The sequence below is a fragment of the Achromobacter sp. 1011791174 genome, assembly GCF_059760925.1.
Genome location: NZ_JCBANH010000009.1, coordinates 1 through 54,530, shown reverse-complemented (window position 1 = coordinate 54,530; position 54,530 = coordinate 1). Strand labels below are relative to the sequence as shown.

Sequence of the window (54,530 nt, the reverse complement as noted above, 5' to 3'; positions counted from 1 at the left end):
ATGTCCGAGGCCAGGAACAGGACCGGGCCGACGATCTCGTCGGCGCGGCCGGCGCGCGCCATGGGGGCGCGGCGCATGTACCAGTCGGTGCCGTGGTCCTGGGCGCGCTGGCCGGCCGTCATGTCGGTTTCCATCAGGCCGGGCGCGACGGCGTTGACCCGCACGCCATGCGGCGCCAGGTCGCGCGCCAGCACTTCGGTGAAGGAGCGCACGCCGCCCTTGGACACCACGTAGCCGGCGGTCGAGATGCCGCAGCCATAGGCGACGATGGAGCACAGGTTGACGATGGCGCCGCGCGCGGCCTTGAGCTGTTCGACGAAGGCGTGCGTGACGTTGAACGCGCCCTGCAGATTCACGCCCATGAGACGGTCCCAGATCTCGGGCGTTTGCGGATCGTCGAAGGCCGCGCGGGCGGAGATGCCGGCGTTGTTGACCAGCACGTCGATATTGCCGTGGCGCGCCGCGCAATCGGCGGCGAAACCGCGCACCGCATCGGCGTCGGTGACGTCCAGCGTGGCTTCGACGGCGCGGCCGCCGGCATCGCGGATGGCCTGTGCGCTGGCGGTGGCCAGCGCCGCGTCCAGGTCCGCGACGATCAGCCGCGCGCCCTCTCGCGCGAAGCCCGCCGCGATCGCCGCGCCCAGCCCGCGCCCGGCGCCCGTCACCAATACCAGCTTGTCTTGCATCGACGTCATCTCGTTCCTCCCGATCCACGCACCCACTTCAATACCGTTACCCAAGGCGCCGCGCGCCGCATGCCGCAGTCCTCTCCAAGCGCGGCCGCACGGATCCGGCTCCGCCGGTCCGTCGCGGCGCCCCCTTGGGGGGAGGCGCCGCAGGCGCTTCGGGGGACTAGCCGAGATACGCCTTCTGCACGGCCTCGTCCTCGGCCAGCGCGGCGGATTCGCCTTCGAGCGCCAGTTCGCCGTTCTCCAGGATGTAGGCGTAGCTGGATACCGACAGCGCCAGTTTCACGTTCTGTTCCACCAGCAGGATCGTGATGCCCTGCTCGCGGTTCAGGCGCAGGATGATCTCGAAGATCTGCTCCACCACCAGCGGCGACAGCCCCATGGACGGCTCGTCCAGCAGGATCATGCGGGGCCGCGCCATCATGGCGCGGCCGGTCGCCAGCATCTGCTGCTCGCCGCCGGACAGCGTCGCGGCCTTCTGCTCCAGGCGCTCGCGCAGCCGGGGGAAGGTGTCGCAGACGATGTCCAGGTCGCCCTTGATGGCGCCGCGGTCGCGCCGCAGGTAGGCGCCCATTTCCAGGTTCTCGCGCACGCTCATGTCGCGGAAGATCTCGCGGCCTTCGGGCACCTGCACGATGCCGCGTCCGACGATGGCGTCGGCCGGCAGGCGATGAATGGCCTCGCCGGCGAAGCGCACGCCGCCGGCGGTGGGCGCGACCAGGCGCGAGATCACGTTCAGCGTGGTGGACTTGCCCGCGCCGTTGGCGCCCAGCAGCGCCACGATGGCGCCTTGCGGCACCTTCAGCGACACGTCCTGCAGGGCGCGGATATTGCCGTAGGCGGCCGATACCGCCTCGACTTCAAGCAGATAGTCAGTCACCGGCGGCTCCCTTGCCCAGATAGGCTTCGATGACGCGGGGGTTGCTGCGCACCTCCGCGGGCGTGCCCTCGGCGATCTTCTCGCCGAAGGACATCACCGTGATGCGATCCGAGATCGACATGACCAGCTGCATCACGTGCTCGACCAGCAGCACGGTGATGCCGTCGCGTTCGCACAGCTCGGTCAGCAGGCGGTCTAGCGTCTCGATCTCGCGGTTGCGCAGGCCGGCGGCGGGTTCGTCCAGCAGCAGCAGCTTGGGCGAGATCGCCAGCGCGCGGGCCAGTTCCAGCATCTTCTGGCGGCCGAAGTCCAGGCTGCACGCCGGCGTGTCCAGGAAGTCGGCCAGGCCGACGCGTTCGAGCAGGTGCTCGACGCGCTCGCGCGCCTCGGCGCCGGCGGGACGCAGCAGCGCGCCGGCCGTGGCCGCGCCGTGCGCGTAGGTGCCCAGCAGCGCGTTCTCGCGCACCGACAGCGCGCCGAACAGCTCCAGGTTCTGGAAGGTTCGCGCCACGCCCAGCGCCGCCATTTCATGCGGCTTCTTGCGCGTGATGTCGGCGCCGTCGAAGCTGATGCGGCCGCTGGTGGGACGGTAGTAGCGCGAGATGCAGTTGAAGGTGGTGGACTTGCCGGCGCCGTTCGGGCCGATCAGCGCGTGGATGCGGCCGCGCTCGACCTGCATGGACAGGCCGTTGATCGCGGTCAGGCCGCCGAACTTGACGGTCAGGCCCTGCACCTCGAGGTGGGGGTGCTGGCTCATGCGGCGCTCCCTTGCTTGGTCTTGGCGGCAACCACGGCGGACGCCGCCGCGCGGCGCGCGCCTTGGCGGCCGGCGAACAGCCCCTTGGGAGCGAACATCATGAAGCCCATGAGAATCACGCCATAGATGATTTCCTGGAACGACAGCGCCTGGCGCAGCAGTTCCGAGATCAGGCCGAAGATCAGCGCGCCGGCGATGGCGCCGCGCACCGAGCCGATGCCGCCCACCACCACCATGGTCAGGATCAGGATGGTGGTCTGGAAGCCCAGGCTTTCGGGATGGATGAAGGAGGCGAACAGCGTGTACATGCCGCCGGCGATGCCGGCATAGGCCGCCGACAGCGTGAAGGCCGCGCGCTTGACGGCGTTGACGTTCACGCCCATGGCCTGCGCCGCCACGTCGCTCTCGCGCACGGCGCGGAACGCCGAGCCCAGCTGCGAGCGCGACAGCAGCACGGTGGTCCACAGCAGCAGCGCGGCGATCAGCACGACGAAGGGATAGGCCTTGATGTCCGACACCAGCTCGTAGCCGAACAGCGTGGCCGGCGAGATGCGGAAGCCGTTCGAGCCGTTGGTGACGGCATCCCAGTTCAGGAACACCCACTGCATGGCCTCGCCGAAGGCGAAGGTGGACAGCGCCAGGTAGATGTCGCGCATGCGCAGCGCCAGCGCGCCGATCACATAGCCCATCAGGGCGGCCAGCAGGCCGCCGGCCACGATGGAGACGAAGAAGGGCGGATGCCAGAGGTTGTTGATCAGCCCGGCCGTGTAGATGCCCACGCCGTAGAAGGCGGCGTGCGACAGCGCGAACTGGCCGGTCTCGCCGATGACCAGGTGCAGGCCCAGGGCCAGCACCACGAACACCAGCAGCAGGTTGACGACGTAGATGACATAGCCGCTGGCGAAGAAGGGCAGCGCGGCCAGCGCGATGGCCATCAGCGCCAGCAGGGCGTGGTCGATGCGGTTGGTTTTCATACTTTCTTCACCTGCAGTTTGCCGCCCAGCAGGCCTTGCGGACGCAGCAGCAGCACGACCATGATGGCGACGAAGGGCGCGACCACGATGGCGTTGGTGGAAATGAACAGGCCCACCAGGTTCTCGGCCACGCCGATCACGAAACCGCCGACCACGGCGCCGGGCAGGCTGGTGATGCCGCCCACGATGGCCGCGGCATAGGCCAGGATGGCGATGTGGCCGATGTCCGGGGTGATCAGGATCTTGGGCGTGATGAGCAGGGCCGCCACGGACGAGATCAGGCCAGCCAGCGCCCACACCAGCATGCGGATGCGGGCCAGGTTCACGCCGGTCAGGCGCGCCGCCTTGGGATTCATGCCGACGGCGCGCATGGCGCGGCCGACGCGGGTGTAGCGGAACATGCAGAACAGCAGCAGCATCACGGCCACCGCCACGGCGAAGATCACCAGGTCCAGCTGGGTCAGCACGGCGTCGCCGATGATGATGGCGTCGGTGGGCGCCAGCGGCGGCAGCGAGCGCGGCGTGTCGCCCAGGCCGCTCTGGCGCACCAGGCCCTTGAGCGCGTAGGCCAGGCCCAGCGTGGCGATCACCAGCTGCACGCCCACGCCCTTGGACGCGATCACGCGCTCCATCACCACGCGCTGGAACAGCGCGGCCACCACGGCCACCGCCAGCAGCGTGACGGGAATCACGACCAGGTAGGGCCAGCCCAGCACCAGGGTCAGGAACAATGCGATGTAGCCCCCGACCATGAAGATCTCGCCCTGGGCGAAATTCGGCACGTCGGTGGTCTTGAATACGATGACGACGGCGACGGCCAGCAGCGCGTACACGCTGCCCGTCACCAGTCCCGACAGCACCCCCTGCTGCAGGAACAACCAGATATCGGCAAAACTCATGATGGTCTCCGGCGGCCCGCGCGATGCTGCGCCATCGCGCGGGCGCTGCCCGTGTGATTAAGGCTGGTACTGCCAGACGCTCTTGAAGGCGCCCGGGACCAGCGACATGCTGGTGCCGTCGAACTTGATGTAGATGGCCGATTCCTGAGCGGCGCGGTCATTCGGGCCGAACTCGATCGGACCCGCCATCACGCCGGAATCGAACTTCATGGTTTCCAGCGCGGCCAGCACCTTCTCGCGGGTGGGCTGCGGGCCGGCGGCCTTGAGCGCGTTGACCACCGCCATCGCCGGCGGGATGCCGTAGGGCATGTAGGTCTGCGGATGGCCGGGCTTGGCGGCGAGGTCGGGATAGGCCTGTTTGTACATGTCGTAGACCCAGGTCAGCTTGGGCCCGCCGGGCAGGTCGGACAGCACGTCCTGGATGTAGACGTTCTTGAAGGCGTCCTTGTTGCCGACGTTCTCCACCAGCTGCTTCAGGTCGGCGGTGCCGTTGACGGCCAGCACGATGGGCTTGTTCCAGCCCAGTTCCTGCGCCTTCTTGATGATCAGCGCGGCCGGACGGGCGTAGGTGGTCAGCAGCAGCACGTCGGGATTGGCCGCGCGGATCTTGAGCATGGGCGCGGTCACGTCGGTGATGTTCGGGTTCACCGACTGCACCTGCAGGTCCACGCCGCCCAGCTGCTTGGCCTGGGCGCGCGCGGCTTCCAGGTTCCAGCCGCCGTAGGCGTCATCGTGGTTGATGTAGCCGACCTTCCTGGCCTTCAGGTGTTCCGAGGCGAACTGCACCATCGAGCCGCCCACGGCGTGCTGCGAGATCGAGAACGCGCCGTAGATGTACTTGGACGGCGGATACAGCGCGCCGTCGCCCGAGGCGTTCAGCATCAGCAGCGGAATCTTCTCGCGCTCGACGTATTCGCGCGCGGCCACCACGGCGGCCGAGCAGGAGCCGCCGTTCAGCATGAAGACCTTGTCCTGTTCGGTCAGCTTCTTCACGGCCGCGACCAGGTCGTTGGCGTTGCAGCGATCGTCCTCGATCACCAGCTCCAGCTGGCGGCCATGGATGCCGCCTTCCTTGTTGATCTTGGCGTAATACATCTTGGCCGCGTTCATCACGTCGAAGCCGTAGGCCATGCCGGCGCCGGACAGCGGCGCGAACACGCCGATCTTGATGGTCTTGTCGGTGATGCCCGGTTCCTGCTGGGCCTGGGCGCCGGTGGCGACCGCCCACGCGCAAAGCGCGGCGGCGGCGAAGCGACTGCTGGTCTTCATGGTTGTCTCCCGTTGCTGATCATTTTTTTGCCGTCAGGACCGTCCACGCCGGATGCTGCCCTGTGCGGCGGGCATGGCGCGAAGCGGACCGGGACTGGCGCTGGTCTGGGTACTGGCCTGGGTACTGGGCGGACATGCCGCCAAATTCGAACGACTGCGTGGAACGGCCGGGTGTTGCTACTGCATGCGGTAGCCGCCGTTGACATCGATGATGCTGCCCGTGATGTAGGCGGCGTCTTCCGAGGCCAGGAAGCGGACGGCGGCGGCCACGTCCTGCACGGTGCCGATGCGGCCCAGCGGGATGGCCTGCGCGGCGGCGGCGAGCGCGCCGCTGCTGGTGACGGTGCTGCGCAGCATGTCGGTGTCGATCAGGCCCGGGGCGATGCCGTTGACGGTGATGCCCAGGTGCGCGGATTCGCGCGCCATGGCCTTGGTCAGGCCCAGCACGGCGGACTTGGCGGCGATGTACGAAGCGCTGGAGCGGTAGCCGCCCAGCTGCGCGGCCACCGAGCTGAAGGTGACGACGCGGCCGTGCGGCACCGGCGCGGCTTCGCGGCGGCGCAGGAATTCGCGTCCGCACAGGAACACGCCGCGCGCGTTCACGGCGAAGCTGCGTTCCCAGATATCCAGCGTGGTGTCCTTGATCAGCGGGCGTTCGCCGTTGTCCTGGAACAGCAGCAGGCCGGCGGCGCTGACCAGCACCGAGATCGGGCCGTGGCGCGTCTCGATGTCGTCGAAGGCCGCCATGACCGAGGCTTCGTCGCTGACGTCGAAGGCGCGCGCGTCATGCGGCGCGCCCAGTTCGTCGGCCACGCGGCGCGCGCGGCCGGCATCCACGTCCGACACCACGACCCGGTAGCCGGCCTGCGCCAGCTCCTGGCAGATGGTGGCGCCGATGCCGCCGCCGCCGCCCGTGACCAGGGCAAGACGGGAAGCGGCGCCCGCGGCGGGCGTGGATACATTGGACATGCTGTCTCCTGGCGATCGTGCCGTCCGCCTGGGAAACGGCAACGGCGGCTTTAAATTTTTTGCGATTATGTATACATGCTGGTCGCGCATATATAAGGGCTTTCCCTGATCTTGCTTTGAGGGAAATCAGTCTTCATTGGGGAATTCACTGGGGAAAGCCCTGATGCGAACCCGGTGGCGGGAACGTATGTATTCTTCATGTATACAATGCGGCATGGATACGCTATCTCAACACGTGACCGACACGCTGCGGGACTGGGTGCTGCACGGCAAGTTCAGCCCGGGCGCGCGCCTGGAGGAAATCCCGCTGGCCGAGAAGCTGGGCGTGTCGCGCACGCCGGTGCGCGCCGCCCTGGCGACGCTGGGCAACGAGGGCCTGCTCGAACACCTGCCCAAGCGCGGCTACACGGTGCGGGCCTATGACATCGGCGAGATCGTGGCGGCCTACGAGGTGCGGGCCGCGCTGGAAGGGCTGGCCTGTCGCCAGGCGGCCATGCGCGGCCTGTCGAACGACGCGGTCGCGACCCTGCGCAATTGCCTGGACGAAGGCGACCGCATCCTGGGCAAGGGCGTGCTGCTGCCCGACGACCACATGCCGTACCAGCAGGTGAACATCACGCTGCACAACAGCATCCTGGAAGCCGCCGGCAATCCCTGGGTCAGGCGCTTCGCCACGCAGGCCCAGGCCATTCCCTACGCGTCGGACCGCATCGTCCTGTGGGAAGACCACGGCATCATCCTGCGCTCGCACGATGACCACCACCGCATCGTCAACGCCATCATCGGGCGCGACGGCGCGCGCGCCGAGGATCTGATGCGCGAGCATGTCTACTACGCCGGCATCATCCTGAAGAACAACTACGAGAAGCTGGGGCCGGCCGGAGCCAAGCCGGGCATGGCGCAGCTGGGCGGACGGGTCTGAGCGCCGGGGCTGATGCGCGGCGTCCCGCTACGCCGCATCCCGATACGTCACGCCCCGTGACGGCAAGCCCCGGGTCGGGGATCTAGCCTTCCTGCGCCACCTGGCGCAGCGCCTGTTCGAACACGCCCGTCGGCTGGCCGCCGGACACCAGGTACTTGCCGTTGAGGATCACCGACGGCACCGACGTGATGCCGCGATCGCGCCATTGCGCCTCCTCGGTCCTGACCGCATCGGCATAGCGGCCGGACGCCAGCACCTCGCGCGCCTGCGCCTCGTCCAGGCCGGCGTCGGCCGCCGCGCGCGCCAGCACCTCGGCGTCGCTCGTGTCCAGGTTGTCGTCGTGATAGACCGCCAGCAGGCGCTTCTTAAGCGCGACCTGCAGGGCGGGATCCTGCAGCCCGGCCCAATGCAGCAGCCGATGCGCGTCGAAGGTGTTGTAGGAGCGGTTGTCGTCGGCCATGCGCATCGGCATGCCGACGGCGGCCGCGCGCTCGCTGATCACCTTGCGGTTGGCCTGGATGCGCTCGCGGTCGTAGCCGTACTTGGCCATCAGGCGCTCGATGGTGTTCTGTCCGCCCTTGGGCATGTCGGGGTTCAGTTCGAAGGGCCGGAAATGCAGTTCGACCTCGGCCTCGCCGCGCAGCCGCTCGATCGCGGCCAGCAGGCCGCCCAGGCCCACCGCGCACCACGGGCAGGCCACGTCCGAGACGAAATCGATGCTTATCTTTGCCATGGAACGCTCCGGAGAATGTGGGCTGGGCGCGGCCGGGCATGAAAACCGCCGCGCGGCAATGCGGAAAATGGAAAATTGTTGCCCATGGGGCAGAGGAGTACAGTACACCTTCCTGTCAGGTGCATCCGATAAAGTAAACCGCAGTGTTTTACTGGAAAGGACAGATCACCGTGGAATCGCCCTCCTCAGGCACCCCGGCCCCGGATCCTTCCGAGACCGACGCGCAGGTCGCGCTGCCGCGCCGCCGCGCGCTCATGCTGGGCCTGGCCGGCGTCGCGCTTGAAGCCGGACTGCTGGCCTATCCCTCCCTGCTCTGTGCTCAACCCGCCGCGCAACCGTCTGCCGCGCCCGTGGCCGACGATGGTTTCCTCGCGCTGTCGCGCGCGCTGACCGACCACGCCCACCTGAACCCCGTCACCGCGCGCCGCATGCGCGACGCGCTGGAGCGTTCCGGCGTGCGTCAGGCCGGCGACTGGCCCAGGCTGGCCGCGCTGGCCGCCAGCCATCCCACCGCCGACGCGCTGATGGCCGCGGCCAGGCAGGCCGGGCTGCAGGACCTGGCCAGCGACATCGTCGCCGCCTGGTACACGGGCACCGTGGGACGCGGGCCGACCGCCGTCGTCGTTGCCTATGAAGAGGCGCTGATGTACCAGCCCGTGCGCGACGCGCTCACCGTGCCCACCTATTGCAGCTATGGCCCGCTCTGGTGGACGGCGGCCCCGCCGGATCCGGCGTCCATGCCGCCCGAGCCTCCCCTGATCGCTTCACCTGGCGCAACCCTATGAGACAAGCAGAATTCTCCGCCGACGGCGACGCGCGCGCGGACATCGTCGTCGTCGGCTCGGGCGTCGTGGGCGCGATGATCGCGGACCAGCTGAGCGCCCGCGGCCACTCCGTGCTGATCCTGGAGGCCGGCCTGCGCATCGAGCGCGCCCAGGCCGTGGAAAACTGGCGCAACATGCCCTTCGCCAATCGCCTGGGATCCGATTTCCAGGGCCTGTATCCACAGTCCCCGCTGGCGCCGGCGCCGCTGTATTTCCCGGAAAACAACTACGTTCACCTGACAGGTCCCAGCGGCAGCGGCTTCAAGCAGGGCTATCTGCGCACCGTGGGCGGCACCACCTGGCATTGGGCGGCGTCCTGTTGGCGCCACCTGCCGGTGGACCTGCGCATGCAATCGGCCTACGGCGTGGGCCGCGACTGGCCGATCTCATACGAGGAGCTGGAGCCTTACTACCTGCAGGCCGAGAACGAGATGGGCGTGGCCGGTCCCAACGATCCCGCGCAGCAATCGCCGGTCGAGCGCAGCGGTCCCTATCCGATGGACATGGTGCCGTGGGCCTATGGCGACCAGCGTTTCGCCGACGTGGTGAACCCGCATGGCTACCGCTCGGTGCCCATTCCGCAGGGCCGCAGCACGCGGCCCTGGCGCGGCCGTCCCACCTGTTGCGGCAACAACAATTGTCAGCCTATCTGTCCGGTCGGCGCCATGTACAACGGCATCCATCATGTCCAGGCGGCCGAGGAGAAGGGCGCCATCGTGCTGCCGCAGGCCGTGGTCTACAAGATCGACACGGACGAGAACAATCGCGTCACCGCCGTGCACTGGTACGACCAGGCGCGCAAGTCGCACAAGGCCACCGGCCGGCATTTCGTGCTGGCCTGCAACGCGCTGGAAACCCCGCGCCTGCTGCTCATGGCCGCCAATGAACGCAACCCCGCCGGCATCGCCAATTCGTCTGACCAGGTGGGCCGCAACATCATGGACCACTCGGGCTTCCATTGCTTCTTCCTGGCCAGCGAACCGCTCTGGCCGGGACGCGGCCCGGCGCAGAGCAGCTGCCTGGTGGGGCCGCGCGACGGCGCCTTCCGTTCGGCCTATTCGGCCAACAAGATGATCCTGAACAACATCACCCAGGTCGCGTCGGCCACGCAGGCCGCCATGGACATGGGCCTGGCTGGCAAGGCGCTGGACGCCGAGATCCGCCGCCGCGCCGCGCATGGCGTGGACCTGTCGATCAGCCTGGAGCCGCTGCCGGACCCCAACAACCGCCTGACCCTGAGCAAGACGCGGATGGATCCGCTGGGGCTGCCCTGTCCGGACGTCAACTACGACGTGGGCGACTACGTGCGCAAGGGCGCCGAGGCCGCCCATGCGCAGCTGCGGCATATCGGCACGCTGTTCCAGGCCACCGAATTCCGCATCACGACACAGCTCAACGCCAACAACCACATGATGGGCAGCGTCATCATGGGCGCCAATCCCAAGGACTCGGTGGTGAATGGCGACTGCCGCGCGCACGACCACGACAATCTCTGGCTGCCGGGCGGCGGCGCGATGCCCTCGGCCAGCGTGGTGAACAGCACCTTGAGCATGGCCGCCCTGGGCCTGAAGGCCGCGGCGGCCATCGCCAAGCAGATGGATGCCGCCGCATGATGCCCGCCGCCCGCTCCGCGCATGTCGTTTCCGATCCGGGTTCCCCGCGCCCGCGCGCCTGGCTGCGCCTGGGCCTGGGCGCGGCGCTGTGGCTGGGGCTGGCCGCCGGCGCCGCCGCGCAGGCGCCGGCCGAGGCCGACGCGCGCCTGCTCGAACGCGGCCGCTCGCTGGCCATCGCCGCCGACTGCCTGGCCTGTCACACGCAGGCCGGCGGCGGCAAGCCATATGCCGGCGGCTATCCCATCAACAGTCCGCTGGGCGTCATCTACGCCAGCAACATCACGCCGTCCAGGACGGCGGGCATCGGCGACTACAGCGAGGCGGATTTTGCCCGCGCGCTGCGCGAGGGCGTGCGCAAGGATGGCGCCCGGCTGTATCCGGCCATGCCCTACACGTCCTACACCTTGATCACCGACGAGGACATGAAGGCGCTGTACGCCTATTTCATGAAGGGCGTGGCCCCGGTGGATGAACCCGCTCCCGTCACGCGGCTGCCGTTCCCGTTCAGCGTGCGGGCCTCGATGCTGGGATGGAACCTGTTATTCCTGGACAACCGGCGCTACACCCCGGATCCGTCCAAGAGCGAGCAGATCAACCGTGGCGCCTATCTGGCCAATGCGCTGGCGCATTGCGGCAGCTGCCATACGCCGCGCAACGCGCTCATGGCCGAGGACGCCGGCCGCGCGCTGGGCGGTGGCCCCGTCGGGCCGTGGTACGCGCCGAACATCAGCTCGGATCCCGTCGCTGGCATCGGCGGCTGGTCGGAGGACGAACTGGTGCAGTACCTGCGCACCGGCCGCGTCGCCGGCAAGGCCCAGGCCGGCGGCATGATGGCCGAGGCGGTCGAGAACAGTTTCCAGCACATGCCCGAGACGGACCTTCGGGCGATCGCGGCCTACCTGAAGAGCACCGCGCCGGTCGGCCCCGAGCCCGCGGCGGACAGCAAGCGCCCGGCCGGGACCGCCTATGACCAGGGCCGCGCGGCCAGCGACGAGGCGCGGCGGCGCGGCCTGGACAGCCAGACCGCCACCGCCAGCCTGAAGTCCGGCGCCGCGCTGTTCAGCGGCTATTGCGCCAGCTGTCACCAGTCCAGCGGCGCGGGCAGCGCCAACCAGGCCTATCCCTCGCTGTTCCACAACACGGCCACCGGCGCGGGCACGGCGGCCAACCTGGTCGCGACCATCCTGTACGGCATCGACCGCAATGTCGGCGATCAGCACGTGCTGATGCCGCGCTTCGATCAGAAGTCCTATGTCAATCCGCTGACCAACCAGCAGGTGGCGGACATTTCCAATTACGTGCTGGCGAGCTACGGCAATCCGGATCTGCGGGTCACGCCCGCGGACGTGCAGCAGTCCCGCGATGGCGGCCCCGTGCCGCTGCTGGCGAAGGCCCAGCCTTATCTGGTGCCGGGCGGCGTCGCCGTCCTGGTGGTGCTGCTGCTTCTGCTGCTGGCGTGGCGGCGGGTGTGCAGGCGTCGGTCGCGCTAGGAGGGCCGGCTGTCCTTCTACGAAGCCAGCATCGCTGCGGCGGCGATCGGAGCAGGTTGCCGTACGCTTTACAGTGAAGACATGAGCCACGGGCAGATCCTCGAGGATGGCCTGACGATAACGAATCCGTTCCGGGCGCCGCGACCGTGAGAGTGATATCGAACGCAAAAATTCGATATTTCTATTTTTGGATTCTTGTTTGCTCGAGCATTAACGAGGTATTGAGATACTTCCCCGACAGCAGCGTTGCTTGTCACCGTCGTTCGAGCTATATACTCGGCCACCTCCATGAAAATGAATAAGAATCGTGAACGACGTAGCGCCGTATTCCGCTCGCATACGCCGCATGGTTTTTGTCCTGGGCCTTGGCGTGCCGGTGGCTATGGCGATCATCGCGCTATGGCAATGGCAGCGCGTTGGCGCCTTGCCGACGGTGCCGGTGACATCCTTGCGTTATTACGGGCAGCGCAGCCCGTGGGTGCATGACGCGCTGGCGCTGCTGGCGCCCTTGACGCTGTTGCTGGGCGTCCTGGCGACCGCGTCCTTCTGCGCGGCGCTGGTGGCGATCCGCCGCGCCACGGCGCGGGCCATGCAGTCGCGCGACGCACTGATGCAGGCCTTCGAGAACGGCCGCCGCTGGCTGCCGAAGTTCATGCTGTCGCAGACCGTGCTGGTGTTCGGCGGACTGATCACCCTGCTGAGTTTCGAAGCCATCATCATCCTGAGCCGGCCGGGCGTGTCGGACGGCGGCGTCAAGCTGGGCGTGTTCCTCGCCATGGTCGCGCTGGCGCTGGCCTGGTACGGCTTCAAGATGCTGTATGGCGCGCTGCGCCAGTCCGAGCGCCAGGGCGAGCCCGAGCCCATTCTGCTCATGGGCCAGTCGCTGGCGCCGCATCAGGCGCCGCGCCTGTGGGAGTTCGTGCGCGAGATCGCCAAGCGGACAGACGCGCGCGCGCCCGACGCGGTCGTTGTCGGCCTGAACGAAGGCTTCTTCGTCACCGAGCATCCGGTGGCGCTGGTCAGCGGCCAGCCGGTGCCCGAGGGGCGCGTGCTGTACCTGCCCTTGCCCTATATGGCTTTCCTGGACCGCGCCCAGGTGTCCGCGGTGATCGCGCACGAGCTTGGCCATTTCACCGGCGAGGACACGGGCTACAGCCTGCGTTTCGCGCCCATTTACCGCAGCTTCCTGGACAGCATCTACGCCATCGCTAACGAGCACGACGAGAAGGACGACGGCTCGCGCGCCTGGGTCGCCGCGCCGGTCACGCTGTATGGCAAATGGTTCCTCGCCAGTTTCGAGGAAGCCATGCATCACTGGAGCCGCGAGCGCGAGCTGGCGGCCGACGCTTTCGGCAGCCGCATCGCCGGCACGGAATCGTCCGCGCTGGCGCTGCTGCGCATTTCCGGGCTGCACCGGATCGTGGACGCGGCGCTGGCGCACAACCAGCAGGCGCCGGCAGAGGAGCGCGGCGGCGTGCTGAAGATGGTGCGCCGGCTGGTCGCCGAGCACGGGCTGGATGACCCGCAAGAGCGCCTGCAGGACCAGCAGGCGCATCCGCTGGACAGCCACCCGTCGCTCAAGCAGCGCCTGGACGCGCTGGGCGTGGCCATCACGCCCGAGCTGCTGGCCCGCGCGCGCGATCCGCGCGACGCCGCGCTGCTGGTCGAGCTGGGGCTGGAATCGGCCGTGTCCGCTTGAGCGCCGGCAACCGCGCTGCGCAGGTTTCGCTGATCCCATCCGGAGACGTCATGAATGACATCGCATCCTCGCTGGAACAAGAATTCACCACGCATGCGCAAGCGGACCGCGACGCGTATATCGCAGAGCTGAAGCGGCTGGAGGCGGCCGGGCGCGGCAGCGTGGAGATTACGCCGCATTCGGTCGGACTGCCGGTGCTGTTCGGCGGCGCGGGCGCCGCGGTGCTGTATGGCGCGCTGTCTTCCCGTCATCTGACGACGATGGAAGTCCTGCTGTTCTCGTTGCTGGGTCTGGCGCTGCTGTCCAGCCTGTGGATGATGTTGGGCCCGCGCGAGCCTTGCTACACCCTGTGCGAGGAAGGCATACGGGTGCGCGGCGGCGACCTGACGCCCTGGGACAGCATTTCGGACTGGCGCGTCAATGAGACCCGCTACTCCTTCCTGCCCATTTCCGTTGCCTTGGTGCTGAACTACGAGGCGGGTTTCACGCCGCCGCCGCTCAAGCGTCCGTTCTCGGTCGGCGTGACGCGCCACAATCGCAAGACGGGCGAGTACGTGACCGACCTGACGCTGTACACCGGCCCCAAGGGCATGAGCGTGGCGCAGCTGACCGAGCGCATCAACGATTTCCACATGGCGGCGCAGGCGCGCGCCGAACTGGCGCGCCTGGGCTGATCGACAGGGAACACTGGCGGGCCCGGCAGGCGCGCCGCAAGGCGTCCGATCGCCGCGAGCGCGGCGGCTTGCCCCACGGCGCGTCGGGGCCGGTCCGGCTCCGACGCCCGCGACCACGCAGGCTTACTTCGTGACGCCGTTTTCCACGCAGGGGTGGAATTCGCCGCTGTCCTTGTCCAGCAGGAACAGCACGCCGGTGGCGACGCCGAAGTAGGTGCCGTGCAGTTCCAGCTCGCCGCTTTCGACGCGGCGGCGGATGAAGGGGAAGGTCAGCAGATTGTTCAGGCTCTGCTTGATCACGGCCAGTTCGAGGCGCTTGAGGTCGGCGTTGCGGTCGCCGGTGGATTCGCCCAGGCCTTCGGCCACGGGCTCGATCTGGGTCATCCACTTGCGGATGAAGTCGCCGCGGCTCAGCGGCTTGGCGTCGTCGTAGAACGCGCGCACGCCGCCGCAGGACGCGTGGCCCAGCACCACGATGTGCTTGACGTTCAGGCCGTTGACCGCGAATTCGATGGCGGCGCTGGTGCCGTGGTAGGACGATTCGGTATCCGGGTCACAGGGCGGCACCAGGTTGGCCACGTTGCGCACCACGAACATCTCGCCCGGTCCGGCGTCGAAAATCAGTTCCGGGGCGACGCGGGAGTCGCAGCAGCCGATGATCAGGATTTCCGGGTTTTGTCCGGTTTCCGCCAGCTTCTGGTAGCGCGAACGCTCGGCGGGGAAGCGGCCGTCGAGGAAGGATTGATAGCCGTCAGCGAGTCTTTTGGGGAACATGGTTTTCACATCCTAATAACTGGGCCAGGGAGACTGGCGAGCCGACAGACGCAAGAAGGGGCTTCGCGCGGAAGCCCCTGTCATCGAGTCGGCAATGCCAATTTTCCCATAAGTTGGGTCCCTCCCGAAGCGCCTTTGGCGCTCCCCCCCAGGGGGCGCCGCTGCGGACCGGCGGAGCCGGATCCGCGCGGCCTGGCTTGGGGGGGCGCGCTACGTGGCGGGCGCGGTTGCAGATGCCTGCAAGATAAAAGGGTCGCATTGACGCATGGGCTACCAGGCCTGCACGTCCAGCGCCGTCACCCGCGCCGCCGGCAGCGGCGTGACTGCCCGCACCAGCCGGATCTGTCCCGGCGCCAGCGGTCCCGTCACGCCGTCCTGCACCCGGCCGATCTCGCGGCCCTGTTCGTCGTACAGCACGAAGGTCAGCATGACGCTGTTGATGGGGCGGGCGGATTGATTGGCGAGCGAGCCGGTGATGGTGGAGCCGTTCTGGGCGTCGCGCACGGTCTGGATATTGCCCAGCGTGACGCCGTAGGCCAGGCTTTGCGCCGACGCGCCGCCGCCGGCCAGGCAGGCCAGCGCGGCAAGGAAGGCTAGGGCGGTTTTCATGGTCGTCTCCTTTCGGGGCTCGCCGCGGCGGGCAAGGCGCGCTGTGTCGCGGCGTTTCTATCTCACACCTTTACGCCCCGGCGCACAACGGGTGGCGAGGGGCAATGGGTAACAGGTTGCGAGGGTTGCACCCAGATTCGACAGGGGATGGCGCGGCTGCATCCGAATGTCTCCGGCTTGCGGGCATTCTAGCGTCGCCGGCGTGTCGCGGCGAGGGTGCGCGCCCGCCGCGTTTGTCTATGATCAGCCGGACGCGAGGCGGTCGTTTTTCAGCTGCCAGACAGCTGGCGGGCGCCCCTGGCGCCTTAGCGTTTTTTAACTTCTTACGCTCTTGCGAAGCCCTGGTGTTTGCCCGATGATGAGCACGCCGGCGCCTTGTCCGGCGGACCGTGCGGCCCGATCCCGCGCCCCTCGGGCGCCCCGGGCGCTCAAAGAGAGGAATCCATGTTTTCCCGCACCAGCCAGCTGGCTTCGGCCTTAGTCCTTTCCGCTTGCTTCGCCGGGGCCGCGTTCGCGCAGACCGCCGCGCCCGCCGCCGCCCAGCCCGCCAAGACCCCCACGCCGCAGCAGCAGCGCATGGCCGACTGCAACAAGTCGGCCGAGGGCAAGAAGGGCGACGATCGCAAGACCTACATGAGCGCCTGTCTGAAGGGCGAGCAGCCGGCGCCGGCCAAGCAGCTCACGCCACAGCAGCAGAAGATGAAGGACTGCAACGCCAAGGCCGGCGAGCAGAAGCTCACCGGCGACAAGCGCAAGACCTTCATGAGCACCTGCCTGAAGGGCTGAGCGCCTGCGCTTCAAACGCAACCGGGCCGCGCAAGCGGCCCGGCGTGTTTGTGGCGGTCCATTCCGATCCGGCGCGCAGCCGCGCGGGTGTCCGAGCCGGAAGGACGCGCCGCCTCAGACCGTGGCGATCGGCGTCACCGGCGAGCCGATGGCGTGCGGCAGGCGCAGCGGCGGCGCGGTCAGCATGAAGCGGTGGCGGCTATTGGCGCGCAGCCAGTCGGCCAGGTCCTTCAGGTACCACAGCTCGGCCAGCGGCAGGCCCAGCTTGAACAGGCAGTGGTGGTGCAGCGGCAGCATGGGCCGCGGGCCGCTGCGCTCGCGCGCGGGATAGGCTTCCACCGCGTAGTTGTCGGCGCAGATGGCGGCGATGCCGCTGTCGGTGATCCACTGCAGCAGCGCCTCGTCGGTGCCGTCCAGCGCGGCGCCGTAGCTGTGCAGCGTGTCGGCGTCGGGCTGGCCGTTCATGGCGACCACGGCCTCGGCGTAGCCGGTGCGCAGCACCAGCATGTCGCCCGGCTCGATCTCGATGCCGTCGGCCTCGATCACGCGCATCAGCTCGGCGTGGCCGATCAGCGTGCGGCCGGCGCCGTAGTGGCGTTCCAGGTCGACCAGCACGCCGCGTCCCTGCATGCCTTTCTGCGCCAGGTGCTCGATGCCCAGCTTCAGCGCCGCCGACGGGCCGCCGCTGTCGCAGCCGCAGCCCGCGTGGCTGCCGTCGGCCGGGCCGATCACGTCCACGCCGGCGGCATAGCCGTTGTAGTAGCGCAGCTCGGGCCGGCCGTCGCCGTCGGCGTCGAACAGCGCGCCGACGTGGGCCAGCGCGTCCCATTGCGTCGAGTACTGCATGGACAGCAGCACCTGGTCGTCGCTCAGCACGTCCAGCGCGTCGGGATTGACGTTGCGCAGCGGGAAGTTCAGGTAGGGCGTGTCGCGCAGCCGCGTCGGGCTCAGCTGCGGCGGATGGCGGCGCGGGTTGAGCACGTTGCCGCCGGGCAGGTCCAGCGGCAGCGACAGGCAGAAGGTCTTGCCGGCGCGGATCTCGCGGGCGCCCTTGAGCACCTGTTCTTCGGTGATGAGGTTGAGGCGGCCGAGTTGGTCGTCGGGGCCGAAGTCGCCCCAGTTCGAGCCCTCGGGCCGGTGTTTCCAGCGTTGCATGCGGTGTCCTCCGGGATTCACTGGGCCAGCAGGAAGCCGAGCACGGCGCGGTTGAATTCCTCGGGCCGTTCCCAGTTGGAGATGTGTGACGTGTCCAGCTCGACGTAGCGCGCGCCGGGGATGGCGGCGGCCAGCTCGCGGCCCTGGGCCGGCGTGGCGGCCAGGTCGTGGGTGCTGGAGATGACTAGCGTGCGCGCGCGGATGGCGGCGACGCGGTCGCGGTAGTCGGCGTCGCGCAGCGCGGCGCAGTTGCGCGAGTAGCCGGCGTCCGGCGTGCGGCGCAGCATGTCCACCAGCACCTGCGACAGGCCCGGCTCGGCGGCGCGGTAGCCGTCGGTCAGCCAGCGCTCGACCAGGGCCGGCGCCATTTTTTCCAGCGTCTGTTCGGCCACGGCGTTGATGCGCGTGGTCCAGCCTTCGGCCGAGCCGATGCGGGCGGCCGTGTTGCACAGGATCAGGCTGTCGACCCGTTCCGGGTGGGCCAGCGCCAGCGCGATGCCGGTGGGGCCGCCCATGGACAGGCCGCAGAAGTGGGCGCGCGCGATGCCCAGGCTGTCCAGCAGCTCGGCGATGTCGCCGGCCAGCTGTTCGAAGCGGTATTCGCCGTCGGGGATCGAGGACTTGCCGTGTCCGCGCGTGTCGTAGCGCAGCACGCGGAAATGCTTGCTCAGCTCAGGCACCTGGCGCGCCCACATGTCGGCGCAGGTGCCCAGCGAATTGGACAGCACCAGCACGGGCGCGTCGGCGGGGCCGTCGATGACGTAGTACAGCCGGGCCTGGCTGAGATCGGCATAAGACATGGATGTTCCTCGAGGGTGAAGCCGGACGGCGGCGATGCCGTCCGGCGCATGGGGTGGCCGCGCCGCGCGGGCGGGCGGCGGGCTTACAGGTGGCAGACGCCGTCGACGTAGGCCTTGCGCCAGCGCGTGATGGCCACGCGCTCGAACAGGCCGGCCTGGGCGAAGGGATCGGCGTCGATGAACTGCTGCGCGGCTTCGCGCGTGTCCAGGTCGACCAGGTACAGGCCGCCGCCGGCATCGGCGCCGTCGTCCTGCAGCTTGGCGCCGCAGGCCAGCAGCAGGCCCTTGTTGGCGTCCAGGTATTCCAGGTGCGCGGCGCGCTGCTGCTGGCGCACGGCCTGGTGGCCGGGCTTGTCGAAGGTCTCGATGATGTAGGGCATGGCGGCTTCGCCTCAGATGGCCGAGGGATGACGCGCCAGCGCCGTCACCTGGATGTCCATGTACGGGAACAGCGGCAGCGAGGCCAGCAGGGTGTGCAGCTCGTCGTTGCTTTCCACGTCGAAGATGCTGACGTTGGCATAGCGGCCGACCACGCGCCACAGGCTCTTCCACTTGCCGTCGCGCTGCAGCTGTTGCGCCAGGGCCTTTTCGTCGGCCTTGAGCTTGTCGGCGCGCTCGGCCGGCATGTCGACGGGCAGATTGACTTGCATTTGAACCATGAACAACATGATGGATTCTCCGGGTTGCGGCCCCGGCATCGCGGAGCCTGGTCGGGCCGCGCGGCGCGGCCCGGGGTGTCGATAAAGGGCGCGGGCGCGTTGGCCCGGCCCGGGTTCAGTTCGCGAACTTCAGCGGCAGGCCGGTCAGGCGCAGCAGCTCGTCGGGCGTGACGCCGCCGAACAGGTCGGTCACGGTGACGCCGTCGGCGCGGATGTCGAACACCGCCACGTCGGTGTACACGCGCGACACGCAGCGCACGCCGGTCAGCGGGTAGGTGCAGGCCTGCACCAGCTTGCTCTGGCCTTCGCGGGTCTGCAGTTCCATCATGACGAACACGTCCTTGGCGCCGATGGCCAGGTCCATCGCGCCGCCCACCGCGGGAATCGCGTCGGGGGCGCCGGTGTGCCAGTTGGCCAGGTCGCCGTGCTGCGACACCTGGAAGGCGCCCAGCACGCAGATGTCCAGATGGCCGCCGCGCATCATGGCGAAGGAATCGGCATGGTGGAAGAAGGCGCAGCCGGGCAGCTCGGTCACGGGCTGCTTGCCGGCGTTGATCAGGTCGTAGTCCTCTTCGCCCTTGGCCGGCGCCGGACCCATGCCCAGCATGCCGTTCTCGGTGTGCAGGATGACTTCGCGGTCGGCCGGCAGGTGGTTGGCGACCAGGGTCGGCAGGCCGATACCCAGGTTCACGTAGGCGCCTTCGGGAATGTCGCGGGCGACGCGCGCGGCGATCTCGTCGCGGCTCAGTTTGTTTTGGCTCATTGCTGTTCCTTGGCGGCCGGGGCGGCGTCGATCCGCACCACGCGTTGCACGAAGATGCCGGGGGTGACCACGTTCTCGGGATCGAGCTCGCCCAGTTCGACGATCTCGCGCACCTGCGCCACGGCCACGCGCGCCGCGCTGGCCATGATGGGGCCGAAGTTGCGCGCGGTCTTGCGGTACACCAGGTTGCCCCAGCGGTCGCCGCGCTCGGCCTTGATCAGCGCGTAGTCGGCGTGCAGCGGGTATTCCAGCACGTACTGGCGGCCGTTGATTTCGCGGGTTTCCTTGCCCTCGGCCAGCGGCGTGCCGTAGCCCGTGGGCGTGAAGAAGGCGCCGATGCCGGCGCCGGCGGCGCGGATGCGCTCGGCCAGGTTGCCCTGCGGCACCAGCTCCAGCTCGATCTTGCCGCTGCGGTACAGGCCGTCGAAGATCTGCGAGTCCACCTGCCTCGGGAACGAGCAGATGATCTTGCGCACGCGGTTCGCGCCCAGCAGCGCGGCCAGGCCGGCGGTGCCGTTGCCGGCGTTGTTGTTGATGATGACGAGGTCCTTGGCGCCCTGTTCGAGCAGCGCGTCGATCAGCTCCATCGGCTGGCCGGCCGTGCCGAAGCCGCCGATCATGACGGTCGCGCCGTCGGGTACGTCCGCCAGGGCGGTCGCCGCGTTGGCAACAAGCTTAGAGATCATGGTGTTCGCTCATAGGTGGCATGTCATAATTTGTTCTTCTATAGAACATTCGTTCTTCTGAAGAACATCGTTTCATGGGGCCGACGCGAGCGTCAAGGCGAGCCGGCACGGCGTCGTCCCCAGGATTTTCATAGGTGGCAGCAGACCGATGGCCGAGCAGGACGCCCAGCAACCCAGCGACAGCTACGTGCAATCCTTCGCGCGCGGCCTGTCCGTGATCCGGGCGTTCGGCCCCGACCGCGCGCAGATGACGCTGTCCGAAGTCGCGGCCGTGACCGGCCTGACGCGCGCTGGCGCGCGCCGCATCCTGCTGACGCTGGAGCACCTGGGCTACGTCACCGTCGAGGACCGCAGGTTCGCGCTCACGCCGCGCATCCTGGAGCTGGGCTACGCCTACCTGTCCGCCACGCCGCTGTGGAACCTGGCGCTGCCGTACATGGAGGAAGTGGCCGAGCAGACGCGCGAGTCGTGTTCCGTGTCGGTGCTGGAAGGCGCCGACGTGGTCTACATCCTGCGCCTGTCCACGCACAAGGTCATGACCATCAACCTGGCCGTGGGCAGCCGCCTGCCGGCCTGGGTCACGTCCATGGGCCGCGTGCTGCTGGCCGGCCTGCCCCCGGCCGAGCGCGACCGCGTGCTGGCCATGAGCCAGATCCAGGCCTACACGCCGCACACCGTCACCGACGTGGCGGAACTCAGGCGCCTGCTGGACGGGGTGCGCGCCGACGGCTACGCCTGCGTGGCGCAGGAGCTGGAGCCGGGGCTGCAATCGGTGGCCGTGCCCATCGTCGACCGCAGCGGCCGCGTGATCGCGGCGATGAACGTCAGCGGCCACGCCAACCGCTACACGCGCGAAGCGATGCTGGAAGCCTTCCTGCCGCCGCTGCGCCGCGCCGCCGACCAGATCAACCACGCGCTGCTGCGCCGCTAGGCGGCGCGGGCGGGACGGGGAGCGGAAGGCGGCGGGCATCATGACGGGATTCAGATCGGCGCAATGCCCAGCGTGGTGCCGCCGCACACGTACAGCATCTGTCCGGTGACGAAGCCGTTGTCGGGCGACAGGAAGAACATCGCCGCGCGCGCCACGTCCTCGGGCGTGCCCAGGCGCTTGACCACGATGCTGTTGATGATGCGCTCGGTCTGTGGCGCGCCCGCCGGATTGCTCTTCGTGAACAGATCCGTGGCGATGGGGCCGGGGCCGATGGCGTTGACCGTGATGCCGTCGCCGCCCAGTTCCATGGCCAGCGTGCGCGTCAGGCCCACCAGCCCGGCCTTGGTGGCCGAATAGACCACGCGGTCGGGCTTGCCCAGCGCCGCGCGCGACGACATGTTGACGATGCGGCCGAAGCCCGCCGCGCGCATGGCCGGCAGCGCCGCCTGCACCAGGATCAGCGCGGTGCGCAGATGCAGGTTGACCACATAGTCCAGGTCTTCCAGCGTCGCCGTGTCGGCCGTGCCCGGCCGCGTCGCGCCCGCGTTGTTCACCAGCCCCACGATGTCATACGCCGCCGTCACCTCGCGCGCCACTTCCTTCGTGCGCGCCTCGTCGGTCAGGTCGGCCTGGTAAGACACCAGCCCCGCCGGCGGCGCGTCCGGCAGCCGGTAGTCGATGTTCACCACCGCGTGGCCCGCATCCAGCAACATGCGGACAATCGCCGCCCCGATCCCGGCGCTGCCGCCGGTGACAAGGTAAGCCCGTGGTTTGCTCATATCCGCTCCCATATCTTCAATTCAAAAATCCCGCAAACGCATCACGCCAATCCGCTCGGGCCGTTTGGTACTTCGCAAGAACCAGCCCTTCCAATCTGAGCCACCCTCCCCAAGCGGGGTCACCACCAGATCCGGCTCCGCCGGTCTGTAGGTGACGCCCCCTGGGGGGCGCGCGTAGCGTGTACGGGGGAGCCTAATGCGTGGCGTAGCCCCAAAGGAGGACGGCGGCGATGTGAATCACGCCCACCCACAGCATCATGATCACCGTGTAGCCCATCACGTCGCGCAGCTTGAGCTTGGACAATGCCAGCGCCGGCAGGATCCAGAAGGGCTGCACCAGGTCGTTCCAGGCGTTGCCCAGCATCACGGCCATGGTGGTCTGGTTCAGCGCGCTGCCGATTTCCTTGGCGGCGTCGATCATGAACGGACCCTGGATCACCCAGTGGCCGCCGGCGGACGGCGCGAAGAAGTTGATGACGAAGGAGCTGATCAGGCCCCAGAAGGGCAGCGTCTCGGGCGTGGCCACGTCGACGAAGATCTTCGAAATGGTGGTCACCAGGCCCGAGGCCGCCATGATGGCCATGATGCCGGCGTAGAACGGGTACTGCAGGATGATCCCGGAGATGGTCTTGATGCCCTCGGTCAGCTTGGCCACGTAGGCGGCCGGCGTGCCCAGCAGGATGATGCCCAGGAACAGGATGATGAAGTTGATCAGGTTCAGGTCCAGCGAACCGCCGCCCGTGAAGTGCAGCACCACGTAGCCCACGCCCATGAGGCCGATCAGCAGGCTCAGGATGCGGCTGTTGTTCAGGCGGGTGGCGATGGTGTTCTTTTCCAGCATGTCGTCGGCGCCGCCGGCCTGCGTCGCGTCGCGGTCGATGGCGGGGTCCACTTCCACGACCTTGTCGCCCAGCTTGGGATGCAGCCAGGCGTTCAGCAGCGGCAGCGTCACGATGATGACCAGGCTGGTGATCAGCATGGGCACCGAGAAGATGGTCTCGGTCAGCGGGATCACGCCCATCTGGCCGGCCGTCGGATGGCCCGGCGTGGCGACCAGCACGGGGATGCTGGCCGACAGGCCCAGGCCGTACATGGTGAAGCCGCTATAGGCCGCCGCGATGATCAGCGGGTAGTGCACGCCCTTGACCTTCAGCGCCAGCTTCTTGGCGACCACGCCGCCGATCACCAGGCCGAAGCCCCAGTTCAGGTAGCTGCCGATGCCGCCGACCAGCGTGGCGACGATGATGGCGGTGCGCGGCTGGTGCACGTGGCTGACGATGCGGTCCAGCAGGCGGTCGGTCAGCGGCGCGGTGGCCAGCACATAGCCCATCGCCAGGATCACGGCCATCTGCGTGGTGAAGGCCAGCAGGCTCCAGAAGCCCTTGCCCCAGGCCGTGGTCATGGCCGTCAGGCTCTTGCCTTCGACGCCGATGGCCAGCAGCACGGTGAGCAGTGTCAGCGCGATCGCGAAGACGAAGGGGTCGGGCAGATACTTGCGCATCAGCTCCGTGAAAAAGGACGCCAATTTATTCATGTTGCCTCCAGCAAACTCCGGGTAGGGCGTGGTTCTGTGCCGTTTCCATCGCCGGGCGCACGCGCCTGGCGACGGAACAGCGGTCTTCTTTGTGTGGTCGGGCTCGTGGCCCGGTGGCGGCAGTGGTCGGTGCCCTGCGCCTTATGTTTGGGTATTCGGTGTCGCGCGGCGGCCGTCAGCCGCCGCCAGCCTTGCGCTCCAGCCAGGCGGCCAGTTCGGCCAGCGCCTCGCTCTTCTCGCGCAGCACGCGTTCGCGGCGTTCGGGGCTCCAGGCATAGAAGCCCTGGCCGCTCTTGGCGCCCAGCTCGCCGCGCTCGACCTTGCCGCGCAGCAGCTCGGACGGCTCCTGGCGGTTTTCCAGGTCCTGGTACAGATAGCTGGCGATCGCGTGGTGCACGTCGATGCCGTTCATATCGCGCTGTTCCAGCGGACCCGACAGCGCCAGGCGGATGCCCAGGCTCCACTTGACCACCTCGTCGATGTCCTCGGCGCTGGCCACGCCCTTTTCCAGCAGCGAGATCGCTTCGCGCGCCAGCGCGTGCTGGATGCGGTTGGCGATGAAGCCGGGGATGTCGCGGCGCACCAGCACGGGCCGCTTGCCGACGGCGCGCAGCGCGTCCATCACGACGGCGACGGTGGCTTCCGAGGTGTCGTCGTTGCGCACCACTTCCACCAGCGGGATCACGTCGGCGGGCGTGAAGAAGTGCGTGCCGACGAAGCGTTCGCGGCGCGTCACGGCGCTGGCCAGGGCGTTGATCGACAGGCCCGAGGTATTGGTGGCGAAGATCGCGCCGGGCGCGCAGATGGCGTCCAGTTTCGTGAAAATGCCGCGCTTGAGTTCCAGGTTTTCCGGCACCGCCTCGATCACCAGATCGCAATCGGCGGCCGCTTCCAGGTCGGGCGACATGCGGATGCGCGCCATCGCCTCGGCCTCGCCGCCGGCGGCGTACACGCCGAGCTGGCGCGCGATGCTGGCGCGGGCCCGGTCCAGCGCCCCGTCCACCGGGTCGATCAGCACGACAGGCGCGCCGCGCGCGGCGAACAGCGCGGCGATGCCGCTGCCCATGCCGCCCGCGCCGACCACGGCCAGATGCTTGAGGGGAGTATTCATGATGGTTCGCTGCCTTGCTGGCGACCGGCGGCGAGGCGGACGCGCGCGGAACCTGGGACTGTCTCTTCCGTGGCGTCTTCCTGTGCGCGCGGCCAGAAAAATCTTTTGTTCTATATACGAACATTTGTGCGTATATAGAATTTCTGCCGAAGATAGTACTAAAAGTGGCGGCAGGTGGACAAATCAGCTTTTTCAAGCGTTCATTGCATGGACGATTTGTCGGAGGACAGGAGCGGGGCGCGCCGTCCCGGCAGGCCCGCGCCGAAGCGGGTCAATATTCTTGGAGCCCGGCGAACGACTGTGTAAGCTCAGCCGTCTGTGGATCGCGCCGCCGCGCGCGGCGTCCATGCAAGCCCGCCTGGCCGTGGTCCATGGCCACGGCCCGGACCCTACAAGGAGAGATCTATGCGTTTCCAACACCGTTCCATGCCGTGGCGCTGCGCCATCCTGGCGGCCGCGCTGGCCTTCGCCGGCTGCTCCAGCTCCATGGCGAAAAAGCCGCCGACGGCCCCGGCCCCCGCCGGCGCCCGCGCGGCGGTCTATCAGGCCATGTTCGCGGACAACGGCTCGGCGATCCAGGGCGGAGCCGCCGCCTTCTGCATCGGCATCGGCGCAGGCTGGAACCTGCGCGATCCGGCCAAGTCCGTGCTGGAGGCGCTGCGCGATGACGCGCGGGTCAAGCCCGCCTCGGCCTGCGACGCCGGCAAGAACGGCGAACGGGTGGTGGACCGCGCCAGCGGCAAGCCGGCGCTGCTGTTCGGCCTGGACCTGATTGATTGCGTCTCGGAATCCGACTGCCGCTTCCGGGGCAGCTATTACGAAGGCAACCTGAGCGCGCAGGGCAATGTGTACCGCGCGCGCCTGGTCAATGGCTTGTGGCGGGCCGCGATGGAATCGCGCGGCCCGGCGTCCTGACGCGGCCCCGGCGTTGCGGGGCCGCCGTGTGCGCTACCAGCGATAGGTGGCGGTGCCGATGATGCGGCGGGGTTCGCCGTAGAAGCAGCCGTAGGTGCAGCTGCCGATGTAGGTCTTGTCGGCCAGGTTGGTGGCGTTCAGCGCGAAGCGCCACGGTCCCGTGGTGTAGCTGACCATGGCGTCGAGCAGCGTGAAGGACGGCACCTCGACCGCCGTGCCATGCGCCATGCCGCGTGTGCTGCCCACATAGCGCAGGCCGGCGCCGACGCGCAGGCCCGGCAGGCCGAAATCGCCGAACCCGTAATCCCCCCAGATCGAGAACTGATTGAAAGGCACCGAATCCAGGCGCCGGCCTTCGGCGTCGGGCTGCAAGGGGCTGGCCTTGAGCGTGCGCGCGTCGGTGTAGGCGTAGGCGGCGATCAGGTTGGCGTTGCGGCCGACGCGGGTGCGCGCTTCCAGCTCCAACCCGCGTGAACGGGCCTTGCCGGCCTGGATCTGGTACGACGTGTCCATGGGGTCCGGCACGGTGAGGTTCTTGCGCGTCAGCTGGTACACGGCGGCCGACAGCATGGTGTCGGAGCCCGCCGGCTGGTAGCGCAGGCCGGCTTCGTATTGCTCGCCTTCGGTGGGCTTGAAGCGGCTGCCCTGGCGGTCCTGGCCGGTGGTCGGCTCGAAGGACTGGCTGTAGCTGAGGAACGGCGCCAGGCCGTTGTCGGCCAGGTAGACCAGGCCGGCGCGGCCGGTGAAGGCCTTGGTCTTCTCGTCTTGCGCGTATTGCTCGCCGGTGAACAGGTTGTGCTCGTTGGCGCGCACCCAATCCTGGCGGCCGCCCAGCAGCACGACCCATTTGTCGGCGATCTTCATCTGGTCCTGGAGATAGATGCCCAGGCGCTTCGTATCGGATTTTGTCGACGAGTTGATGTTGGGCGTGACCGGTCCCAGCGGGCTGCCATAGACCGGGTCATAGAGATCCAGGTTGTCCAGCGTCTGGAAATAGCGCCGGGTTTCGTGCTTGGGCGTCGAATAGTCCAGCCCGGCCAGCAGCGTGTGTTCGACGATGCCGGTGCGTGTCTGGTATTGCAGCGACGTGTCGGTGGACACGGCCGATGAGCGATCCACGCGCGGGGAGAAACCGCGGTCCGCGGTGCGCCGCCCGTCCGGCATCAGTTGCCAGAGATCGGTGGAGCCATAGTCGCTCTTCGCGTTGATGTAGCGCAGGTTGTGCCGCAGCTTCAACTGGCTGGTGAACGCATGTTCGAACAGGTAGCCGACCGAATAGCGCTTCATCTTGAACTCGTCCAGTCCGGGTTCGCCGGTGAACCGGTTGCGCGGGATGCGGCCGTTGGGGTTCGGCAGCACCGTGCCCTGCGCCGGCAGGCCATAGACGTAGACCGTCCGGTCTTGCTGGTATTCGGCCAGCAATGTCAGCGAGGTCGCCTCGTTCGGCTGCCACTTGATGGCCGGCGCGACGTAGGTCCGGTCGTCGGGCACATGGTCGACGAAGGTATCGCTGTCGCGCCTGAGCGCGGTCAGGCGATAGGACCAGGTGCCATCCTGATCCAGCGCGCCGCCGAAGTCGGCGGACACCTGCCGGCGACGGAAGCTGCCCGCTTCCACATTGAGCTCGCGCAGCGGCTCGACGGTCGGACGCTTGCTGACCGTGTTGATGACACCGCCCGGCGGCATCGCGCCATACAGCACGGACGAGGCGCCCTTCAGGAACTCGATCCGTTCCAGGCCGTAGGGTTCCTGCCTGCCGTTATAGATGTTCACGGTGTAAAGCGAGCCGTCGCGGTAGTAGCTGCCCTGGTTCGAGCGAAACCCCCGCAGGAACAGGCTGTCCGTCGTCCGGTCGATGCCCTCGGCGCGACTCACGCCGGCCACATAGCCCAGCGCGTCCTGCATGCTTTGGGACTTCAGCGTTTCGATTTCCTGCGCGCCGATCACGGTGATCGATTGCGGCGTTTCGATGAGGGGGGTGTCGGTCTTGGTGCCGGTGGCGCTAAGGCGTGCCGCATAGCCGGGGAACGGGCCGGCGGCGGTTTCCGCCTGGGCGCCGGTGACGGTCACGGGCTCCAGCAAGGCGGCGTCCTGCGGCGGCGCGGGCTTGAGCGTGTAGCTGCCGTTCGCTTCGCGCGCGGCGCGCAGTCCCTGGCCGCGCAGCAGTTCGGCGAAGCCTTCCTCCACGGTGTAGCTGCCGGATAGCCCGGCGCTGCGCTTGCCCTGCAGCAGGCTGGCGTCCATGGTCAGCTCGACGCCGGCCGCGCTGGCGTATGCGTTCAGCGCCTGGCTCAGCGGGCCGGCGGCGATCGCGACGCCGCGTCGGCTTTCCGTGGTTTGGGCGAGGACCGCCGCGGGCGCGGCGGCGAGCGCGGCGCTCGCGATCAGCGCCAGGCTGGCGGCGGCCCGCGCCAGATCCTGGGAGAGAGGCGCTTTGCGGCGCGTCCGGGCGGCCTGGGGGGAAAGGGCGGGAGGAGATAGCGGGGACATGGTTCCGTGCCTTGCTTGCGTGCGGGAAGTGGAGGGAAGTCCCTGTATCCCGGACGAGATGGCCGGATCCTCAATCGGGTCGCCGGAAATTTTGTAACCGCCGCGTTCAGTCCGTCGGTCGCAGCGTCACCCAGTAGCGCGTCCGATACACCACGGTCACGGGCAGGCCGCGTTCCAGGTTGTGCAGCGCCCGGTCGGTATCGTGCAGCGGGAAGACGCCGCTCACGCGCAGGTCCGCGACGGCGGGGTCGCAGCGCAGCAGGCCGGGCCGGTAGCGGCCCAGCTCGGCCAGGAAGTCGTCCAGCCGCCAGGCGTCGGCCACCAGCACGCCTCGGCTCCAGGATGCCGCGTCCTCGCTGACCGGGGTGGGCGGGTCGGCCCGGTAGCGGGAAAAACGCGAGCCCTGGCCCGCATCCAGGCGGATGGCGGCGTCGGGCGCGCCGGCGGGGCGGATTTCAACCGCGCCCTCGAACACCGCCACGCGCGCATCCTCGTCGTCTTCGCGGACCGTGAAGCGCGTGCCCAGCGCCTGCACGGTGCCGTGCCGGCCGCGCACCCGGAACGGTCTCGGCGTGGCGGCGGGATCGGGCGCGGTGGCGACCAGGATTTCACCGGCCAGCAGCACCACCAGGCGCGCGTTCGCGTCAAAGCGCAGGTCGATCGCCGTGCCGGTGGACAGCGTGAGGCGGGTCCCGTCGGGTAGCGTCAGCGCGCGGATTTCCCCGGTGCCGCTGTGGTAGTCGGCGGTGACGCCACGCCAGGCGTCGGTGCCACGCAGGGCGTAGCCGGAGCCCGCCAGCAGCGCGCCCAGCCCCAGCAGGCGCATGGCGCGGCGCCGTCCCGTGCCGGATACGGCGCGGCGCAAGGCATGACCGCCCGCCTGCGGCTGCACGCCCGCCAGCTTGTCCTCGAACGCCAACAGGGTCTGCCAGGCCCGTTCGTGATCGGGATGCTGCGCCCGCCAGCGCGCGCAGTCGGCGCGGTCCTGCTCGCTGGCGTCGTCCGACCACAGGCGGGCCATCCATTCGGCGGCGCGCCGGGCGATGGCGGGATCGGCGGGGGAGGATGGCATGGCGGGCTAGTCGCGGGGCAGCGCCAGCCGGGCCTGGCAGCAGGCCAGCAGGGCGGTCGCCACGTACTTTTCCACCGACGAGACCGAGACGCGCAGGCGCGTGGCGATGTCGCGGTAGCTCATGCCGTCCAGCTTGCGCAGCAACAGGGCTTCGCGTGCCTTGGGCGGCAGGCCGTTCAGCACGGCGTCGATATCGACCAGGGCCTGCACCGCCGCCGCGCAGTCCTCGGCGGACGGCGCCAGCGGCTGCGGCAGCCGGGCCAGCGCGTCCAGGTAGGCGGCCTCGATCTGGCGGCGGCGGTACAGGTCGATCACCAGTCCCTTGGCGATCTGCGCCAGGTGCTGGCGCGATTGCTGCGGCTCGGGCATGCGGCCGCTGCTCAGGATGCGAAGGTAGGTGTCGTGCGCCAGGTCGGCGGCGTCGAAGGCATTGCCCAGCCGGCCGCGCAACCAGCCGCGCAGCCAGCCGTGATGTTCGGCATACAGGCCTTCGATGCCCTGGCGCGGCAGGGCGGATTCTTGGACCGACATGGGGGAGGCCTCCGGCGCGGCGGCGCCGAGGGCCTTGCGCTGAAAATGAGAATAATCCTCATTCTATAGCGCAAGTGGCGACCCCGGCAATGCCGCGCGAGGCGTCACGGCCCGTGGATGCCACCGGCCATGACGCCCCTCAGCGCGCCGGCCAGGGCTGCTCCGCCATCCCCAGCCTGGGCTCGCCCAGCAGGGGCGTGGACAAGGCGTAAGCGCCGTTTTCGGTGAAGGCCCAGATGATGTTGCGGTCATACTCGGTGTAGATCGAGAACACGCCCTTGCCCAGGGTATAGACGGGCAGCTCGGATTCGTCGGCCAGCGCGGGCACGAAGTAGCCGGCGATGGTGGGCTTGGCGGGATCTGCCACATTGAATATCTGTACGCCCGCGTTGTAGAACGAATAGGGCACGATTCCCTGGCGCCATTGGCCCGGCTGGCCGATGGCGTTGGCGCGCTTCGGGCCGAAGTTGCCGCCTCGCTGGCAGAAGCTGGTGAATGGCGCGCCCGGCGGCACTTCCGGTTGCGGCATCTTGGCGGCGACCTTCAGGTGCGAGGGGTCGCGGGCATCAATGACGAAAATGTCCTTGTAGGGTTCATAGCAATCACGGTTCATCGGATAGCCGTTGGCGAACACATAGCCGGTGCGCGCGTATTGGCTGACATCGGCGTTGTCGAACTCGGTGCCGGCGAAACTGGGTGGCGTGTTCACGCCGCTCAGCATCTTTGGCTTGGCCGGGTCGGACAGGTCGAATGCGTACACGCCCAGCCCGCCCATTGCGCCAAAGCCGAGCTTGCCGCCGCTTTCCAGGGATTGCGGCAGGAAGATGGGATTGCGAGCGCCCATCCAGGACGTGCGATTACCGGCCCGAGGATTTATCAGATAGGTCTCTTCGTGTTCCTTGTCGCCCAGGATCTGACCCGGCACGGCGATCTGCGAGACGAACTTGGGGTCCGCGGGGTCGGTCATGTTCCAGATCTGGTAGCCCGGGGAATACAGGTAGTTCGGGTATTCGGTCAGGCCATAGCTGTCGTCCGGCGCGGCGGACAGGATCATGTATTTGCCGCCGTAATACTCGGGCGAATCCAGTGAGCCGGATCCGCGCTGCTGGCCGATGGGGGCGTCCGGGTGTTGGTAGTCCGTCGTGCGGGTCGCGAGCAGGCGCCATTGGCTGGGCAGGGGGCCGTCCATGGCAAAGACCTTGAATCCCTTGAGCGAGTTGTACTTGCGTTGCGCGGCGACCTTGTCGGGCTGCTCCAGCTTTTCGTTCAGCAAGCCGTAGCGGCCGATCTCGAATGACGCAACCAGCACGGGCTTGCCCAGCTTTTTGCTCCAGGCGATGGTGGCGCCGCCCAGATAGTCCTGCGCGTTGGCCGGATCGTACTTTTCGCTCGAACCCTTCGGCCCCCAGACGCCGCCCTTCGAATACACGATCTTGCCCTTGGCGGGGTCGGTCACGTCCAGGATGCGCAGATAGTCGCGATCATGCACGTACAGGTAGCGGCGGCCCTCGAAGTCGGCAATATTGTTCCAGGCGTGGAAGGGCGAGCCCACGCCGGGATAGAAGGCCAGCACCTTGACGTTCTTGGCGTAGCTCTGCTTGTCCCAGGTCGTCATTTCACCGGGGAATTTCTGGCCCTTATGGACTTCTGGCGTGGCCTTGGGCCAGATGAACTGGCCGGTCGCCGGGTCCATGCCGTAATCCACGCCGGGCTGGAGCGGCGCGGGCCGGCGGTCAGGCGTCAAGCGTAGCCACTGCGCCAGGTAGGGATCCTGCACGTTGGGGGTGCCCGGGGTGGCGCTGGAGCTGGCGGCGGGCGCGACCTGCTTTTGGGGCGCGGGCTGCGCGGATGCCGGCGGCGTGGCGTTGGCGAGCAGCAGGCAAGCGAGGGCCGGACCCGCGAGACTCGCGGACCCGAGGGATCGATGGGTGGACATGTCGTCTCCTTGTGGGGGCAGTGGGGGCGTGTGCCGGATTCGCCAATGGCGGCTATTCAGAAGGCGTGGCGGATGCCGATCTGGTAGCCGGTCGGGTTCTGGCCAGCGTTCGGATAGTTCTGGAATGTCACGGGATACGGCACGGGCGCGGCGCGGTCGTGCTGTACACGGGCGACGCTGGCGTACAGGTCGGTGCGCTTGGACAAGCCGTGGATAAAGCCCACGACGAAGCCGGTGGCGCTGGACAGGCGCTTGTTTTCGTCGTCGTGACGGCGGACCACGCTGGCGTAGAGGCGGTTGCGGCCATCGATTTTCCAACGCGCGCCGAGCTGTACGTCCCAACCCCGGGCGTTGAACGCGATATAGGGCGGATATGCGTAGTAACCGTTATAGGAATGGAAGATGAACGTGGGTTCCACGGCGCCGATGCGATAGACCGCGGACAGGTAATTGTCTCGGGAGGAGTGCACCCGGGTTGGGCCGAAAATGTCCTTCGTGTGTTGTTGCTCGCTGGCCAGGCCCAGGAACAACGGGCCTTCGCGGTACTCCAGCGCGGTGCTGATGAAACGTCCCGCCTTCGAGCTGTCGCCTTCGCCGTTGCTCATCATGAAGCGGCCCGAGAGGCCGTGGAACGCGGGCGTCTTATATTGCACCGCGCCGTCCGTCCGATAGGGCGCATAGAAGAACTGCATGTTGTTGACCATGCTGAATTCGGCGGCCCAGGTCGGGTCGGCATAGCCGGCGATCCAGTATGAGGGCGTGAACTGCCGGCCCAGCGTCAACTCGCCCCAGGCGCCCTTGAGCCCCACGAACGATTGACGGAATTGCGCGGCCTGCTGGCCGTTGTTGGCCGAGAACGTGGGTTCGATCGTGAAAATGGCTTTGTTGCCGTCGCCCAGCTCTTCGACGCCGCTGAGATTGAAGCGCGAATTGTTCAGACCGCCGCTGGACATGCGCGTGGTCGAGCCTGGACCCGACGACCGCAGGTGCTTGATGCTCATGTCGACATAACCGGACAGCCAGACGCGTGTCTGGGCTTGAGCCGGGGAACACACGCATAGGGCAGCGACGGCCGCCAGCGCCGATAGTTTTTCCATTTGGCCTCCCCTCCATGACGACCGCTCCCGCCCGCGGGGCGGGTCTGGTTTTCGGTACAAGTCAATTGTTTGTGTACTTTATTTGTTAAAAGTATACGTATTGGCCATCCGGGTTTATATTTCTCTCTGCTTATAGTTGAAGATGATTTTGTTATAGCGAAAGCGGTTGCGGGTGTACGCAATCTTGGCCAAATGGATATGGACAAGCGTATGGATGCCGCCGCGTGCGGCCCGGACGCCGTCCCCGGGAACCGGCGCAATCGGAGCCAGACATGAACAAGGCGCAAGCGCTTCCCTTGAGTGGTGTGTCGTTGATCCGCCGCCTGAAGCTGAATCAACTGATGATCTTCGGGCGGGTGCTCGAGACCGGTTCCGTGATCGGCGCGGCGCATGAGTTGCGCTTGTCGCAACCGGCGGTGACCAAGGTCATCCAGGAACTCGAGGCCTGTGTCGACGGCAAGCTGTTCGAGCGCTCCAACCGCGGCGTGGCGCCGACCGAATTGGGGGTGTTGCTGGGCCGTCGCGTCAAACTGCTGATGGCGGAACTACGCGGCATGACCGATGAGCTGAATGATCTCCGCCTGGGTGCAGCAGGCCGTGTGACGGTCGGCACCTTGATTTCCGCTTCGACCCGCCTGTTGCCCAATGCGATCACCCTGCTGAAGGCGCGCCTGCCGGGGGTGTTGGTCAGCGTGCGCGAAGGCGCCACCACGCATCTGTTCGCGGCGCTGGCCGCGGGCGAACTGGATATCGTTGTCGGACGCCTGCCCGAGCCCGAGCTACCCCTGGCCAACATGCATGCGCTGAGCCACCATGCGCTCTTTGACGAAGCGCTGTGCGTGGTCGTCGGCAAGGGCTACCGAATGGGGGCGGACCGCGTCACCCACCTGGCCCAACTGACCGGCGCGTCGTGGATCCTGCCCACGCCGGACTCGCCGGCGCGCTTGGCGGCCGAGCACCTGTTTCGCGCGGCCGGCCTGCCGTTGCCCACGGACATCGTCGAATCGCTGTCGATCCTGACCAACATTGGTCTGTTGCTGCGCGCCCCGTATGTGGCGCTGATGCCTCGCACGGCCGCCCGGCAGTTCTCGGACGCGGGCCTGCTTCGCATCCTGGACCTGCCCGAAATGGGCGCGTTCGGCACGGTTGGCTATACGCTGCGCCTGCATCGCGAGCCCAGCGCCGCGTGCCGGACTTTCATCGCCTGCCTGCGCGATGCCGCGCCGCATGGGAGCGACGCGGCGATCGAGCGCGCTATTGAGGCTCTATGCCCGCCGCCGCAAGCAGCGGTTGCCACAGGTTCCGCTCAGCCTTGATGCGCGCGCCGAAGGCGCTGGGCGGTTCGCCATAGGGCGTTATGCCGAGTTCTTCCAGCCGCGCCCGGAACGCCGGATCCGCGACGATGTCGCGGCCCTCGTCGGCCAGTCGGGCCAGGACAGCCTCGGGCATGCCGGCGGGGCCGACCAGGCCATTCCAGGTTTCTACGGCATACCCCGGATAGGTTTCGGCGATGGTCGGCAGGGCCGGCAGCTGGGCCAGCCGTGTGGCGTTGGACACCGCCAGCAGCGATAACTTGCCGGTGGTCGTGTAGGGGATCACCTCGGAGACGCTGGCGCTGTACAGGTCGATCTGCCCGGCCAGCACGTCCGACAGCGCTTGCGCGCCGCCGCGGTACGGCACCATCGTCGCCTGCACGTTGGCGCGGGTCAGGAACAGCAGCGCCGACAGGTGGGTCAGTCCGCCCGTGCCGGCGTGGCCCACGTTCAGCGCGCCGGGATTGGCCCGGCCGTAGTCCACCAGGTCGGCCAGCGTCTTGAAGCCATGGCGGGCGCTCGCCGCCAGGATGAAGGGATTGCCGCCCACATTGATGATGGGCGCGAAATCGCGGATCGGGTCGTAGCGGATTCTATTGGTCATGGGCGCCGTCACGATCTGCGTCATGGTCGACATGAACAGGGTCTGCCCGTCCGGTTTGGCGCGCGCGACGTATTCCGCCGCGATCAGGCCGCCGGCGCCGCTGCGGTTTTCCACGATGAACGGCTTGCCGATGCGTTGGCTCAGCTTTTCGGCCATGAGGCGCGCGATCAGGTCGGTGTTGCCGCCAGGCGAGAACGGCACGACGATCGTGACAGGTCGGTTCGGCCAATTTCCCTCGGCCCGCGCGGCGAACGGGGCGCTGGCGAGCAAGCCGATCGCGCCCAGTCCCAAGCGCCGCCTGACAGGATTGAAGGGGGGAGTCATGTTGTCGCCTCTCTGATTGTTTTGGTTGTCCGCCCGGCATGACCGCCGGGTCGGGTCATGCGATCCGGCAGGCTTGCGCGAAGTCCAGGCGCGGCAGGCGCGCGTAGAGTTTGTCGGGATCGCCCTTGCCCAGGTTGCACAGGAAATTCACGCGCCACGTGCTGTCGGCGAAAAATTCCCGGTTCACCGCGTCGGCGTCGAAGCCGGATAGCGGGCCGCAGTCCAGGCCCAAGGCGCGCGCGGCCAGGATCAGGTAGCCACCCTGCAGCGAACTGTTGCGCATCGCGGTTTCCTGCGCCAGCGCGGCGTCGGCCGCGTAGGCGTCATATTGGGCCGGCCGATGCGGGAACAGCGTTTCGCCCAGGCGGTGAAAGGCGCTGTCGTAGGCGACGATCGCCGTCACCGGCGCGCCCAGCACCTTGGCCACGTTGGCGGGCGCCAGCGCGGGCACGAGCCTGGCCTTGGCCTGCGCGGTCTTGACGAACACCAGTCGCATGGGGCTGGTATTGGCGCTGGTGGGCCCGTGGCAGGTTAGCTCGTAGAGCGTCCTCAGCTTGGCGTCGGCGATATCGCCAGGCAGCCAGCCATTGTGACTGCGGGCCTGCAGGAACAATTGATCCAGTGTGCACGATTGGTTCATTCATCGTCTCCCAGGCGGGCCGTCATGCGCGCGCCGCCGACAGCGCCGGCAGCGCGGCGCGCATGCGGGCCTCGACCTTCGCCGCCGTGTCGGCATCCAGGGGCACCAGCGGCGGACGCAGGTGGCGCCAATCGTCGTCGCCCGTCAACAGGGACAGGGTGTGCTTGACGGCGGCCACCATCGGGAACTGTTCGGCGGTCTTGCGCACCGCCTCGATGCCGCTGCTCAGGCGCGCCGCGTGGGCCGGCGAGGCGTGCGCCAGCGCGATGTCGCGCGCATTGATATTGTTCGTGGCTGAAATGCAGCCCGCCGCCCCAAGCTCCAGACTGCGCAGCATCAGCACTTCGGACGCCGGAAAAATCGACAACTGCGGGAACCGCGTCAGCATGGCGGTCAGGTTGTCCCAATCCCCCGAGCTGTCCTTGACGCCGACGATGTGCTGGGGAAACGCGGTGACCAGCCGTTCGATCAGTGACAGGGTGAGGGGTACGCCGGACACCGCGGGGATGTGATACAGCACGATGCGCAAGGCGGGGTTGTTCACCCGCTCGATCAGTTGGCGGTAGTAGGCGAATACCCCGGCTTCGGGAACGTTCTTGAAGAAGAAGGGCGGCAGCACCAGCGCGCCGGCGCAACCCAGCTCCAGCGCGTGGCGGGTCAGCGTGACTGCGTCGTCGATGGCGCAGCATCCCGTACCCACCAGGATGCGTTCGGGCGCGATCCCCGCGTCGATCACGGCGTCGACCAACGCCATGCGTTCGCTCAAGGTTTCCGAGCAGGCCTCGCTATTTGTGCCGGAGATCGCCAGGCCGGCGCCGTCCGCGACGAGCTGTTTGCAGTGAGCGACAAAGGCGGGCACGTTGAGGGAGGCGTCCGCGCGGAAGGGACTGACCACGGGGGCGAACACGCCGTGCAAGGCAGGATGTGACATGTAGGGTTCCTTAGGATGATCGGCCGGGCGCGGCTGCGCCGGACGGAAGGACGGGCAGGGGGGCGGCGTGGGCCTGGACGAAATCCAGCAAGGCCGTGGCGAATTCGCGATCGGCGCTGCCCAGGTGCGCCACGATGGAGGTGTGATTGTGTCGCGCCACCTGGACGATGCGCGGCATCCGCCCGGCGGCGGCCACGCGCGCCGCGTATTGCAGCGCGTAGAGATCCAGGTAGGGATTTTCGTATTCCGCCACGGCGACCATGAGGGGCACGGTCATGGCCTCGGCGTGCGCCATGGGCGCGTGGCGTCGTTGCCGTGCCGGGTCCGCGCCGTAGTAGGCCACCACGCCGGCGGCGTTCGGGTTGCCGGGCAGGGTATCGGCATCCAGGCGGGCACTGATCAGGGCAGCGGCCGTCACGCCTTGCGCCTGGCCCTTGTAGCGGGGATCCGTCAGGAAGGTGGCGACATGGCTGCCACCGGCCGAATGGCCGAGCAGCACGATGCGTTCCGGGTCCCCGCCCCAGGCGGCCGCGTGCTCGCGCAGCCAGCCCACCGCCGCCGCCACGTCGTCGGCTCCGGCGGGATACGGCGCCCGTGGCGCCAGCCGGTATTCGATGTTGACGCCGATGCAGCCGGCGCGCGCGAACAGCCTGGGCACGTTGGCGTAGATGTGTGGCGTGGCGTCCTTGTTTCCGCGCAGGAAGGCGCCGCCGTGGACGAAGGCCACGATGGGCCGCGCTGTCTGGTCGTGCGCGATGGGCAGGTAAAGGTCGAGCTGTTGGCGCGGATCGTCGCCGTATGCCTGCGCGGGCGCGACGCGCAGATCGTCGGCGGGAAGGGCGCCGTGGATGGCGTCGTAGATGTCGCAGACCCGGCGCCGGTTTTCCTGGATATCCTGGGTCCAGGTCGGGCCCAGGGCCAGCATGGCGGCGCGTTGCGCGTCGTCCAGTCCGGGAAACGGCGCTGGCGGGAAGGGGAATGTCATCGCGCGCTCCCGTCTATTCGGGCGTGTTCTTCTTGCCGGGCGCGGGCCTGCCTTCCTTGGCCGCCAGTATCGCGGCGGACGGCTGCACCACGAAATGCGCCAGGCGGTGCCGGTCGAACGATTCGAGTTCGCGCGGCCAGGTCTGCGGCTGGTGGTCGGCGTCGGCGGGGATCTGTTCCATGTGGGTGTAGATCTCGACGTTGTTGCCGTCCGGATCCTTGAATACCAGGAACCAGTTGCCGCCCGGGCCATGCTGGCCGATACCGCGTTCGATCTCCACGCCCTGCGCGCGCGCTACGTTCACCGCGCGCTTCATCTCGTCCAGCGACTCCACGTAGTACGAGAAGTGCTCCAGCCCGGGCCGGGTATGGCGGGGCAGGTCGTCGCGGTCGGGCGCGTCGGCTGGCAGGCGCGACAGGGCGAGATCGTGATGGTCTTCGCCCGCGCGCAGGAAGACCATCTGGTCGGCGATGCGGTCCGACACTTTCAGGCCCATGACCTCGGTATAGAAGCGCGTCGAGATTTCCAGGTCGCGGACCATCAGGACCAAGTGCCCGAGCTTGCGGGTCCGGATGGGGGCGCGGTTATCGTCTGTTGCGGTATTCATATTGTCTCCTCGCGGGCCGGTCCGGCCCCGTCGTGGTCAGGGTTGCGAGGCGGTAGGGGTCATGGGCTTTCCAGGGCGACCGGGTTCTCGATGACGCCGATGCCTTCCACCCACGCCGTCATCGTATCGCCAGGCTTGAGATACACGCCACGGCCCATGCCCACGCCATCGGGCGTGCCCGTGGCGATCAGATCACCGGGTTGCAGCGTCAGGATGCGGGACAGGTAGGCGATTTGTTCCGCGATCGAGAAAATCATTTGCGAGGTGTTGCCATCCTGCATCGGTTCGCCGTTGACGCTCAGCGTCATGCGCAGATTCTGCGGATCGGCGATGCAGCCCGCCGGCACCAGCCATGGCCCCAGCGGCCCGAATGTGTCGAAGCTCTTGCCTCGGAACCAGTCGTGCTTGAAGGGATAGTCGGTGCGGCGGTTGAGATCGCGGGCGCTGATGTCGTTGAAGACGGTGTAGCCGGCGATGACGGAAAGCGCGTCTTCGACCGACACGTGGCGGCAGGTCTGACCGATGACCACGCCCAATTCCACTTCCCAGTCCAGTTTCTCGGTTTCCGCGGGCATGAGCACCGTTGCCTTGGTGGCAATGACGCTGCTCTGCGCCTTCATGAACACGTAGGGCTGGCTCTCGGCGCGTGGCGCGAGTTGCGTGCCCATTTCGTCGGCGTGCTCGTAGAAGTTCGATGCCACGCCGAAGATGCGCCGTGGCCGATAGGGCAGCGCGTAGGCGGCGCCCTCGATCGCGGTCAGGCGGCCTTGCGCGGCCAGGCCCGGTGCCTGCTCGGCCAGGGAGGACAAACGGGGAACCCAGGCATCCCAGGCGTCCAGCAGTCCGTCCACGTCGGGCATCCCGATCGTCTGTTCCGGCTGGCCGGCAAGGGCGAGCTGCGCCAGGTCATAGAGCTTGTTGTCGACCACCAGGCCGGGTCGCTCGACGCCGTTGAGGTCATAGGTTGCTAGGCCGTGCCAGATCACGGGGACTCCTTGTGTCGTGAGGATGATGGAATGGATGAGATCAAGTGTGTTTAATAATTCCAATGTGAATACTTTGAACCGCCAATGTATACAAGTCAAATGGTTTGTGATAATTTTTGTGCCCATCGTCACAACTCTTGAGAAGGCAGAGCGCCGTCATGAACGCAACCACAGAAGACAAGGCCGGCCAGGCGAGTCCGCCATGGGTGTTGACCAGGGTGCCGCTGGACGCGGACTGGTTGGCCGCCATGGCCGCGCACTATCACGTGATCCCTTGGGCGCAGGCAGACGCCGCCGCCCGTGTTCGCGCGCGCGCCGTGGTGACGAACGGCTCGACGGGCTTGAGCGTTGATGAATTGGCGACGTTGCCCGCCCTGGAATTGATCGCGAGCTTTGGCGTGGGTTTTGAAAAAATCGACCTGAGCGCCGCGCATGCGCGCCAGGTGCGTGTCTGCCATGCGCCCGACGCCAGCAGCCAGGTGGTGGCCGACCATGCGCTGGCGCTCATGCTTGCGTTGGCGCGCGGCATCCCGGCGTTGGATCGCGGCGTGAAAGCGGGCGGATGGGAAGCCCTGCGCGCAGCGCGGCCGAGCCTGCGCGGCAAGACGCTGGGCATCATCGGGCTGGGCAACATTGGCCACCGGCTCGCCAAGTTGGGCGAGGCGGTGGGCATGGAGGTGGCCTATCTGTGGCACGAGGGCACGCGGGGTGACGGTTACGCGCCGCACGACGACGCGGTGTCGCTGGCGGCGGCATCCGACGTGCTCGCCTTGACATGCCCGGGCGGACCGCAGACGCATCATTTGGTGAATGCGCCGGTGCTGCGGGCGCTGGGCCCGGCGGGCTTTCTTGTCAATGTGTCGCGCGGCACGGTCGTGGATACCGACGCGCTGATCGACGCCTTGGCGCGGGGCGTCATCGCCGGCGCCGCCTTGGATGTGCTGGAAACGGAGCCCGTCGTGCCAGACCGGTTGCGCGCGATGGAGCAGGTCATCCTGACGCCACATCTGGCCGGACGCTCGCCCCAGACGCGTATCGCGCAGCACGAGGCGCTGGCCAACAACCTGAATGGATGGTTCGAGCGGGGCGAGCCGGCGCATCGTGTCCGTCCGCCCGCTTGAAACCGGGTAGTGCGCGCCAGGCAATGCCCCGACCGGGGCATCGCCGCGCGTTGCGAACTTCAAAGGCCGCCGCGATCGGCCTTCAGATCGGGGTTGCGCAGGGCAGGGCCCGCCTCGCCACCGGCGCGGGACGCGCCGCCCCAGCCATGATCGGTCAGGTCGATGATGATCCCGTTTGGATCGCGGTATTTCACTTCATAGAAGATGTTGCCTTTCACAGGCACCTCTCCCATGTAATAGTTGCCGCCCGCGGCCTCGACCGTTTTGCGGGCCTCGACGATGTCCTCGACCCAGACGCCGATGTGATGCAGGCCCACGAAGTCCTTGCCGCGGTCTTCGCCCGCCGCGTGATCGCTCTTGTAATTGAGCAGCGCGATGCTGATGGTGCCGTCCGTCAGGTAGACGCCGCGCGCGAGTGACGAATCCGTTTCGCCGACCTTGCGGAAACCGAATGCGTCCTGGTAGAACTGGGCGGCGGCCCAGGGGTCGGGCACGGACAGGGCGATGTGACGCAGTTTGTTGCTCATGAAGAGGCTCCTTGTTGGATCCGGTTGGGTGAAACAGGCGTTGGGCGGCATCAGAATTTATGCGTGATGCCCGCCCCGAAGGCGGTCGCGGTGTCGCCCGCCCTGAGTTGGGGCAGGGGGTTGCCGGCCAGGTTGTAGCGGGCGGCCGAGCCATTCGCGAGTCGCGTGAACGAGGTCCAGAGCTCGGTGCGCTTGGACAGCGTGTAGCCGTAGCCCAGCGAGAGTTGCCAGGCGCTGGAGCCGGGGCCGGGCAGGCCGATGCCGCCCACTGGCTTGATCGCGTTCCCGCGCGCATCGCCGCCGCGGGTATACGACGCGCGCAGTTGATGCGGACCAAAGCCATGGGTGACGGCCACCTGCCAGGCGTCGCGATACACCGACCGTCCCGGCGCGGGCTGATAGCGCAAGCGCTCGTAGGCGCCGCGTAGTTTGGTGCCGCCAAAGGTGTAGGTCGCCGCCAGGCGGTCGGCGTGGTCCGCGGAGCCGTCGTAGAAGTAGTCGCGGTGGTACTCGTGCCCCCAGGCGACGAACCAGTCGCCGCTGGCGTAGCTGGCCAGTCCGGACGCCATCATGGAATTGCCGGTGGGCATGCGGCTGGGCAGCGTTACCCCCGCCTTCAGACTGAAGCCGCGCCAGTTTGGGGTGGTGTATTGAAAAAGGTTCTTCTGGCGCCGATCGAACGAGTGCGGCGCCACGCCATCGTCGGCCGTTGTGAAGCCATTGCCCATGATGGAGTTCGACGCGAACACGCCCGCCGTGAACGGGTCCACCGTATAGACCGAGGCGTACCGCAGCGGCGTTTCCCATTGCCCCATCAGGAACTCGCCGTAGGGGCCGCGCAGCCCCAATCCGGAATTACGGTCGGAAATCTCCGCCGGGCCGGCGCCGGTCATGCGCAGATTGGTCTCGATCTGGAAGAACGCCTCCAGATCGGCGCTGATGCGTTCCTGGCCGCGCAAGCCCAGCACCGACAGGTCGTTCGCCAGTCGGGTCAGCGATTCGGTTCGGCCATTGCCCGATAGCCTGATCGTTTCCACGTCTTCCTTGATGAATCCATAGATCTGCACGCTGTCGCCAGATTGGGCCAGCGCTGGCCCGGCGGTGCTGGCCGCGAGCGCCGCCGCGGCAGCCATTCGTCCTCGGCCGCGTCGCCGCGCGATGCCCTGGCGGAGTCGTTCTCCGACCACGGAAAAGACTGAAATCGGTGTCATGGCGCTGGTCTCCGCTTGCCTATACAGGATCTGAAGCTCTATGGGTGTACATTAATTCATAAATGTATACACCACAAGCTTTAAGAATTCTTCATTGGGGAGTTACGCGGCAATGAAAGTGGCAAGGGGCTCGGATATTTCCTGGAGGAAATGATCGCGATGGGAGAAAAAGGCGGACCAGGTCTGGGTGCGGTCGGGGAAATGTTCTGTGTACAGATAGAAAATCCTGTACTTTTCTCAGGCAAAACGGGCTTCTTATGTTCTGTAATGCGATCAAGAGCTTGTCATGTGTATAATTTTTTTCCACCCGACACTGACTGCAAAGGACCGTGGTGCCCACTATCGCCGCTCAAATTAGCCAACAGCTCGCCGAAGACATCATCTCCGGTGTTCTGTCTCCGGGCGAGAAGCTCGAAGAGCCCGCCCTGGCGCAACGGTTCCAGGTGTCACGCACGCCCGTGCGCGAGGCGCTGCGCCTGCTGGACGCGCGCGGCCTGATCGAACTTGCGCCTCGGCGCGGGGGAGTCGTCGTCAATACCAGCCCCGAGCAACTGGCCGACATGCTGGAAGCCCTGTGCGAGCTGGAATCCCTGTGTTGCCGCATCGCGACGCAGCGCATGAGCGCGATGCAGCGCCGCCAGCTCGAGCTGCTGCATGAAGAAGCCGAGGCGGCGGCGGACAAGCGCGATGCCGATGCCTACCTGGCGCTGAACTCCCGCTTTCACCAGCTGATCTGCCAGGGCACCCAGAACGCCACCTTGGTGGCCGCCGTGGAAAGCCTGCGCGAGCGGCTTGCGCCGTTCCGGGCGGCGCAATCGGGGGTCGAGCGCCGTTTCGAGGTGTCGCATCGCGAGCACCAGAAAATCGTCGAAGCCGTGCTCGCGGGTCAGCCGGAGCAGGCCTACCTGGCCATGCGCAGCCATACGACCCGCCTGACCTTGAATGTCATGGAACTGATCCAGGCCCAGCACGCGGGCAAGGCTGCATAGCGCGCGGCCCGGGCCCGCGCAGGGGGGCGCTTTCGCGCCCCTATCACCGCCCGCCAGCGGCGGGCGCTGGCCTCAACCCGAGTTGCGCAGCCCCGCCGCGATGCCGTTGATGGTCAGATGAATGGCGCGCTGCACGCGTTCGTCCACCGCCGCGTCCGGATCGCGCTGGGCGGCGCGATGGCGGCGGATCAGCTCGATCTGCAGGTAGTTCAGCGGATCGATGTACGCGAAGCGCTCGCGCAGCGAAGCTTGCAGGGTGGGGTTGTCGGCCAGCAGCTCGCGCTGGGTCAGCAGCTTGAGCATGGCCAGCGTGCGGCCGTGCTCGGCGCTGATGGCGCCGAAGATGCGCTCGCGCAGCGCCCGCTTGGGCACCAGCTGGGCGTAGCGCGCGGCGATGGCCAGGTCGGACTTGGCCAGCACCATTTCCATGTTCGACAGCAGCGTGCGGAAGGCCGGCCACTCGCGCGCCATCTCGCGCAGCTGCGCCAGCCGCGCGCGGCGCGAGGCGGGGGCGCCCGGCGCGCCGGTTTCCAGATAGGCCTCGATGGCCGAGCCCATGCCGTACCAGCCGGTCAGCATCAGCCGGCATTGCGCCCATGAGAAGCCCCAGGGAATGGCGCGCAGGTCTTCGATGCGCTGGCCCTTCTTGCGCGAGGCCGGGCGCGAGCCGATGTTCAGGCCGGCGATTTCGCTGATGGGCGTGGACGCGAAGAAGTACTCGGCGAAGCCCGGCGTTTCGTAGACCAGGCCGCGATAGGTGCGTTGCGCGGTCTCGGACATGAAGGACATGGCCTGGCCGTGGCGCGCCATGTGCGCGTCTTCGGCGCTGGCGGCCTCGGCGCGCGGCGCCAGGCTGGATTCGAGCGTGGCCGCGACCAGCAGCTCCAGGTGCCAGCGGCCGATCTCGGCGTCCTTGTATTTGCTCTGGATCACTTCGCCCTGCTCGGTCAGGCGCAGCTGGCCGGCCACCGTGCCCGGCGGTTGCGCCAGGATGGCGTCGAAGCTGGAGCCGCCGCCGCGTCCCACCGAGCCGCCGCGGCCGTGGAACAGGCGCAGGCGCACGTGGCGCGCGGAGAATACGTCCACCAGCGCGCGTTCGGCCTGGTACAGCGACCAGTTCGAGGTCAGGAAGCCGCCGTCCTTGTTGCTGTCGGAATAGCCCAGCATGACTTCCTGCGCGCCGTGCTGCGCGCGCTTCACGCGTTCGCGGATCTCGGGCAGGTCGAGCCAGGCCGCCATGATGGCCGCGCCGCGCTGCAGGTCGGGAATGGTCTCGAACAGCGGCACCACCATGAGGCCGTCGTCGTCCTGGATCGGCGCGCCGGCCGGCGCGATCAGGCCGGCTTCCTTCTGCAGCACCATCACTTCCAGCAGGTCGCTCAGCGTCTCAGTGTGGGACACGATGGTCTGGCGCACCGCCTGCTTGCCGTAGCGCGCCCGGCCGGCCGCGGCGGCGCGCAGCACGGCCAGCTCGCGGGTGGTGTCCTCGCTGTACGCGATCCACGGCGAGGCCAGCGGGCGCGCCTGCGCCAGCTCGGCGCGCAGCAGCGCCACGCGCGCGTCCTCGTCCAGCGCCAGGTAGTCCAGCGGCTGGCCTTGGTATTGCGTGCCGGCGCGGGTGAACAGTTCGGCCAGCGCGCGCTCGTGCACGTCGGAACTCTGGCGCAGGTCCACCGTGGCGAGGTGAAAGCCAAATACTTCCACCGCCTGCTGCAGCCCGGCCAGGCGCAGCCGCACGATGGGCGCGCCGTGGTGGGCGGCCAGCGACTTGGCGACCAGCGCCAGGTCGGCGGCGAAGGCCTCGGGGCCGTCATAGGCCTGGGCCGCCACGGTGCTGCGGCGGGCCAGGTTCTGGCCGGTCAGGACCTGGGCGGTGGCGGCCAGGCGGGCGTACACGCCGACCAGCGCGCGGCGGTAGGGCTCGTCGGCGCGGTGCGGGGAATCGTCGCCGCTGTGGTCGGCCAGCGCCTGCAGGTCCGGGTCGGCGGCAATCAGCAGCGTGGTCATGGACAGGTCCGCGCCCAGCGCGTGGACCTCCTGCAGATAGTGTTCGAACAGCACCGTGGCCTGGCGCAGCAGCGCGCGTTCCAGCGTGCCGGCGTCGACGTTGGGATTGCCGTCGCGGTCGCCGCCGATCCAGCTGCCCATGCGCAGGAACGGTTCCAGCGGCGGGGGCGGCGCGGCGAAGGGCTTGGCCGATTCGCGGTTCAAGAGGCGCGACAGGTCGCCGTACAGGCGCGGAATCGCCTGCAGGAAGGTGCTGCGGTAATACGACAGCGCGTTCTCGATCTCGTCGGCCACCGTCAGACGGGTGTAGCGCAGCATGCGGGTCTGCCACAGCGTGGCCACGCGGCCCAGCAGCGTGGCGTCGATCTCGGCCAGCTCCTCGGGCGTGAGCGTGGCGTCGCGGTGGGCCAGCGCCTGGGCGATCTCGCGGTGTTCGTCCAGCGTGCTCTTGCGCTGCACTTCGGTGGGGTGGGCGGTCAGCACCGGCATCACGCAGGCCTCGGCCAGCAGGCGGCGGATGCGGGCCGGGCCGACGCCGTGGCGGCCCAGCGTCTGCACGGTCTCGCGCAGGCTGCCGCGCGACGGCGCCGGGTCGGCCAGGGCGCGGGCGCGCTGGCGACGGTTCTGGTCGCGGTCCTCGGCGATGTTGGACAGATGCAGGAAGTAGCTGAAGGCGCGCGCCACCGAGTTCGGGTCGCTGCCCTGCAATCGCTTGACGCGCTCCTGCAGCAGCTTGCCGTCGGCGTCGTTGCCCTCGCGGCGGAATTTCACCGCGGTGCGGCGCAGCGTCTCGATGGTGTCGAACACCCGCTTGCCCTCGCATTCCGCGATGACCGTCCCCAACAGCCGGCCCAACAGCCGGATATCGTGACGCAAGGGTTCAGCGGAATCGGACTGCGGGCGGCTGCTGCTGGCATTCATCGGGCGGGTATCCGTCGGACGGGGTGGATGGAACAGGGAGGGGGATCGGGGCTCCACGCCACGCGCCATGCGCGCCTGCCGCCCCGGCGGGGCGGCGTTTTTCATCTTGGGATGGCCCGGCGACGAAAAACGCGTGGAGCAACAACACCAGAAAGGAAAAGCGCTTCGATTTTACGCAGCGATCCTTACGGGAAACGTCGGGCGCTGCGTTAAAGTGCGATTGATCCCTTCGTAATTCGATAAACCCCCTTTATGCAAAACCATCAACGTCGCGCGCTCGTGCTGTTTTCCGGCGGGCAGGATTCCACCACCTGCCTGGCCTGGGCGCTGGAGCGCTATGCGCATGTGGAAACCGTGGCGTTCGACTACGGCCAGCGCCACCGCATCGAGCTGGACGCGCGCCTGACCGTGCTGGCCCGCATCCGCGAACGCTTTCCCGACTGGGCGCCGCGCCTGGGCGAGGACCATCTGCTGGACCTGAAGGTGCTGGGCCAGGTGGGCGACACCGCCATGACCAGCGACCGCGCCATCGAGATGCAGGCCAACGGCCTGCCCAATACCTTCGTGCCGGGCCGCAACCTGCTGTTCCTGACGCTGGCCGCCGCGCTGGGCTACCGCCGTCAGCTGGACGTGCTGGTGGGCGGCATGTGCGAAACCGATTTCTCCGGCTATCCCGATTGCCGCGACGACACCATCAAGGCGCAGCAGGTGGCGCTGGGCCTGGGCCTGGGCGCGCGCGTCACCATCGAGACGCCGCTGATGTGGATCGACAAGTCCGAGACCTGGGCGCTGGCCCGCAAGCTGGGCGGCGACGCGCTGGTGGATATCGTGGTCGAGGAAAGCCACACCTGCTACCTGGGCGAGCGCGGCGAGCGCCACGACTGGGGTTACGGCTGCGGCGAGTGCCCGGCCTGCAAGCTGCGCAAGGCGGGTTGGGCCAAGTGGGACGCGGGCGGCCGTCAGGCCGGCTGACGCCAGGGCGCGTCGCGGTTTGCGCGCCGGCGCGGTCCATGGCGCGCGTTCGGTGTTTCCGGGGGGCGGTGAGGCGGTTCAGCCGCCCTGCCTGGCCCGGCCGATGAAGCGCCAGCGCAGGATCGCGGCGCAGGCCAGGATGGCGGCCGCGAGTCCGGTCGACAGGCCGATCGCGCCGCGCGCCCCATAACGCTCGACCATCTGCGCATAGGCCACCGGCGCGGCGGCGGTCAGCAGGAAGCTGGGGATCAGCAGCCCGCCCACCACCGCGCCGTAGCTGCGGTGGTCGAAGAGCGCCAGCGGCAGCGTGCCGCGCGCGATGGTCAGCAGACCGTTGCAGGCGCCGTAGGCCAGCGCGTAGACCGCCAGCATGGCCACATCGCCGTCCGAGGCCAGCGCCAGCGCGAAGGACAGCGGCAGCAGCAGGCACACGATCAGCGTCATCGTCAGCGGATGCAGTCGCCCGCCCAGCGCCACGTCGACCAGCCGGCCGGAGAACTGGCCCACGCCCCAGAGCGCGGCCACGCCCACGGCCGCGGCCGCCGCCAGCCCCAGGCCGGTCAGGATGGCGATCAGATGGGCGGCGTTGCCCGCCGCCAGGAAATTCGTCAGCATCGCGATCAGCGCGTATAAGGCGCCGGCCAGCCGGCGCTCGCCCTGGCTGCGCGCCAGGCCGCCAGCCGCCGCGCCGGCCTGGGGCGCGGACGCGGCGTAGCGCTGGCGCGGCAGCGCCAGGAACAGCGGCGCGGTCGCCAGCGCCAGCGCGCCATAGGCCAGCACCGCGCCGCGCCAGCCCAGCCATTCGGCGAGCAGGTGCCCGACCGGCCACATCACGGTGGACGCCAGCCCGCCGAACAGGGTGATCTGCGACATGGGCCGGCGGGCGGTGGGCCCGGCGGCGCGGGCCAGCGAGGCGAAGGCCGCGTCGTACAGGCTCAGGCGCATGCCCGCGCCCAGCACGACCCAGGCCAGGTAATAGTGCGGCAGCGCATGGGCCGAGGCCAGCGCCACGCAGCCCAGCGCCGACAACACCGCGCCGGCCGGCATCACGCGGCGGCCGCCCCATCGATCCACCGCCAAGCCGGCGATGGGCGAGACCAGCGCCATGGTCACGATGGCGGCCGAGAAGCCGCCATAGACAGCGGCCGAGTTCCAGCCCAGGCCGGCGGTGATCGCCGGACCGAGCGCGCCGATCAGGTAGAAGGTGACGCCCCAGCCGATCAGCTGGGACAGGCCCAGGCAGACGATGGCCCGGGCGCCGACCGGTGGACGGACGGGAGCGGCGACAGGCAGCTGGCCGGCCGCGTCCCGGGGCGGGCTCACGGCCGGCCCGGCGGCGTGGCGTCGCCGTCACCCAGCGCGCGCTGCATCAGCACCGTGTCGCGCCAATCGCCATGCTTGTGTCCGACCGACCGCAGCGTGCCCACGGGATGGAAGCCCTGGCTGGCGTGCAGCGCCAGCGAGGCCGCGTTGCGGCTGTCGCCCACCACGGCCAGCATCTGGCGCCAGCCGGCCGCGGCGCAGCGCTCGACCAGCGCGGCCAGCAGCTTGCCGCCGATGCCGAGTCCGCCGCGGCCGGTCTTCACGTAGACCGAGTCTTCCACCGTGTGGCGGTAGGCCGGGCGCGGGCGGTACGGCGTGGCGTAGGCATAGCCCACCACCTCGCCGTCGATTTCGGCCACCAGGTAGAACATGCCCTGGGCCAGCACGGCGGCGCGGCGCTGGCGCATTTCCTCGATGGACGGCGGGTCCAGCTCGAAGGAGGCGGTGCCGTGCAGCACATGATGGGCGTAGATGGCCTTGATGGCGGGCAGGTCGGCGTCGACGCTGTCGCGGATGAGGAGAGTGGGGGCGGGCATGGACGGTTGGGCGCAGGAATAAAAAAACGGCGGAGGAAGTGCCGTCGGATCAAGTGCCGCCGGCATCCGGGCCGACGGCGCAATCCAGTAAGCCGTCAGTGTGAGGCAGGCAGACCTATTATTAAAGCTTTGGCCTATTATGAATTGCATAAGTAAAACTTTGGATTTGAGGTCATGCGTGGACTGAACCTGGACCATTTGCGCATGTTCGCGCAGGTGGCGGAACTGGGCAGCTTTTCCGCCGCCGCCGAACGCAACGGCGTGACGCAGCCGGCGGTCAGCCTGCAGGTGCGGCAGCTGGAGCGGCGCTACGGGCTGAAACTGGTCGAGCGCGTCGGCCGGCGCGGCCGGCCGACGGCGGCCGGGCTGGAGCTGCTCACGCATATCCGCGCCATCGACGCGACGCTGGCCCAGGCCGAGCAGGCCATGACGGCCCATGCCTCGCAGGTGAGCGGCCGGCTGCGGCTGGGCACGGGCGCCACCGCCTGCACCTACCTGCTGCCGCCGCTGCTGGCGGACCTGCGGCGGCGCTTCCCGGCGCTGGAGGTTGTGGCCAGCACGGGCAATACGGCCGACATGCTGCGCGGGCTGGAGAACAACGCGCTGGATATCGGCCTGGTGACGATGCCGGCCCCGGGCCGCATGTTCCAGGTCGAGCCGTTGCGGGAGGACGAGTTCGTGGCGATCTTCCCGGCGCACGGACCGATCCCGGTCCCGGCCAGCGCCACGCCGCAGGCGCTGGCGGCGCTGCCGCTAGTGCTGTTCGAGCCGGGCGCGCGCACGCGGCGGCTGGTGGATGACTGGTTCGAGAAGGCCGGCCTGGCGGCCAAGCCGGTGATGGAGCTGGGCAGCACGGAGGCCATGAAGGAGATCGTGGCCGCCGGCCTGGGCTGCGCCGTGCTGCCCAGGCTGGCGGTGTCGGGCGCGGGGCGGCGCGACGCGCTGACCGTGTTGCCATTGGCGCCGCGCCTGGCGCGCACGCTGGCCATCGTCATGCGCGGAGACAAGCCGCTCAGCCGAGGGCTGCGGCACCTGCGCGAGGCGCTGCTGGGCTTGCGGGTCTGAACGCATAGGGGTGGAACACGTCCACCGGCAGCTGGTTGCAGGCTTCGACGCACTCACGCACGGCAGCCATGTCCTTGAACCGCAGCCCGCTGGGTATGCCCTGCATGTCCAGGTTCATCGCCAGCGTCACCAGGTCGACGTTGCCGGTGCGCTCGCCGTTGCCGAACAGGCAGCCCTCGACGCGGTCGGCGCCGGCCATCACCGCCAGTTCGGCGGCTGCGACGGCCGTGCCACGGTCGTTGTGCGGATGCACGCTGAGCACGATGCTGTCGCGCCGCGCCAGGCGGCGGTGCATCCATTCGATCTGGTCGGCGTAGACGTTGGCGCTGGCGCATTCCACGGTGGATGGCAGATTGATGATCATCTTGCGCTCCGGGCTGGGGTTCCAGATGGCGCTGACCGCGTCGCAGACCTCCAGCGCATAGTCCAGCTCGGCCAGGCTGAATGTTTCGGGCGAATACTCGTAGATCCATTCCGTGCCGGGATCGGCGTCGGCCAGGGCGCGGATCTGACGCGTGCCGGCCAGCGCCAGGTCCTTGATCTCATCCCGGCTCATGCCGAAGACGATGCGGCGCCACTGCGGCGCGATCGGGTTGTACAGGTGGACGATGGCGCGGCGAGCGCCGCGCAGCGATTCAAAGGTGCGTTCGATCAGGTCGGGCCGCGATTGGGTCAGCACCTCGATGGTGACGTCGTCGGGAATGCGTTCTTCCTCGATGAGCTGGCGCACGAAGTTGAAGTCCGTGTCCGAGGCCGATGGGAAAGCAACTTCGATTTCCTTCAGGCCCACGGCGACCAGCTGTTCGAAGAAGCGCAGTTTGCGCGCGGCGTCCATCGGTTCGATCAGGGCCTGGTTGCCGTCGCGCATGTCGGTGCTCATCCAGATGGGCGGCGCATCCAGGCGGCGCGACGGCCAGGTCCGTTCGGCATAGTCGCGGGTGAACGGGTGGACGGGGCGGTATTTGTGTTGGGGCTGTTCGAGCATCATGGGGTGTCCTCGGGCGGTCGCTGGTGCCGGCCAGGCCATGCGCGCGCGGGAATGCGCCGTGGCGGCTGCCGGTCGGGAATGCAAACGGGAAAGCGAACGTGGCGGCTGGGGCCGCGCGGGGACCCAGGGCTGCCGGGCGGCCACGGGGCGCTAGGCCCGGCAACCGCGGCGTAGTCGTAGCGCGAGGGTCGAGCGCCGCCGGCGCGCGCCGCCGCCCGCCGCGCAAGCGGCAAGGGTCGGGGCGGTGGGGCGGATGGCGGGCATGAGGGAGATGCAGGGAAATGTCAGGTGAACGGGAACGATGGTAGGTACACTGAAACAGACCGTCTACCGCCAATCAGACATGAATCGTCGAAAAAAGGACATTCCGTCGCCCGCGCCCAGCGCCGCGCCGGCGCGCAACCATCCCCGCACCCCCGCGAACCTGGACCTGTTCCCCTACGAAGCCTCGGCGCGGCCCGTGGCCGGACTGGCGGTGGACTACGAGGACGGCCATCGCGTGCGCCGCCATCGTCATCGCCGCGCGCAGCTGCTCTACGCGATCTCGGGCGTGATGGTGGTGGAGACCGAGGCGGGCATCTGGGTGGTGCCGCCCACGCGCGGCGTGTGGGTGCCGGCCTGGGTGGCGCATGGCATCCGCATGAGCGGCGAGCCGCGCATGCGCACGGTGTTCGTCGAGCCGGGCGCGGCCGCGCACCTGCCCACGCAGTGCTGCGTGCTGTCTATCTCGCCGCTGCTGCGCGAGCTGATGGCGGCGGCGACCGAGGTGCCGCTGGACTGGCAGCCGGGCACGCGCGACGGCCGCCTGATGATGCTGCTGCTGGACGAGCTGCGCCAGGAACCGGTGCTGCCGCTGCATTTGCCGCAACCGGCCGAGCCCCGGCTGGCGCGCATCTGCCGCGCCATCGTGCGGCATCCGGAGCGGCAGGACGGCGTGGCCGACTGGGCCCTTGAATTGGGGGTGGATCCCAAGACGGTGCAGCGCCTGTTCCTGCGCCATACCGGCATGACCTTCGGCCGCTGGCGCCAGCAGGCGCGGCTGCTGGCGGCGATGGAACGGCTGGCGCGCGGCGAGCGGGTGCTGGACGTGGCGCTGGACCTGGGCTACGAGAGTCCGAGCGCCTTCGCGGCCATGTTCCGCAAGGCCTTGGGCGAGCCGCCCAGCGCTTTCGCGGCGCGCGGGGCGGCGTCCGCCTGAGGGTTGCGGGACCGGCGCGGGCATCCGGGCGCAAGCCGGCGCGAACCTGGCCTGAAGTCAGCGCGAATCTGGCGCGTGGGGCTCCTCCGGGCATGTCCCCAGGCGCGCGGGCGCGGAACCGGCGTATTATTTAGCGTTTCGCCCGTCCGCTAACCGCCTGAGAAAGATCATGCCGCACTACCGTTCCCGCACCTCGACCCACGGCCGCAACATGGCCGGCGCCCGCGCCCTGTGGCGCGCCACCGGCATGAAGGACGGAGACTTCGGCAAGCCGATCATCGCGGTGGTCAACTCCTTCACGCAGTTCGTGCCGGGCCACGTGCACCTGCGCGACCTGGGCGCGCTGGTCGCCAAGGAAATCGAGGCCGCCGGCGGCGTCGCCAAGGAATTCAACACCATCGCCGTGGATGACGGCATCGCCATGGGTCACGGCGGCATGCTGTATTCGCTGCCGTCGCGCGAGCTGATCGCCGACTCGGTCGAGTACATGGTGAACGCGCACTGCGCCGACGCGATGGTCTGCATCTCGAACTGCGACAAGATCACGCCGGGAATGCTGATGGCCGCGATGCGCCTGAACATCCCGGTGGTGTTCGTGTCGGGCGGCCCGATGGAAGCGGGCAAGGTGAAGTCGCCGACGGACGGCAAGGTGATCGCCAAGATCGACCTGATCGACGCCATGATCAAGGCGGCCGATCCCAATGTGTCGGATGCGGATGTGGCCGAGGTCGAGCGCAGCGCCTGCCCGACCTGCGGTTCCTGTTCCGGCATGTTCACCGCCAACTCGATGAACTGTCTGACCGAGGCCATCGGCCTGGCGCTGCCGGGCAACGGCACGATCGTGGCCACGCACGCATGGCGCAAGGGCCTGTTCGAGCAGGCCGGCCGCCTGGTGGTGGATCTGTGCCGCCGCTATTACCAGGAAGAGGACGCGTCGGTCCTGCCGCGCAGCATTGCCACCAAGAGCGCGTTCGAGAACGCGATGGCGCTGGACGTGGCGATGGGCGGCTCGACCAACACGGTGCTGCACCTGCTGGCCGCGGCGCAGGAAGCGGGCGTGGATTTCACGATGGCCGACATCGACCGCATTTCGCGCAAGGTGCCGTGCCTGTGCAAGGCGGCGCCGGCCACCGACAAGTACCACATTGAAGACGTGCATCGCGCGGGCGGCATCCTGGGCATCCTGGGCGAGCTGGCGCGCGCGGATCTGCTGGACCTGTCCTGCGGCAATGTGCACAGCGGCACGCTGGGCAATGCGATCGCGCAGTGGGACGTGGCGGGCGATGCCGGCGAGGCGGCGCAGAAGTTCTATCGCGCGGCGCCCGGAGGCATTCCGACGACGGTGGCGTTCAGCCAGGACGCGACGTTCCTGACGCTGGACACGGACCGCAAGACAGGCTGCATCCGCAGCAAGGAAAACGCGTATTCGAAGGACGGCGGGCTGGCGGTGCTGTACGGCAACCTGGCCGAGAAGGGCTGCATCGTGAAGACCGCGGGCGTGGATGAGTCGCAGTGGGTGTTCACGGGACGCGCGCGGGTGTTCGAGAGCCAGGATGATGCGGTGGAAGGCATCCTGGGCGACAAGGTCGTCGCTGGCGATGTCGTGGTGATTCGCTACGAAGGGCCGAAGGGCGGGCCGGGGATGCAGGAGATGCTGTATCCGACGTCCTATCTGAAGTCCAAGGGTCTGGGCAAGGTGTGTGCGCTGTTCACGGACGGGCGTTTCTCGGGCGGGTCGTCGGGGCTGGTGATCGGGCATGCTTCGCCGGAGGCGGCGGAGGGCGGCACGATCGGGCTGGTGGAAGACGGCGATGTGATCGAGATCGATATTCCGCGGCGCAAGATGCATCTGGCGGTGTCGGATGAGGTGCTGGCGCGGCGTCGCGAGGCGATGAACGCGCGGGAGAAGGCTTGGGAGCCGGTGGATCGGGAGCGGGTGGTGTCGCTGGCCTTGCAGGCTTATGCGGCGCTGGCGACTTCGGCGGATCGGGGGGCTGTGCGGGATCTTTCGCAGCTCAAGCAGAAGCGTTGAGGGGTTGGGTTTTGAAGAGGACGGCGCCTTTGTGGCGCCGTTTTTTTTGGGGTCTTTTTTGGGGGGGCTGGAGTGTTGGCGGTTTGTGAGGCTGTTGTCTTCACTGCTGCTACTGCTTTTGCTGCTGCTGGTGCTTCGTTGAGCATTGTGTGCCGGCGCTTCGTGGGTCGCCCCTCGGGCGGGGCGGCGCGGCTGCTCGCGCCCACGATCGCGGTCCGGAGCCTTCGCTC

The 54,530-nt window shown here is 68.2% G+C and carries 52 protein-coding genes (1 of these 52 running past the window's edge); 16 read left to right on the top strand and 36 right to left on the bottom strand.

Annotated elements, in window-relative coordinates; all coding sequences use genetic code 11:
• From AC6LJ5_RS05350 to AC6LJ5_RS05320, 7 genes are all read right to left on the bottom strand, one after another.
• Window positions 1-695: the 5' portion of an SDR family NAD(P)-dependent oxidoreductase gene (locus AC6LJ5_RS05350; protein ID WP_103271349.1), read on the bottom strand. 58 nt of this gene lie to the left of the window's left edge; 695 of the gene's 753 nt are visible here — the first part of the coding sequence; the start codon lies at window positions 693-695; its stop codon lies off the left edge, out of view.
• Between the two features lie 157 nt (window positions 696-852).
• The gene (locus tag AC6LJ5_RS05345) at window positions 853-1,569 is read right to left on the bottom strand and encodes an ABC transporter ATP-binding protein (protein ID WP_498139980.1); all 717 of its coding nucleotides are present in this window, start codon (window positions 1,567-1,569) and stop codon (window positions 853-855) included.
• A complete protein-coding gene (locus tag AC6LJ5_RS05340; RefSeq protein ID WP_498139979.1) occupies window positions 1,562-2,326 on the bottom strand; it encodes an ABC transporter ATP-binding protein in 765 nt (254 codons plus the stop codon). Before AC6LJ5_RS05340 ends, AC6LJ5_RS05345 begins: the two co-directional genes overlap by 8 nt.
• Complete coding sequence (locus AC6LJ5_RS05335) at window positions 2,323-3,300, bottom strand: branched-chain amino acid ABC transporter permease (RefSeq protein WP_498139978.1); 978 nt, start codon at window positions 3,298-3,300, stop codon at window positions 2,323-2,325. The genes AC6LJ5_RS05340 and AC6LJ5_RS05335 overlap by 4 nt, the downstream gene beginning before the upstream one ends.
• The gene (locus tag AC6LJ5_RS05330) at window positions 3,297-4,199 is read right to left on the bottom strand and encodes a branched-chain amino acid ABC transporter permease (protein WP_103271345.1); all 903 of its coding nucleotides are present in this window, start codon (window positions 4,197-4,199) and stop codon (window positions 3,297-3,299) included. The genes AC6LJ5_RS05335 and AC6LJ5_RS05330 overlap by 4 nt, the downstream gene beginning before the upstream one ends.
• 57 nt (window positions 4,200-4,256) lie before the next feature.
• Window positions 4,257-5,468, bottom strand: coding sequence for an ABC transporter substrate-binding protein (locus AC6LJ5_RS05325; RefSeq protein WP_392408974.1), 1,212 nt, complete (start codon window positions 5,466-5,468; stop codon window positions 4,257-4,259).
• A gap of 177 nt (window positions 5,469-5,645) precedes the next feature.
• On the bottom strand, window positions 5,646-6,437 hold the full coding sequence (locus AC6LJ5_RS05320; RefSeq protein ID WP_212319080.1) for an SDR family NAD(P)-dependent oxidoreductase: 792 nt from the start codon (window positions 6,435-6,437) through the stop codon (window positions 5,646-5,648).
• 214 nt (window positions 6,438-6,651) lie between these two features.
• On the opposite strand from AC6LJ5_RS05320, the gene AC6LJ5_RS05315 reads away from it, so the two are divergent.
• Window positions 6,652-7,359 (top strand): GntR family transcriptional regulator, encoded by a 708-nt coding sequence (locus tag AC6LJ5_RS05315; RefSeq protein WP_103271342.1) that lies wholly within the window; start codon window positions 6,652-6,654, stop codon window positions 7,357-7,359.
• 82 nt (window positions 7,360-7,441) lie between these two features.
• On the opposite strand, the gene AC6LJ5_RS05310 is transcribed toward AC6LJ5_RS05315, so the two are convergent.
• On the bottom strand, window positions 7,442-8,092 hold the full coding sequence (locus tag AC6LJ5_RS05310) for a DsbA family oxidoreductase (RefSeq protein ID WP_498139977.1): 651 nt from the start codon (window positions 8,090-8,092) through the stop codon (window positions 7,442-7,444).
• A gap of 170 nt (window positions 8,093-8,262) precedes the next feature.
• On the opposite strand from AC6LJ5_RS05310, the gene AC6LJ5_RS05305 reads away from it, so the two are divergent.
• The 5 genes from AC6LJ5_RS05305 (at window position 8,263) to AC6LJ5_RS05285 (ending at window position 14,392) form a co-directional block, all read left to right on the top strand.
• On the top strand, window positions 8,263-8,877 hold the full coding sequence (locus tag AC6LJ5_RS05305; protein ID WP_498139976.1) for a sugar dehydrogenase complex small subunit: 615 nt from the start codon (window positions 8,263-8,265) through the stop codon (window positions 8,875-8,877).
• A complete protein-coding gene (locus tag AC6LJ5_RS05300) occupies window positions 8,874-10,529 on the top strand; it encodes a GMC family oxidoreductase (protein ID WP_103271340.1) in 1,656 nt (551 codons plus the stop codon). Before AC6LJ5_RS05305 ends, AC6LJ5_RS05300 begins: the two co-directional genes overlap by 4 nt.
• Window positions 10,526-12,019, top strand: coding sequence for a c-type cytochrome (locus AC6LJ5_RS05295; RefSeq protein WP_498139975.1), 1,494 nt, complete (start codon window positions 10,526-10,528; stop codon window positions 12,017-12,019). Before AC6LJ5_RS05300 ends, AC6LJ5_RS05295 begins: the two co-directional genes overlap by 4 nt.
• Window positions 12,020-12,365: 346 nt before the next feature.
• Window positions 12,366-13,718, top strand: a complete 1,353-nt coding sequence (locus tag AC6LJ5_RS05290; protein WP_498139974.1) for a M48 family metallopeptidase — start codon at window positions 12,366-12,368, stop codon at window positions 13,716-13,718.
• 50 nt (window positions 13,719-13,768) lie between these two features.
• Window positions 13,769-14,392 carry a hypothetical protein gene (locus AC6LJ5_RS05285; RefSeq protein WP_498139973.1) on the top strand — a complete coding sequence of 208 codons (624 nt, stop codon included), beginning with the start codon at window positions 13,769-13,771 and terminating at the stop codon, window positions 14,390-14,392.
• 123 nt (window positions 14,393-14,515) lie between these two features.
• Here AC6LJ5_RS05285 and AC6LJ5_RS05280 read toward each other — a convergent pair whose 3' ends face one another.
• Complete coding sequence (locus tag AC6LJ5_RS05280) at window positions 14,516-15,166, bottom strand: carbonic anhydrase (RefSeq protein WP_103271337.1); 651 nt, start codon at window positions 15,164-15,166, stop codon at window positions 14,516-14,518.
• Window positions 15,167-15,436: 270 nt separating this feature from the next.
• Window positions 15,437-15,775, bottom strand: coding sequence for an FxLYD domain-containing protein (locus AC6LJ5_RS05275; protein WP_103271336.1), 339 nt, complete (start codon window positions 15,773-15,775; stop codon window positions 15,437-15,439).
• Between the two features lie 444 nt (window positions 15,776-16,219).
• Here AC6LJ5_RS05275 and AC6LJ5_RS05270 point away from each other — a divergent pair, with 444 nt between their 5' ends.
• Window positions 16,220-16,561 (top strand): PsiF family protein, encoded by a 342-nt coding sequence (locus AC6LJ5_RS05270; RefSeq protein ID WP_103271335.1) that lies wholly within the window; start codon window positions 16,220-16,222, stop codon window positions 16,559-16,561.
• Window positions 16,562-16,675: 114 nt separating this feature from the next.
• On the opposite strand, the gene AC6LJ5_RS05265 is transcribed toward AC6LJ5_RS05270, so the two are convergent.
• The 6 genes from AC6LJ5_RS05265 to AC6LJ5_RS05240 all read right to left on the bottom strand — a co-directional run bounded on the left by AC6LJ5_RS05265 (window position 16,676) and on the right by AC6LJ5_RS05240 (window position 20,624).
• The gene (locus AC6LJ5_RS05265) at window positions 16,676-17,716 is read right to left on the bottom strand and encodes a cyclase family protein (RefSeq protein ID WP_498139972.1); all 1,041 of its coding nucleotides are present in this window, start codon (window positions 17,714-17,716) and stop codon (window positions 16,676-16,678) included.
• 17 nt (window positions 17,717-17,733) lie between these two features.
• Window positions 17,734-18,516, bottom strand: coding sequence for a 3-oxoadipate enol-lactonase (pcaD, locus tag AC6LJ5_RS05260; RefSeq protein ID WP_103271333.1), 783 nt, complete (start codon window positions 18,514-18,516; stop codon window positions 17,734-17,736).
• Window positions 18,517-18,599: 83 nt separating this feature from the next.
• On the bottom strand, window positions 18,600-18,896 hold the full coding sequence (locus tag AC6LJ5_RS05255; RefSeq protein WP_103271332.1) for a YciI family protein: 297 nt from the start codon (window positions 18,894-18,896) through the stop codon (window positions 18,600-18,602).
• 12 nt (window positions 18,897-18,908) lie between these two features.
• Window positions 18,909-19,184, bottom strand: coding sequence for a muconolactone Delta-isomerase (catC, locus tag AC6LJ5_RS05250; RefSeq protein WP_212315556.1), 276 nt, complete (start codon window positions 19,182-19,184; stop codon window positions 18,909-18,911).
• A 106-nt stretch (window positions 19,185-19,290) separates the two neighbouring features.
• Window positions 19,291-19,938 (bottom strand): 3-oxoacid CoA-transferase subunit B, encoded by a 648-nt coding sequence (locus tag AC6LJ5_RS05245; RefSeq protein WP_103271330.1) that lies wholly within the window; start codon window positions 19,936-19,938, stop codon window positions 19,291-19,293.
• Complete coding sequence (locus tag AC6LJ5_RS05240) at window positions 19,935-20,624, bottom strand: 3-oxoacid CoA-transferase subunit A (RefSeq protein WP_103271329.1); 690 nt, start codon at window positions 20,622-20,624, stop codon at window positions 19,935-19,937. Before AC6LJ5_RS05240 ends, AC6LJ5_RS05245 begins: the two co-directional genes overlap by 4 nt.
• 148 nt (window positions 20,625-20,772) lie before the next feature.
• Here AC6LJ5_RS05240 and AC6LJ5_RS05235 point away from each other — a divergent pair, with 148 nt between their 5' ends.
• Complete coding sequence (locus AC6LJ5_RS05235) at window positions 20,773-21,555, top strand: IclR family transcriptional regulator (protein ID WP_199770937.1); 783 nt, start codon at window positions 20,773-20,775, stop codon at window positions 21,553-21,555.
• Window positions 21,556-21,605: 50 nt separating this feature from the next.
• On the opposite strand, the gene AC6LJ5_RS05230 is transcribed toward AC6LJ5_RS05235, so the two are convergent.
• The 3 genes from AC6LJ5_RS05230 to AC6LJ5_RS05220 all read right to left on the bottom strand — a co-directional run bounded on the left by AC6LJ5_RS05230 (window position 21,606) and on the right by AC6LJ5_RS05220 (window position 24,979).
• The gene (locus AC6LJ5_RS05230; protein ID WP_392408988.1) at window positions 21,606-22,334 is read right to left on the bottom strand and encodes an SDR family NAD(P)-dependent oxidoreductase; all 729 of its coding nucleotides are present in this window, start codon (window positions 22,332-22,334) and stop codon (window positions 21,606-21,608) included.
• Between the two features lie 193 nt (window positions 22,335-22,527).
• Entirely contained in the window at window positions 22,528-23,868 is a 1,341-nt protein-coding gene (locus AC6LJ5_RS05225; RefSeq protein ID WP_392408990.1) for a short-chain fatty acid transporter, read from the bottom strand.
• Between the two features lie 175 nt (window positions 23,869-24,043).
• Complete coding sequence (locus AC6LJ5_RS05220) at window positions 24,044-24,979, bottom strand: 3-hydroxyacyl-CoA dehydrogenase family protein (protein ID WP_392408991.1); 936 nt, start codon at window positions 24,977-24,979, stop codon at window positions 24,044-24,046.
• 405 nt (window positions 24,980-25,384) lie between these two features.
• On the opposite strand from AC6LJ5_RS05220, the gene AC6LJ5_RS05215 reads away from it, so the two are divergent.
• On the top strand, window positions 25,385-25,894 hold the full coding sequence (locus AC6LJ5_RS05215; protein ID WP_103271324.1) for a hypothetical protein: 510 nt from the start codon (window positions 25,385-25,387) through the stop codon (window positions 25,892-25,894).
• Window positions 25,895-25,927: 33 nt separating this feature from the next.
• Here AC6LJ5_RS05215 and AC6LJ5_RS05210 read toward each other — a convergent pair whose 3' ends face one another.
• From AC6LJ5_RS05210 to AC6LJ5_RS05190, 5 genes are all read right to left on the bottom strand, one after another.
• Window positions 25,928-28,384, bottom strand: coding sequence for a TonB-dependent siderophore receptor (locus AC6LJ5_RS05210; RefSeq protein ID WP_498139971.1), 2,457 nt, complete (start codon window positions 28,382-28,384; stop codon window positions 25,928-25,930).
• Window positions 28,385-28,490: 106 nt separating this feature from the next.
• Window positions 28,491-29,456: a FecR domain-containing protein gene (locus tag AC6LJ5_RS05205; protein ID WP_498139970.1), complete on the bottom strand. Its 966-nt coding sequence runs from the start codon at window positions 29,454-29,456 to the stop codon at window positions 28,491-28,493.
• 6 nt (window positions 29,457-29,462) lie between these two features.
• The gene (locus tag AC6LJ5_RS05200; RefSeq protein ID WP_392408994.1) at window positions 29,463-29,987 is read right to left on the bottom strand and encodes a sigma-70 family RNA polymerase sigma factor; all 525 of its coding nucleotides are present in this window, start codon (window positions 29,985-29,987) and stop codon (window positions 29,463-29,465) included.
• Between the two features lie 139 nt (window positions 29,988-30,126).
• Window positions 30,127-31,923 (bottom strand): LVIVD repeat-containing protein, encoded by a 1,797-nt coding sequence (locus tag AC6LJ5_RS05195; RefSeq protein ID WP_498139969.1) that lies wholly within the window; start codon window positions 31,921-31,923, stop codon window positions 30,127-30,129.
• A gap of 56 nt (window positions 31,924-31,979) precedes the next feature.
• On the bottom strand, window positions 31,980-33,020 hold the full coding sequence (locus tag AC6LJ5_RS05190; protein ID WP_392408996.1) for a porin: 1,041 nt from the start codon (window positions 33,018-33,020) through the stop codon (window positions 31,980-31,982).
• A 272-nt stretch (window positions 33,021-33,292) separates the two neighbouring features.
• Between AC6LJ5_RS05190 and AC6LJ5_RS05185 the strand changes: the two genes are divergently transcribed.
• A complete protein-coding gene (locus tag AC6LJ5_RS05185) occupies window positions 33,293-34,336 on the top strand; it encodes a LysR substrate-binding domain-containing protein (protein WP_498139968.1) in 1,044 nt (347 codons plus the stop codon).
• On the opposite strand, the gene AC6LJ5_RS05180 is transcribed toward AC6LJ5_RS05185, so the two are convergent.
• The 6 genes from AC6LJ5_RS05180 to AC6LJ5_RS05155 are packed head-to-tail and all read right to left on the bottom strand — an operon-like array spanning window position 34,275 to window position 39,410.
• On the bottom strand, window positions 34,275-35,261 hold the full coding sequence (locus tag AC6LJ5_RS05180; RefSeq protein ID WP_103271318.1) for a Bug family tripartite tricarboxylate transporter substrate binding protein: 987 nt from the start codon (window positions 35,259-35,261) through the stop codon (window positions 34,275-34,277). The genes AC6LJ5_RS05185 and AC6LJ5_RS05180 overlap by 62 nt on opposite strands.
• Window positions 35,262-35,316: 55 nt before the next feature.
• Window positions 35,317-35,901, bottom strand: a complete 585-nt coding sequence (locus tag AC6LJ5_RS05175; protein WP_103271317.1) for a malonic semialdehyde reductase — start codon at window positions 35,899-35,901, stop codon at window positions 35,317-35,319.
• A gap of 22 nt (window positions 35,902-35,923) precedes the next feature.
• A complete protein-coding gene (locus tag AC6LJ5_RS05170; RefSeq protein ID WP_392408997.1) occupies window positions 35,924-36,832 on the bottom strand; it encodes a dihydrodipicolinate synthase family protein in 909 nt (302 codons plus the stop codon).
• A 10-nt stretch (window positions 36,833-36,842) separates the two neighbouring features.
• Window positions 36,843-37,817, bottom strand: a complete 975-nt coding sequence (locus AC6LJ5_RS05165) for an alpha/beta hydrolase (protein ID WP_498139967.1) — start codon at window positions 37,815-37,817, stop codon at window positions 36,843-36,845.
• 13 nt (window positions 37,818-37,830) lie between these two features.
• The gene (locus AC6LJ5_RS05160) at window positions 37,831-38,424 is read right to left on the bottom strand and encodes a VOC family protein (RefSeq protein ID WP_498139966.1); all 594 of its coding nucleotides are present in this window, start codon (window positions 38,422-38,424) and stop codon (window positions 37,831-37,833) included.
• Window positions 38,425-38,483: 59 nt separating this feature from the next.
• A complete protein-coding gene (locus tag AC6LJ5_RS05155; RefSeq protein WP_103271313.1) occupies window positions 38,484-39,410 on the bottom strand; it encodes a fumarylacetoacetate hydrolase family protein in 927 nt (308 codons plus the stop codon).
• Window positions 39,411-39,658: 248 nt separating this feature from the next.
• Between AC6LJ5_RS05155 and AC6LJ5_RS05150 the strand changes: the two genes are divergently transcribed.
• Entirely contained in the window at window positions 39,659-40,531 is an 873-nt protein-coding gene (locus AC6LJ5_RS05150) for an NAD(P)-dependent oxidoreductase (protein ID WP_392408999.1), read from the top strand.
• Window positions 40,532-40,590: 59 nt separating this feature from the next.
• On the opposite strand, the gene AC6LJ5_RS05145 is transcribed toward AC6LJ5_RS05150, so the two are convergent.
• Entirely contained in the window at window positions 40,591-41,058 is a 468-nt protein-coding gene (locus AC6LJ5_RS05145) for a VOC family protein (protein ID WP_498139965.1), read from the bottom strand.
• A 50-nt stretch (window positions 41,059-41,108) separates the two neighbouring features.
• The gene (locus tag AC6LJ5_RS05140) at window positions 41,109-42,191 is read right to left on the bottom strand and encodes a porin (protein ID WP_498139964.1); all 1,083 of its coding nucleotides are present in this window, start codon (window positions 42,189-42,191) and stop codon (window positions 41,109-41,111) included.
• A gap of 410 nt (window positions 42,192-42,601) precedes the next feature.
• Between AC6LJ5_RS05140 and AC6LJ5_RS05135 the strand changes: the two genes are divergently transcribed.
• On the top strand, window positions 42,602-43,258 hold the full coding sequence (locus AC6LJ5_RS05135; protein WP_103276221.1) for a GntR family transcriptional regulator: 657 nt from the start codon (window positions 42,602-42,604) through the stop codon (window positions 43,256-43,258).
• 72 nt (window positions 43,259-43,330) lie between these two features.
• Here AC6LJ5_RS05135 and ppc read toward each other — a convergent pair whose 3' ends face one another.
• Window positions 43,331-46,255, bottom strand: coding sequence for a phosphoenolpyruvate carboxylase (gene ppc / locus AC6LJ5_RS05130; RefSeq protein ID WP_233772797.1), 2,925 nt, complete (start codon window positions 46,253-46,255; stop codon window positions 43,331-43,333).
• Between the two features lie 183 nt (window positions 46,256-46,438).
• On the opposite strand from ppc, the gene queC reads away from it, so the two are divergent.
• On the top strand, window positions 46,439-47,158 hold the full coding sequence (gene queC / locus AC6LJ5_RS05125; protein ID WP_103271308.1) for a 7-cyano-7-deazaguanine synthase QueC: 720 nt from the start codon (window positions 46,439-46,441) through the stop codon (window positions 47,156-47,158).
• 78 nt (window positions 47,159-47,236) lie between these two features.
• Here queC and AC6LJ5_RS05120 read toward each other — a convergent pair whose 3' ends face one another.
• Both AC6LJ5_RS05120 and AC6LJ5_RS05115 read right to left on the bottom strand, forming a co-directional pair.
• A complete protein-coding gene (locus AC6LJ5_RS05120) occupies window positions 47,237-48,451 on the bottom strand; it encodes an MFS transporter (protein WP_498140006.1) in 1,215 nt (404 codons plus the stop codon).
• Between the two features lie 26 nt (window positions 48,452-48,477).
• Entirely contained in the window at window positions 48,478-49,017 is a 540-nt protein-coding gene (locus AC6LJ5_RS05115; RefSeq protein ID WP_498139963.1) for a GNAT family N-acetyltransferase, read from the bottom strand.
• Between the two features lie 174 nt (window positions 49,018-49,191).
• Between AC6LJ5_RS05115 and AC6LJ5_RS05110 the strand changes: the two genes are divergently transcribed.
• Window positions 49,192-50,082, top strand: coding sequence for a LysR family transcriptional regulator (locus tag AC6LJ5_RS05110; RefSeq protein WP_498139962.1), 891 nt, complete (start codon window positions 49,192-49,194; stop codon window positions 50,080-50,082).
• Here AC6LJ5_RS05110 and AC6LJ5_RS05105 read toward each other — a convergent pair.
• Complete coding sequence (locus AC6LJ5_RS05105; RefSeq protein ID WP_498140005.1) at window positions 50,030-51,067, bottom strand: 2-isopropylmalate synthase; 1,038 nt, start codon at window positions 51,065-51,067, stop codon at window positions 50,030-50,032. The genes AC6LJ5_RS05110 and AC6LJ5_RS05105 overlap by 53 nt on opposite strands.
• A gap of 346 nt (window positions 51,068-51,413) precedes the next feature.
• On the opposite strand from AC6LJ5_RS05105, the gene AC6LJ5_RS05100 reads away from it, so the two are divergent.
• Both AC6LJ5_RS05100 and ilvD read left to right on the top strand, forming a co-directional pair.
• Entirely contained in the window at window positions 51,414-52,268 is an 855-nt protein-coding gene (locus AC6LJ5_RS05100; RefSeq protein ID WP_392413219.1) for an AraC family transcriptional regulator, read from the top strand.
• A gap of 169 nt (window positions 52,269-52,437) precedes the next feature.
• Complete coding sequence (gene ilvD / locus AC6LJ5_RS05095; RefSeq protein WP_498139961.1) at window positions 52,438-54,300, top strand: dihydroxy-acid dehydratase; 1,863 nt, start codon at window positions 52,438-52,440, stop codon at window positions 54,298-54,300.
• Window positions 54,301-54,530 lie beyond the last annotated feature (230 nt).

What these genes read in the sequence shown, in the direction of transcription:
- AC6LJ5_RS05245 (WP_103271330.1), bottom strand. Translation starts at nt 19,938, where the DNA reads ATGAGCCAAAACAAACTGAGCCGCGACGAGATCGCCGCGCGCGTCGCC.
- AC6LJ5_RS05105 (WP_498140005.1), bottom strand. Translation starts at nt 51,067, where the DNA reads ATGCTCGAACAGCCCCAACACAAATACCGCCCCGTCCACCCGTTCACC.
- AC6LJ5_RS05340 (WP_498139979.1), bottom strand. Translation starts at nt 2,326, where the DNA reads ATGAGCCAGCACCCCCACCTCGAGGTGCAGGGCCTGACCGTCAAGTTC.
- AC6LJ5_RS05190 (WP_392408996.1), bottom strand. Translation starts at nt 33,020, where the DNA reads ATGGAAAAACTATCGGCGCTGGCGGCCGTCGCTGCCCTATGCGTGTGT.
- AC6LJ5_RS05180 (WP_103271318.1), bottom strand. Translation starts at nt 35,261, where the DNA reads ATGACTCCCCCCTTCAATCCTGTCAGGCGGCGCTTGGGACTGGGCGCG.
- AC6LJ5_RS05240 (WP_103271329.1), bottom strand. Translation starts at nt 20,624, where the DNA reads ATGATCTCTAAGCTTGTTGCCAACGCGGCGACCGCCCTGGCGGACGTA.
- AC6LJ5_RS05235 (WP_199770937.1), top strand. Translation starts at nt 20,773, where the DNA reads ATGGCCGAGCAGGACGCCCAGCAACCCAGCGACAGCTACGTGCAATCC.
- AC6LJ5_RS05160 (WP_498139966.1), bottom strand. Translation starts at nt 38,424, where the DNA reads ATGAATACCGCAACAGACGATAACCGCGCCCCCATCCGGACCCGCAAG.
- AC6LJ5_RS05215 (WP_103271324.1), top strand. Translation starts at nt 25,385, where the DNA reads ATGCGTTTCCAACACCGTTCCATGCCGTGGCGCTGCGCCATCCTGGCG.
- pcaD (WP_103271333.1), bottom strand. Translation starts at nt 18,516, where the DNA reads ATGTCTTATGCCGATCTCAGCCAGGCCCGGCTGTACTACGTCATCGAC.
- AC6LJ5_RS05335 (WP_498139978.1), bottom strand. Translation starts at nt 3,300, where the DNA reads ATGAAAACCAACCGCATCGACCACGCCCTGCTGGCGCTGATGGCCATC.
- AC6LJ5_RS05300 (WP_103271340.1), top strand. Translation starts at nt 8,874, where the DNA reads ATGAGACAAGCAGAATTCTCCGCCGACGGCGACGCGCGCGCGGACATC.
- AC6LJ5_RS05290 (WP_498139974.1), top strand. Translation starts at nt 12,366, where the DNA reads ATGGTTTTTGTCCTGGGCCTTGGCGTGCCGGTGGCTATGGCGATCATC.
- AC6LJ5_RS05175 (WP_103271317.1), bottom strand. Translation starts at nt 35,901, where the DNA reads ATGAACCAATCGTGCACACTGGATCAATTGTTCCTGCAGGCCCGCAGT.
- queC (WP_103271308.1), top strand. Translation starts at nt 46,439, where the DNA reads ATGCAAAACCATCAACGTCGCGCGCTCGTGCTGTTTTCCGGCGGGCAG.
- AC6LJ5_RS05315 (WP_103271342.1), top strand. Translation starts at nt 6,652, where the DNA reads ATGGATACGCTATCTCAACACGTGACCGACACGCTGCGGGACTGGGTG.
- AC6LJ5_RS05270 (WP_103271335.1), top strand. Translation starts at nt 16,220, where the DNA reads ATGTTTTCCCGCACCAGCCAGCTGGCTTCGGCCTTAGTCCTTTCCGCT.
- AC6LJ5_RS05145 (WP_498139965.1), bottom strand. Translation starts at nt 41,058, where the DNA reads ATGAGCAACAAACTGCGTCACATCGCCCTGTCCGTGCCCGACCCCTGG.
- AC6LJ5_RS05165 (WP_498139967.1), bottom strand. Translation starts at nt 37,817, where the DNA reads ATGACATTCCCCTTCCCGCCAGCGCCGTTTCCCGGACTGGACGACGCG.
- AC6LJ5_RS05230 (WP_392408988.1), bottom strand. Translation starts at nt 22,334, where the DNA reads ATGAGCAAACCACGGGCTTACCTTGTCACCGGCGGCAGCGCCGGGATC.
- AC6LJ5_RS05295 (WP_498139975.1), top strand. Translation starts at nt 10,526, where the DNA reads ATGATGCCCGCCGCCCGCTCCGCGCATGTCGTTTCCGATCCGGGTTCC.
- AC6LJ5_RS05195 (WP_498139969.1), bottom strand. Translation starts at nt 31,923, where the DNA reads ATGTCCACCCATCGATCCCTCGGGTCCGCGAGTCTCGCGGGTCCGGCC.
- AC6LJ5_RS05100 (WP_392413219.1), top strand. Translation starts at nt 51,414, where the DNA reads ATGAATCGTCGAAAAAAGGACATTCCGTCGCCCGCGCCCAGCGCCGCG.
- AC6LJ5_RS05185 (WP_498139968.1), top strand. Translation starts at nt 33,293, where the DNA reads ATGAACAAGGCGCAAGCGCTTCCCTTGAGTGGTGTGTCGTTGATCCGC.
- AC6LJ5_RS05170 (WP_392408997.1), bottom strand. Translation starts at nt 36,832, where the DNA reads ATGTCACATCCTGCCTTGCACGGCGTGTTCGCCCCCGTGGTCAGTCCC.
- AC6LJ5_RS05150 (WP_392408999.1), top strand. Translation starts at nt 39,659, where the DNA reads ATGGCCGCGCACTATCACGTGATCCCTTGGGCGCAGGCAGACGCCGCC.
- AC6LJ5_RS05205 (WP_498139970.1), bottom strand. Translation starts at nt 29,456, where the DNA reads ATGCCATCCTCCCCCGCCGATCCCGCCATCGCCCGGCGCGCCGCCGAA.
- AC6LJ5_RS05330 (WP_103271345.1), bottom strand. Translation starts at nt 4,199, where the DNA reads ATGAGTTTTGCCGATATCTGGTTGTTCCTGCAGCAGGGGGTGCTGTCG.
- AC6LJ5_RS05200 (WP_392408994.1), bottom strand. Translation starts at nt 29,987, where the DNA reads ATGTCGGTCCAAGAATCCGCCCTGCCGCGCCAGGGCATCGAAGGCCTG.
- AC6LJ5_RS05110 (WP_498139962.1), top strand. Translation starts at nt 49,192, where the DNA reads ATGCGTGGACTGAACCTGGACCATTTGCGCATGTTCGCGCAGGTGGCG.
- AC6LJ5_RS05255 (WP_103271332.1), bottom strand. Translation starts at nt 18,896, where the DNA reads ATGCCCTACATCATCGAGACCTTCGACAAGCCCGGCCACCAGGCCGTG.
- AC6LJ5_RS05280 (WP_103271337.1), bottom strand. Translation starts at nt 15,166, where the DNA reads ATGTTCCCCAAAAGACTCGCTGACGGCTATCAATCCTTCCTCGACGGC.
- ilvD (WP_498139961.1), top strand. Translation starts at nt 52,438, where the DNA reads ATGCCGCACTACCGTTCCCGCACCTCGACCCACGGCCGCAACATGGCC.
- AC6LJ5_RS05275 (WP_103271336.1), bottom strand. Translation starts at nt 15,775, where the DNA reads ATGAAAACCGCCCTAGCCTTCCTTGCCGCGCTGGCCTGCCTGGCCGGC.
- AC6LJ5_RS05285 (WP_498139973.1), top strand. Translation starts at nt 13,769, where the DNA reads ATGAATGACATCGCATCCTCGCTGGAACAAGAATTCACCACGCATGCG.
- AC6LJ5_RS05225 (WP_392408990.1), bottom strand. Translation starts at nt 23,868, where the DNA reads ATGAATAAATTGGCGTCCTTTTTCACGGAGCTGATGCGCAAGTATCTG.
- AC6LJ5_RS05220 (WP_392408991.1), bottom strand. Translation starts at nt 24,979, where the DNA reads ATGAATACTCCCCTCAAGCATCTGGCCGTGGTCGGCGCGGGCGGCATG.
- AC6LJ5_RS05140 (WP_498139964.1), bottom strand. Translation starts at nt 42,191, where the DNA reads ATGGCTGCCGCGGCGGCGCTCGCGGCCAGCACCGCCGGGCCAGCGCTG.
- catC (WP_212315556.1), bottom strand. Translation starts at nt 19,184, where the DNA reads ATGTTGTTCATGGTTCAAATGCAAGTCAATCTGCCCGTCGACATGCCG.
- ppc (WP_233772797.1), bottom strand. Translation starts at nt 46,255, where the DNA reads ATGGCGCGTGGCGTGGAGCCCCGATCCCCCTCCCTGTTCCATCCACCC.
- AC6LJ5_RS05320 (WP_212319080.1), bottom strand. Translation starts at nt 6,437, where the DNA reads ATGTCCAATGTATCCACGCCCGCCGCGGGCGCCGCTTCCCGTCTTGCC.
- AC6LJ5_RS05210 (WP_498139971.1), bottom strand. Translation starts at nt 28,384, where the DNA reads ATGTCCCCGCTATCTCCTCCCGCCCTTTCCCCCCAGGCCGCCCGGACG.
- AC6LJ5_RS05265 (WP_498139972.1), bottom strand. Translation starts at nt 17,716, where the DNA reads ATGCAACGCTGGAAACACCGGCCCGAGGGCTCGAACTGGGGCGACTTC.
- AC6LJ5_RS05310 (WP_498139977.1), bottom strand. Translation starts at nt 8,092, where the DNA reads ATGGCAAAGATAAGCATCGATTTCGTCTCGGACGTGGCCTGCCCGTGG.
- AC6LJ5_RS05115 (WP_498139963.1), bottom strand. Translation starts at nt 49,017, where the DNA reads ATGCCCGCCCCCACTCTCCTCATCCGCGACAGCGTCGACGCCGACCTG.
- AC6LJ5_RS05325 (WP_392408974.1), bottom strand. Translation starts at nt 5,468, where the DNA reads ATGAAGACCAGCAGTCGCTTCGCCGCCGCCGCGCTTTGCGCGTGGGCG.